The sequence below is a fragment of the Priestia sp. FSL W8-0001 genome (assembly GCF_038050335.1).
Taxonomy (GTDB): Bacteria; Bacillota; Bacilli; order Bacillales; family Bacillaceae_H; genus Priestia; species Priestia flexa.
Genome location: NZ_JBBPAL010000001.1, coordinates 370343 through 428013, shown reverse-complemented (window position 1 = coordinate 428013; position 57671 = coordinate 370343). Strand labels below are relative to the sequence as shown.

The following is a 57671-nucleotide window of genomic DNA, read 5'->3' as shown; positions in this document are numbered from 1 at the left end:
TTCAATTCCCATGCCAGGGTCACCTGCTTTTGTTTCTGTAAACTGATTGTTATAAACTAAGTTTCCGTCTGCTTGAGGAAGCTTAGCACCTGACAAATATTCTTCTTTTGGAATGACTGGAGGAGTTGGCTCACGGTACTCTCTGCCCGTTAACTCATAGACTCTTACATAGTCAATTTTCATTTCTTTTGGGAACTGGGTCTCTGCCGTTGGATTCCCATCAAAATTCCCACCAACTGCTAGATTCATAATGAGATGAAATTCTTCGTCAAACGGCGCTGGATAAGCATTGGTATCTGGCTGTCCATCACTTTGACTGTACCAATCGTTTTGCACGCTATAGAGCTCACCGTCCACGTACCATCGGATTTCACCAGGCTCCCATTCAACGGCATATGTGTGGAAATCTTCAATTGTGCTTCCATCTTTAAATGTGTATTCTTCACCGCTATACGTATTGTTTGGCCACTGCTGACCATAGTGAATGGTGCCCGCAATAGTATTTGGCCTGCTACCCCAGCCTTCCATAATATCAATTTCACCCGAAGCTGCCCAGCCTCCGTAACGATTATGCTCCGGAAGCATCCAAACGGCAGGCCAATAGCCTTTACCTGTTGGGGCGCTAGCACGGATTTCAAACTTCCCGTATTTCTTGCTGAACAACCCTTTCGTCTTTACACGAGCAGATGTGTAGTCAAAGCCTTGGTAGCTTTCTTTATGAGCTTGAATGACAAGATTACCACCTTCTTCTCGAACATTTTTTGAACGATTGGTGTAATACTGGAGCTCATTGTTCCCCCACCCAGGTATGCCCACAGAAGCACCGTTTGTTAAATCAAACGTCCATTTCGTAGGATCAATCTTTCCATCGTCAAACTCGTCTCCCCACACTTGAGTCCACATTGGCTTATTTTTTTCTTTTTGCCCTTTAGCTTGTTCTTCCTCTTCGGCATGACCAACCGGGGTAAACAAATAACTAATTAACGCTGCTGATAATATGGAGCCGAAAACCTTTCGTTTTAAAGAAGGACTTTCCATTTATGATTTCCTCTCTTCTATTAAAATATAGTAATCGCTTACATTTTAATTAACATTTCTATTACCTATAAAGTTCTACGTATGTGGTCCCTACTCTCTGGTTAATCTTAGTGATTGAGATAAAATAAGCTTTATATTTTTCTAAAAATTCAAATAAAAAATAGGAATTTAATATAAGTAGTTTGAGAGGATAAAAATGTGGTTCATTTAGATAGATGTAATCTTGCCTTCTATTTTCGTGTGATAGTTAGCTACCACACGAAAATAGAATTAACCGTAAAGAATATATGATCTATTACTATAGGCAAATGCTAACGCATTCTTCTAGTTATACAAATAGACATTTTACAATGGACTGATGCTTTCAATCATTGTTCCTTGCGAGGTTTTTACTCCTGTCAGTAACACTTTTGTACCAGGAGCAAATTTCTCTTTATGATGTGCCAAATAGTCTGATAGCTTGAACGTTGTTGGCTGATTGTTTACGTAAACTTGAACCGTATTCCAATTCACCATTTCAAAATAATCAGCTTCAATAGATACTGTTTGATCGCCCGTATCAGGACTTACAACTTCTACAATATCACGAATTTGATTTTGTCCATTTGGACTTGCTACATAACGAACAACCAGTGCTGTTCCTGCTTCATACTGGCGAATCTCGTTTTGTAAATCGATGTCGCTTTTAACATGAAACGCTTTTATCTGTCCTTGAACGTCAAGTTCAATACAATGAGCATCGACTAAACCAGTTACAACTCCAAGAACTTCTAAAATTTGCTCCTGCCTTACGTTATTTTCAACAGGTATTGACGAATTACTTTGTTCTTGCTGCACAGGCGCCACTTTTTCTTCTTGTAAGGATTCTTGCTCTTCCTGAATTGGAGCACTTTGATCCTCTTCTAAAGCTTCTTCTTCTTTAGACTCCACTTTTTGAACAGGTGCTGGCTCTTTCTCTACTTGTAAAGCGGCTTCCTCTTGAATTGGTGGCTCTTCAACTGGCACTATACTCTCTTCAAATTCTGTTTGTAGCTCTTCTGTTGGTAACTCTTGTATGGGTGTTTGTACGTTCATTTCTTCTTCTACGGGCGAAGGTACAGGCTCTTGTTCCTGATAGCTTAACGGTACTGGTACTACTTTTACTGCAGGCTCCACTGGATCTTGCTTAATTGTGACTTCTTTCACTGTATCTTGTTCTTTTGCACTAGACGCGGCAGTGATTTCTTGTGCTAGCACCTGCTCGTCCGGCTTAGGAGAATGGACTACCCTTTGCTCTAGTGGTTGGTTTGCTTGATTATAAGAAAATGGTATCTCCTTTTCTGGCAGGTTTACTACCTTTTTAGGGTTCATGCTAGGCTTCTGATCTTGAGCACTTTTTTGTACTTGTGCGACTGTTGCCTCTGTCTGTTCGCTGTTTAACGCGTTTGAGACGCTGCATCCAGTAATTGTTGTTACAATGGCTAACCCTGTTCCACCAATTTTGATAAGCTTCTTTCTCTCTTTTGCTTTTTCCTTAGAAAATTTTTCAACTCTTGTAATTCTATCCATTTAATTACAACCTTTCATTAATTTTCTGCTTTTTTAATTTATATTAGATTGAGAATTATGAATAGAGCGAAAGAGAAATACAGTTCTAAGGATTTAATGTTTTTCTAAAGATTAGTTATTAATCCCCAAAAACCGACAAAGTTCTACAAGTATCATTGAACTATAAAAAGGGAATTTATGAGAAACTAAGAACAAACGCGGTTACCCTAGCTGAACTTTCCTCTTACAAGAAAACAAACAAAAAAACTAGAAGCCAATCGCTTCTAGTTCATTTTTGATGATACTTTTCAATTACTTTATGAAGCTCTTCTAAATAAATTCGAGCCATGCGACTAAGCTGAGTTTTATTGTGAACGACCCATCCCACTCTAATAAACTCACCTTCATCAAGCGGCACCGATACAATATTTGAGCCGTTTAAATCTTCACTTAAAATACCCGTTGAAATGGTGTAGCCGTTTAAGCCAATAAGCAAATTAAATAACGTTGCTCGATCACTGACTTGAATGCTTTGTTTACTTGGAATCGTGCTGAAAATTTCTTCAGCATAATAAAACGAGTTAAATTCTCCTTGTTCAAAGCTCAACCGTGGGTATTTTTCTAAATCTTTAAGCGTAACGGATTTCTTTTTAGCAAGCTGATTTTGGGCACTCACAAAGATATGAGGGGTAGCTTGAAACAGTTCATGAAACTCCAACCCTTGTTCTTTCAAAAGCTGCAGCATCACTTTTTCATTAAACGAGCTAACGTATAAAATACCGATTTCGCTTTTTAAACTCTTTACATCTTCAATAATTTCATAGGTTCTCGTTTCTCTCATCGTAAACTGGTATTTTTCTTGCCCGTACTTTTTAATCATATCCACAAACGCATTGACGGCGAACGCATAGTGCTGAGTAGAAATTGAAAGTAGCTGTGGAGAAGGCGCTGCATTTAAATACCGGTGTTCTAACAGCTCTGCTTGTTCAACAACCTGCCTTGCATACCCGAGAAACTCGGCTCCGTCTGAGGAAAGCGCAATACCTGTTGAAGTACGGGTGAAAATCGTAATTCCAATTTCTTTCTCTAACTCTTTCACTGCTTTTGACAAGCTTGGCTGTGAGATGTAAAGCCTGCGCGCTGCTTCATTAATTGATCCACATCTCACAACCTCAATCACGTATTTTAGCTGCTGTAATTTCATAATTAAATGAATGGGACCCCTTTTGATTCGAAATTTTCTGTACAATATTCGTTTGTATTTTAACTTCAAATGGTTAAAAGTTCAAATCATTGTTCGTTTTTTATTTGTTATATCTTTTAGCTATACCAATTAATGCATTTTATCAGTTACACTATACCTCTTTAGTCATGGTAGGATACATACAATAAAACAAATTGTTGGGCTTTCTAAGGGTGTTTAGAAGTAACTTAAAATACAAGAATTTCAGGAGGAATCTCATGCGCGTTGTTCAAACTTCTCAGGTCATTGCTGAAAGTACGTTTAATAAGTTTCATTTGCTCGTGTTTCTATGGTGTTTTTATGCCATTGCGTTTGACGGTTTTGATATTGCACTTTATGGAATAGGTTTACCGCTTATGATGGAGGATTACGGACTAAGCGTCGTGGAAGCAGGAGCAATCGGCAGCTATACGCTTGTTGGTATGATGCTCGGCTCTTTCTTACTCGGTTCTCTTGCAGACGTAATTGGTCGAAAAAAAATTCTAGCGATTTGCATGGCTATATTCAGCATTTTTTCTCTTTTAGCAGGTCTTGCACCAAACCCGCTTACCTTTACCATTATGAGGTTTATCGCAGCGCTAGGAATGGGCGGACTAATGCCCGCTGTCATTGCAGTGATGACCGAATACTCTCCTAAGAAAAATCGCGCTCTCACCGTTGCTACGATGTACTGCGGCTACTCAATTGGAGCAATACTAGCTTCTCTTATAGGGATGTATTTAATGGAAAACTTAGGTTGGCGTTTTTTATATTGGCTAGGAGTTATTCCACTGCTCACCTTGCCTTTATTTTTAAAACAGTTTCCAGAGTCGCTATCGTTTCACATTCTGCGAAACCAAGGTGACAAGATTGCGGATATTCTTAATAAAGTTAATCCGAAAGGAAATTACCAAGCAACCGATGATTTTGAATACGAGATCGTGAAGGAGAAAGCAAAAGGGGTTCCTGTTAAAAAGTTGTTTTCTGACAAGCGAGGTATTAGCACAGTATCCTTTTGGCTTATTGTCTCTAGCTGCCTCCTTATGATTTACGGTTTAAACACATGGCTACCTAAAATTATGCAAGGTGCCGGTTATGGTATTACGTCAAGCCTGTCCTTTAGTCTTGTTTTAGGAGTAGGCCAAATCGGAGGCTCTTTATTAGGCGGATATTTCGTTGATCGCATCGGTCATCGAAAAGTTCTTTTATACATGTTTTTACTAGGTTCACTTTGTTTTATCTCGCTAAGCGTCACAACTCATCAGCTTTTATTATACGTTTTAATTGCGATTAGCGGTGCGTGCACAGCTGGAACTCAAAACTTAGTAAACCCTTATGTTTCAGGGTTCTACCCACCAGAAATTCGCACCACTGGATTAAGTGTAACAGTAGGGATCGGTCGAGTAGGTTCTATTTTGGCTCCTGTGATTATTGGTTTCTTATTAACAACCAACTTAGCTCCTCAGCAAGCATTCATGGCTTTTGCCGTTCCTAGTATCATCGGTTGTATCGCTCTTTTATTTGTTCAAGAGCGCCATGGACATACAGAAGAAAGAACAACAGCACCCGTGCATTTTAAAGCATCAAAGATTTCAAGCTAAATAGCGTATAGTAAGAAGCGAAGGAAAAGCGCGAAGGTTAAGGCTCACGGTACGTCTATTGGAGTGACAGTAGAGATGGTTCCTTATCTTAAACCGATAAAATAAGAAAAAACGAGATCACGTAAAATGATCTCGTTTTTTCTATTTATCTTGTACCTTATCATTATTAAACATTCAGCGTATTTTTTTCAGATTCAATTAATACTTTATTTCGCCCTAAGAAAATTGCGAGAATGACAATAAAAATCCCTGTGCCAATCAAGAGCCATTCCACACTAATCCAGTCTGCGAGAGGTCCAAAAACCAACATTCCCAGCGGCATCATAGACGTAGAAATCATGCCCATCACCCCGAATACGCGTCCTAAATACTCTTCTTCTACCTTTTCCTGCAATAATACGGTAGCTGGCGTATTAAAGATAGGCATAGCCACCCCGAATAGCCCCATAAACCCTAAATACAGCCAAAAAATAGGAACCAAACCAAGAGCTAACATACAAACACCCATAATTACGCTAGCTAATCCTAATGTTTTAATCCGGTTTTGAAAGCCTCCCCAAGCTGCAATGACTCCTCCACCTATCATCATTCCAACTGAAAATGCAATTTCAATTGCCGTCAATCGCCACACGTCATCGCCAAAGCTTCGCGTCACTTGAAGCGGGGTTAAAAATGCAGCTGGCGCCATTAGTACAAAGAAAACGGCAAAAAATAAGAAAAATTGCTTTAAGAAAGCATGATTATTCACGTAGCGAATTCCTTGTTTAAAATCACTGAAATAGCTTACTTCCTGTTTCCCCACAGCTTTTTTATGCACAGAAACTTTCACGAAGGTAAGCAGTGTCACAATGGCAAGTGCTGCTGTAACGACGTCAATGAAAAAAATAATCTCAAGCGACACTGTAGCAAGTAAAGCAGCGCTAACCATCGGCGATATAAACATAATGATTGCCTGGATACTTCCGTTTGCTCCGTTTACTTTTGTCAGCTTATCTTTTGGCACAATTTGTGGCAAGATGGCCCCAACAGCAGGTGTTTGAATCCCTGCTCCAAACGCACGGACTGCTGCCATCACAAAAAGAAGCCAAATGCTATCAAATCCCATTAAAAAGAGAATTGCTAGAACAAGCGTTGCAGTGGCAATTAATCCATCCGCGAGCATAATAAGGACTTTTCGATTGTAGCGATCCGCCCAAACTCCAGCAACGGGCGATAAAATAAAGGTCGGAATAAATCCACAGATAATGTACAACGTCATCATGAAGCCCGATTGCGTGGTTAACGTAATGTGCCACATGATAGCGTATTGCACGAGGGACGATCCAAACAGTGAAATCGTTTGGCTACTGAGAAAAAGAATAATATTCTTTAACCAGTTCTCTTGTAAATGACTTTCTGCACTATTCATATTTAACAGCTCATTTCTATTCAATTTTTATCTCATTTACCTACTAATTCCGTCCATGCACTCCTATTTTGAGACAACAAAAAAGAGAGGAATATTCTCCTCTCTTCTTAAAATAACCGTAAAATATAGGGTTTTCTTAAAAATAGACAGACCAATTCCGTTGCTCTGAGCGCAGGCAGAGCTTCCAAGTATTCAATTAGCGAATGAACATTGGTAAACGTAATCTCATTGATGCTGTCAACAGAAAAACCCCCATTTCTTATTAGATACTATTATCATAGCAAAAAGGCCCTTTTGATACAATTATCTTTTTTCTTGAAATTAACAACTCTCTTCTCCTGCCATTAAAAATTAGTATGCACTAAGTGAGCATTTCATTCATTAAAAAGAGCAAACAGTTACAGTTTAAACTTCTACCGACTAAACAAGAAGGATTGCTTCTAAAAGACGAACACTAGCTGTTCCCATCTCTTTGGTTTGTCTCAACACGTTCGTTCCAGTCACTCGCTTTCCGCGGGGAGGAACCTGAGCTTCCTCGCTGCGCTGCGGGATCTCAGTTTTCCCTCTCTTTCCCGCAGGCGTCGAGTGTCCTACGCTCCATTCCACCCTGTTTCCAACATTGTTTTCACAATCAACCAAAAAACCTGAACGATTAAAAGTTATGAACTCTCAATCGTTCAGGTATAGTAGAGGCTGAACTACTTATGTCTCAGTCTCGCTTTTCATACTATTTTATATACCATTGCTACATTTCACCTAATGAACTTTCTTCAACTCTTGAAACCATCACCTTGTCTACACGAAACTGATCCATATCAACCACTTCCAATAACAAATCCCCTACGCGAACTTCATCTTTTACTTTAGGAATTTCTCCCTTTTGGCTGGTGATAAAACCACCAAGGGTATGAAAATTTTTATTGCTCGTTAGGTTTTCGACGCCTTCAAGGTCGAAATACCTCACAAATGTATCGATTGGAATCAGCCCGTCTGCAAGCCAAGAATTTTCGTTACGCTGGACAATTTGAAGCTCTGTTTCGTGCTCTTCTGGCATCTCACCAATAATATGTTCAAATACATCGTGAAGAGTAACTAATCCTTCCACCCCTCCATATTCATCGATTACAATCGCTTCGTGGTGTGCAGATTTCTTCAACATCTCCATCGCTTGAAAAGCTTTCATTGATTCAGGAAGAATGATTGTTTGACGTATACATTCTGTCAAGTCAAAATGTTCATCAGATACTAGCTTTGCAAACATGTCTTTCGCATGAACAATTCCTTTAAAATTATCAAGCGTTCCCTCTCCTACAGGAAACCTAGAATATGAATTTTCTTTCATTATCTTGATGTTTTCCTCTAATGGATCTTCTAAATCAAGCCATACGAGCTGAGGGCGTGGTGTTAAAATATCGCCTAATCGCTTATCTCCTAAGTAAAAGATTTGTTCCACAAGATCTTGTTCAATGGATTCAACAACTCCGCTATATACGCCTTGTTCAATCAGCTGAGTAATCTCTTCTTCCGTTACATCTGGCTCATCATTTGGCTTTACTCTCAGCACTTTTAATACAAACTCTGTTGATTTACTTAAGATAAAGATAAGAGGTTTACCAATTTTTGAGAAGTAATACATTGGCTTTGCCACAATCGATGCCGTTTTTTCTGGATTGTTTAATCCAATTCGCTTTGGGACCAGTTCCCCAATAATTAACGACAAGTATGTAGATAGACCTACCACAATGATAAAGCTTAACTGATAGCTAAACGCAGACAAAGCATCAATTTGGTCTACATAGCCTGATAGCTGCCGGGCAATTGTGGCTCCTCCAAATGCCCCTGTTATTACACCAATTAACGTAATTCCAATTTGAATGGTTGATAACAGCTGGTTTGGATCCTCAGCAAGCTTTAATGCATATGCAGCTCTGCGGTCACCTTGTTCTTTTAATTTTTCAAGTCGATTCTTTTTAGACGTTACAATTGCAATTTCGGTCATCGCAAAGAGTCCATTTGCGACAATAAGGATTAAAACAATAACGATTGAAATCCAAATACTATTCAAGAGTTTTTCACCGACCTTTAATGTAATAATATACAGTTAACTTACCCGCTTGAACAATAAGTAATACCATTACGTTTATTTGTTATGGTATAGTCAGAAGAGTAACCACTACTCTTCTTCTCACTTTATTTATGTAAAGAGTAACAAAATGCTTTTTATCAATAACGGTGTTAAATTAATTCAAACTCTACTCCTTCTGGATAAAGCGCCACGTATTCATCGCTGTCATCATCTAAATAGGCAATCTTTGCACCTTCAAGTAAGTTGTTCTTTTCAAGATTTTCGATAATAGTTTGAGTGGCTTTCTCGGGGTCAATCACATAGTTTACAATATTCGCTGTGAAACTTCCAATGTCTCCACCATCGCAGAAGCCATTACCTGTCCACCCTAAGCATTCATTCATTAAATCCTCAACGTGATGTCTCTTATCAAGTACTTCTTCCATTTCCCCATCTTCATAGCTATACTGTACAACCAGCTCGATAAGCCCATCTTCATCTATGTAATCATAGCCTTCATCAACTTTTGCTTCTGCGAGAGCTTCCATTAACTTTTCTGCATTGTGAAGTCGCGATAGTTTCTTTTCTTGAGTCTCGCCTGCATCTCCAACTCGTCCATAGTGAATCAATAACGTTTTCTCATCTTCCCAGACTTCCCAATAAAGGAGCTCACCGTTTACTTCTTTCAGCATTTTGATCACACTCATTACCCCCTATGACTTTTGTTAAGTAAATTATACTATGTATTTCGAAAATTTTTTTACTATTTTTTCTGATTACAAACTAAAATAGTCACTGTTACTTTACAAAATATGAGGTTGTTAAGTGACCGTGCTTCACACAAACCGTACATCAATCAGCTCACTTAATTTCATTTTACGTTTGGCTCCTAATGCATCGTCAATAAAAACAAAAAGGGCCCTCAATGAATCGACAAACTGAATGAATCCTGTTTCCGTTATATAATGCCCTTGCTTGTAGTATGTAAGATAAACTTTTCGATTTGCATGTAATGCTTCAATTAAAGTAAAGTTCATGTGCTCTATTTGATCTTCGGCTAAAACTGGCTGTGAAACTTCCAATTGTTTATTAATTATGTTTTGTATACCTATATATTGCTCTGGCATTGTTGCAAATGGTCGCCATTTTTTCATTCCTCTATTTTGCATAAAATCCCCTCTTTCTTATCATGCTTTATGCCCCCCAATGAGGCCATTTCGATAGTGAGCTGTTGAGTGATCGAGATGGCTTGAAGCTCGTAGAATACTGTTCTTTCCGTAGCGTAGCCGAATATCATCAACCGTTTTGGAAAGCGCGTAGGCTCTTTCACGCTGATCACTATCTTCAAATAAGCTCATTTGCTCTTCTCTTTGAATACTGGTTTTTGATAGCGAAATACCAATCGATCGAATAGGCATTCCACTATCAAATGTATGTAAGATTGTTAAACAATATGGAAAGATATCTTGGGTCAAGTTTGACGCCCGCATCATTTTCTTTTGCTTGGAAAATCCTCCTTTTTGCTTACTGTAGCCAATGGATAAATGAACAGTTTGAGCCACCACTTGGTGCATACGCAATCGAAAACAGACGTCATCTAACAGCTCCAATAGCAAAAGTTCCACTTCTTTTCGACTTGTATAGTCTTGAAATAAAATTTGACTCTTTCCAAAAGAACGAGAGCTTGGAACATACACATCAGAAATACGGCTAAAATCAATTCCGTTAGCATGTTGGTGAAGCTCTTCTCCCATAACACCAAACTCTTTTTTCAACATCTCTTTGGAAGAAAGCGCAAGCTCTTTTATAGTCGTAATGCCTAAACGGTGTAATCGTTTTTCCGTAGCCGATGAAATCCCCCAGAAGTTTTTCAATGGATGAATTGACCATAGTTTAATAGGAATGTCCTCATAGCGCCAATAGGCAACGCCCGATGAGCTGTTCTTCGCTTCATGGTCCAAGCTGATTTTAGCTAATAAGAGGTTGGGGCCTATTCCTGCAGTGGCTGTTAACCTCGTCTTTTGGTAGATTTCATCACGTATTCGATGGGCTAATTCTTCAGGAGTTTTGGCAAATAAATGTAGAGAAGCTGTCACATCAATAAACAATTCATCAATGCTGTATGCATGAAAATCTTCAGGCGCTACATACTGTAGTACCAAGCTTGAAATATAGTTAGAAGCCTTGATATAGCGCTTCATAGATGGGTTTACCACATAAACGTCTTTTCTTTTAGGAATGTCAAACAGCCGACTGCCGGTTTTGATTCCTTCTTTCTTTAACAAGGGTGTAGCTGCTAAAACAACCGAGCCAGGCCGCTTCGTGTCTCCCACAACAGCAAGTTTTACTTTCAATGGATTCAATCCCCTAATCACACAAGAAACCGATGCAAAAAATGCCTTCATATCAATACAAATAATGACTCTGTTCGGTAATTGACTATAATCCATAAAAATAACTCCTCAAAAGAAATTAAAGAACATTTGTTCTTATTATATACGAACAAGTGTTCTTTAATCAATAAATTTTTTTGAACTATCTCAAACGGAAATGAAGCTGATTTCAGACTTAACAAAGCCGGATGGCAGAATTAACTCTACTCTTTTTACTATTTTCTATGTATTACCCTTCTTTAAATCCACCACACTTGGGGCAAGTTCAATCTCTTTATACTCCTAGACCTACCCTTTCCTTTCTCCCTATACTTATTAGACACAGAAACATTGCTTTTGGCTTGTTTTTTAAAATAAAAGAGACAAATGATAAAAAACCCTAAATTCTTTCTCTAACTCAAAGAATTTAGGGTTAAATAAATATTGTTTAAACCTTTAATAGACCTCGAAAGCCCCTGGCAGAATAGTAAGAATCCGCTCCGTTATGGTAGACAAAGACTGTGTCATAGCGACGATCACAAAAGATAGCTCCACCACGCTTTCTAATAGGGTCTGGTGTTTGTACCCAACTCGATGTTTTATTATCAAAGCTTCCAAACTCCTGTAGATATCGATATTGTTCTTCCGTTAAAAGGTCAATTCCCATATCCGTAGCCATATCAATAGCCGTATTTTCAGGCTTGTGCTTCTTTCTTGATTCCAGCGCTTCACGATCGTAACAAACGCTTCGACGTCCTTTTGGACTTTCTACTGCGCAATCATAGAACGTGTATACATCCGTTTCTGTATCATAATCAATCACATCTGGCTCGCCGCCAGTTCGCTCCATTTCATGAAGGGACCAGAGCTTTTCAGGATTTGTTTTGAGCTTTGCTTCTACTTTGCTCCATTCAAGCTCTGGATGACGATCTATATTTTTTTCAAAACGTTCTCTCAATACTGTAATAATTTCTTCACTCTGTTCAGGTGACAACTGCTTTTCGTTATTTGTCATATTAAAGCCTCCTTGGCAACTCTCGAAATAGCTTCATAAAAAAATAAAGGTAAAGACGAACATATTTATTATACTAGCTTATTTTCTAACCAGTAAGAAGGTTTCCTTCCCAAATATTATTTTTTCACAAATGCATTTACTGTTTACTTCTTCTCTGCCATGCTACAACTGGAATCAATAACAATGAAAGCATCCCTCCAACTAATGATAACGTGGGAAAGCTTGAACCTGCTACAATCACTCCTGATAAAGCTCCACCTGCAGCTCCTAACATGAACGGACCTGTAAGAGAGATGAAAACCCGATTGACTGGGCAAATTCTCCCGTCACGCCTACTAAGTTAGGACCCGCTACGGCACCGAATGTCGTAAACACCATTGTCGTACTAATCGCTGTGGCTCGCTGCTTGCTGTTGGCTAAGTCTGTGCCCGCATAGCGAGCTTGCAGATTTGTAGCTGTGCCTGCTCCGTATATTAGCAACGAAGCAAATAACAGTACAATACTGTTTAGAATAGCTGCCAATATGACCCCAACTGCACCGATACCACCAAAGAGAAAGCCAGTTGATAGCCCAATACGCCGTCCATATCGTTGTGAAAGTCTGCCCACTAGCAGCGCTGCTCCGGCTGATCCAAAAGTTAATAACGCAGAAGGAACTCCTGCATAAGCTTCTGTTCCTAGCATCTGCTGGGCAATCAGTGCACCAACCGTTACTCCTGCAGCGAGCCCTGCACCGCCAAGTATTTGTGAAATACTAACAATGAATAAAATACGTTTATAGAGCGCTTGTTGCTTTTCTTCCGAAAGCACGTAGCTATGTATTTCTTTTGCAGTGCTTATGTTTGTCATAAACTAACTGAACCACCCCTCAAAAAATATGATTACTTACATAAAAAACAGATAATTACTCTTTCTATGATACTATATCTTTACAAAATAAAAGCAGCTCATTTACTACTAAAAAATAATCAACGGAGGTATTTTAGTGGAATTCTCAAAATCTGAATTAGTTGAAGCAAAACGTCAAATTGATTCAACTTTACATAAGCTCAGAGAAACCGTCAAAACGCTAGAAGCAAAAGAAATTCCCAGCAGGTACAAATCTCAAATCACTTTAGCTAGGCGACGTATAGATGCATTTGAAATTTCTGTATTCCTTATTGCAAGAGAACTAATGGAACTTGATGAGGAAAGTTAAAGAGACAAAAAAACCCAAAAATCGCACATAACCACGCGAGGTTTGGGTCTTTAGTACATTCTTATTTATGCATACTTTTCAACTTCAATGTCGTCACAGACTCAACGTGAGCCGTATGAGGGAACATATCGACTGGCTGTACGTTTTTTACTTTGTAGTACTTTGAAAGAATTTGGACGTCTTTTGCAAGAGTCGATGGGTTACAAGATACGTACACAACTTTCTTCGGCTTCACTTGTAAAATTGCTTTTAAAAGCTTTTCGTCACAGCCCGTACGCGGTGGATCCACAACAATAACATCCGGCTTCCAGCCTTCACTTACCCATTTTGGTAACCATTGTTCAGCTGGCCCTGTTACATATGTTGCATTTTCAAAGCCGTGATCTTTCGCATTTTTACGCGCATCCACAATTGATTCTTCAATGGTATCCATTCCGCGGATTTCTTTGGCGTCATCCGCTAGCCATAAACCAATCGTTCCAACACCACAGTAAGCATCAACGATTTTTTCTTCTCCTGTTAGCGCCGCTGCTTTTTTCACTTCGTCATAAAGCTTAACGGTTTGCTGAGGATTTAATTGGAAGAAAGCGCGAGCTGATAGTTCAAATGAGATATCTCCTAGCGTTTCTTGAATGACTGGCTTGCCTGCTAGCGTAAACGTTTCATCACCAAAGATTAGCGATGTTTTTTGACCGTTTACGTTTTGAACAACAGATTTCACTTCCGGTAGACAACGTTTGATTTCCTCTAGTAGTAAGTCTTTACGCGGAATATCTTTTTGTGCCGTAATTAAAACAAGCTGCACTTCACCTGTTTCAAATCCAACGCGCGTCACAATTGTACGAACAACCCCACCACGCTTTTTCTCGTCGTACACAGGAATTTTTAAATCTTGTAAAATACGCTTCATTTCTTTTGTCACGTGATTTGTCGCGCGATGTTGAATCGGACAGTTTTCAATGTCAATTAAGCGGTGTGAATTGATTCCATATAGGCCGGCAATGACTTTTCGCTTGTCCATTCCAACTTGAAACTGTGACTTGTTTCGGTAACGCCACGGATCTTCCATACCAATTGTTGATTTGATTTTTGACTCAACGTTTTTCAATGAGCTATGACGTTCAAAGGCTTGTGAGACAATGTCACGCTTTGAATCAAGCTGGCCTTCATACGACAAGTGCTGAAGCTGGCAGCCTCCACACTGCTCATAGATGGGACAGGGCGGGTTAACGCGCTGTGGTGATTTTTTACGAATACGCTTAATACGACCTTCCGCAAAGTTACGCTGTACGTTCGTTGCTTCAACAACTACTTCTTCATCTGGCAGCGCACCAGGAACAAAGACAACTTGGCGTTTGAAGTACCCTACTCCTTCACCGTTAATACCAAGACGCTTAATAGTAAGCGGAAAGGTTTGTCCTTTTTGAACCTTCATTTCTTGTTTAGGTTTATTCATTCTAACAACTCCGATTATAGTTTCTGTTTCTATTTATGCACGGTTTTACCTTTTCATAAAACCGATGATGTTTTTCTTAAAAAAGAACCAAGGCATATTATAACACTTTCACGACAAAAAAACCGACAAGGATTCTTGTCGATTTTAAGGAGTTCGTTGCTCTGTCATATCGGTAGGCTTTTTTTTCTCAATTGGGGCTACTTTTTCACGCTCAAATACGAGGTCATCAATGCTTTTGAACGTATATCCTTCTTTTTGAAGATCACGAATTGCTTTATCAAGCGCTTCGGCGTTATCTTTTGAAACAGTATGAAGAAGTAAAATCGCACCGGGGTGGATTTGAGCCATAATGTTGTCATAGGAATAACGCCAGCCTTTTTGTGCATCCGTCATCCAATCCACAAATGCCAGTGACCAAAAAACGTTAATATAGCCTTCCTCTTTTGATAAAGCCAGCGTTCGTTCACTAAAGACGCCGCGGGGTGAGCGAATGTATTGCATATCATCTCGTCCGGTAATATCTTTGTATTTATCTTCTACTTTTTGTAACTCTTCTTTAAAACGCTTGTCGTTTACTTGAGTTAAGTCCGGGTGGTGCCAAGAGTGATTTCCAACAATATGGCCTTCTCGTACCATTCGTTTAATCAGCTTTGGTTGGTCTTTTAGATAATGCCCTGTCACAAAGAACGTTGCCGGTACTTTACGCTTTTTCAACACGTCAAGAACGTCTGCCGTGTAGCCATTTTCATAGCCATTGTCAAACGTAAGATAAATTTCTTTTTTCTTCGTATCGCCAAGGTAAAAAGCTTCATATTTCTTTAAAAGCTTTTCATGGGAAGCTCCTGCATCAGCCGGCTTGTGGTTTTTACTTTTTTGAAATCCCCAGCTAATCGGTTTATTTGAATAGGTTTGTGCTGAAACTGGGATCGTTACGCCTACTAAAACAACGAGGAAAAGGATGAATCTACGCATAACGTGCTCCTTTCCAAAGGTCAGTTTATGCTTAGTATCCATCCTTTTCGTTTACGTATGCTCGCTACTTTTTGCCAGTTATTTAAAAACAGGCTCTTTAAATTGCTCAAGTTTTTCAAGCGATGATTTATCAACATCGGCATGTAAGCTATTGCCGTGAGAATCCATCGTTACAACTGCTGTGAATCCTTCAACTTTTAAATGCCACATTGCTTCTGGAATACCAAACTGCATTAAATCCACGCCTTCAACGCTCTTAATGCAATCTGCGTAGTACTGCGCTGCGCCGCCGATTGCGTTTAAATATACGCCTCCGTGCTCTTGTAGAGCCGCTAGGGTTTTGGGTCCCATTCCACCTTTACCGATGACAGCACGAATACCAAATTTCTTCATAATATCACCTTGGTAAGGCTCTTCACGAATACTTGTGGTTGGACCTGCCGCTGCTACCTTCCAGTTGCCCGCATCGTCTTTTAACATAACTGGACCACAGTGGTAAATGATTTGGCCGTCTAAGTCAACTGGCGCATCGTTCGTTGTTAAGTGTTTGTGGATTGCGTCACGGCCCGTATACATCATGCCGTTAATCGTTACCACATCACCTACTTTTAACTCACGAATTTGCTCTTCTGTAATTGGTGCTTGCAGAACAACTTCGCGCGTTTTATTCGCTACTTTATCTTCTGCTTGCTCCGCTTGTTCAGAGAAGTCAATTTCTTCACCTTCTTGGTATAGCCATTCTGTTACGTCACCTGTCGCTGCATTAATCTTAATGCCAAGACGACGGTATGCCCAACAGTTGTACGCAACCGATACGAAGAAGCTTGCTGGGATACGGTTAATAACGCCAACTTTACAGCCAAGAAGCGTTGTTTCACCGCCAAATCCCATTGTACCAATGCCAAGCTTATTGGCATTTTCCATCACATACTCCTCAAGCTCTTTTAGCTGCTCGTTTGAGTTTTCATCGTCTAAGCTTCTGAAAAGCTGCTCTTTTGCTAGCTCATAGCCTGTTGTACGGTCGCCACCGATTCCCACTCCGATGACGCCGGCGCTACAGCCTTGGCCTTGCGCCTGATACACAGAATGCATCACGCATTTACGAATGCCGTCTAAATCACGACCCGCACGGCCCAGTCCTTCAAGCTCACATGGTAAACTGTACTGAATGTTTTTGTTCTCACAGCCGCCGCCTTTTAAAATGAGACGCGCGTCAATATAATCATTTTCCCACTGTTCAAACTTAATAACCGGCGTTCCTGCACCTAGGTTATCACCGCTGTTCGCTCCTGTTAACGAGTCAACGGAGTTTGGACGAAGCTTTCCATCTTTTGTTGCTTCTTCAATTGCCCAATAAATCGCTTTTTTGATTTCAATTTGGTTCACACCAACTGGAGTTTTAATTTTAAATGTCGGCATCCCCGTATCCTGACAGATTGGTGAGATGTTTTCATCCGCCATTTTAATGTTGTTTGTGATTGTTGCAAGTGACATCGCTGCACGCGTGCCCGCATTTTCTTTTGCTTTTGCCGCTGCAATAGCACGTCGCACATCCTTCGGTAGTTTCGTGGATGTTTCAACAATTAGATTGTACATACTCTTTTTTAAAGCTTCAATCATTGTAGATCTCCTCCCGTGTCCCCTAAATAAATGTAAGCGTTTTTTATTTTCAGAAGAGCCGGCCGTTTCCGTTCTTCATTTCACTTTTATTATACTCTCTTGTCTTATAATCTGAAAGGTTTTCCTTGGAATTAGCTGGCTACCAGTTCTTCTGTTTTCTTAGCGTTGTAATGTGTGCAATATGATGTTTTCCATGCCATGCATAGGTTCTAATTACTTCTGCAATGGTCATTGTACCGTTATCAGGATGTTGAATCGTTAATACTCCAATTGGATATTGGTTAAACATACGTTTCTCCCCCCTGACCATTAATCAAAATATGTAGGTACATTCGCTTCTTTAACACAGTCAAACATCTGCTTAATTTGGCTTTCTGTATTACGTTCTACGGATAATGGGGGCAGCTCGTCCTCAGCAAAAAAGCCAACATCACTCGTTTCCATTCCTGACTCGCCACTTCCCCCAGTAATTTCACATTGAATAAATAGCTTATAAACGTGATAAGGTGACGGTGGATGAGGATGACATTTTTTATCTAAAACAGCAAGTAACTTGATGGGCTGAACGTTATATCCTGCTTCTTCTCTCACTTCTTTTACAGCCACTTCTTTAGCCGTTAGACCAATATCAGCCCAGCCGCCAGGAAGTGCCCAGTGGCCATCTAGCTTCTCTTTTACCATAAGAATCTTATTGCCTTTAAAAATGACTGCTCGTACATCCACTTTGGGCGTGGCGTACCCCGTTTCATTCGCAAATAATTCTTTTACTACTTTCTGAGGTGTCCCCGTTTGTTTAGCCATCATTTCTATACTGAGATCTCGAATCATTTCAAAACGCTCAATATCGTACATGTCTTTTGAATAAGTTAATCCTGCCTGTGCAATCGCTTGAAGCTCTTTTGCCCAGTCTAACCACTTTATTTCCATGATTCATCCCCCCCACTTTTTAGCATATCGAATTGATAACGAAACATAAAGATTTTCAATCCATAAAAAAAACGAAAGGACTCTTTAGCCCTTTCGCTTATCTTATTTATTATCGTCGCTCTTTTTAAACTGCTCACACTTTAATTCAAGGTCATCAATCATTGTGATTAACCGATCGATATCTTCAAGCTCCGTTGTTTCAGGTTCAATTGAGTCAAGCACCTGCATAAACATATTTAAACGTTCTTTTAGATAGCGAACTTGTGATTCTGAATCATGTACTGCATTTCCCATCCTTGTCTACACCTTCTCATGATAAATTTAAATGCGCTTTTCTACTTTAATAAAAGAAATAATTTCTTTTATCGTAACGAATGCTTTTGCATTTGACAACTAAAAGCATTTTGATAATAGTTGCTAACTTTTATAAACGATTTTAATGTCAAATGGTTGCTCTCCGCCATTATCTGTTGTTTCTTTCCAATAATAAATTTTTTTAATGATTTCGTGTAAAATTTTATTAGATTTACCAGGGTTAGAGATAGTATCCATAGAAAGTAAAGTTTCTATGTTAGTTTTAACTTTGTTGCATCTCTCTACCTCTAACTTACTCTCTATGGCCTCTATTTGTTTTAATTCATCCATTATTTCAAGTTGGATTTTTTTTATATTTTTTATCTCTTCAGTAGCTTCTTCTGCTTCATAAACACCTATCCTAAACCCTTCCTGCACATTTTTCTTTTGTTTATTTAACTCATCATACTGAAGAGTTAGCTTACTTTGCTTAAATGCTATCTTTTCAAAAAACGCCTCATCTCTATTTATTATGCTCTCAGTGTACTTATTAAGTTCTATTAAATATCTTTTGAGCTCTTTAAACACTTTTTTCTGTACTCGTAAAGCTCTAACCCCATTATTTTTACACCTTGGCAAACCGGATAGTTTATGTTCCAACTTGGCTTTTTGACCTTTTGAAGCATAACAATTAAGAATATAAAGTTCTCGCCCTGATTTGTCTAATGTATTTTTATACTCCCTTTTACTATACTTCATACAAAAAGACAGTGTTTGCTGACAGCAAGAGCACTCTAACAACTTTGATAATGTATATATACCTCTTTGGGATTTTTGAGGTACTTTTCTTTTTTCTAGCCTAATACTTTGAGCTTGTTGAAATACTTCCATACTTACTAAAGCAGGATGAGCACCTTCTACAGTGATTGCACTTTCCTCTTGTAATTTATAACTTACCACTCCTATATATGCCACATTAGAAAGAATGAGCGAAGTAGATCGCGGTGTAAAAACTTTTCCTGCTCTTGTTTTCTTACCTTTAATCGTTAATATCTGACAAATTTCCGCTTGATTTAATTTTCTATTTACATACATATCAAAAATATCTTTAACGGTTTGAGATTCTTTTGGATGAGGCAATAGATGTTTATATTCATCTTTCATATAACCATACGGAGCTATACCAAAATAAACTCCTTTTTTTATAGCATGGATTCTTCCTCTAAGCAGTTTTCTTTTAGTAATTTCTATAAAATGATTATCTATTTCTGTCTGTGTATTTGACTCATTAACATCATCAGCGTTAATAAAATTATAAATTTTATCTAGTGTGTAGAGCAATAATCCTTCAGATTTAGCAAACTCCACAAAAGTTTCAAAGTCTTTCTTATTTCTTGTCAGCCTATCCTGATCTGTAACAAGTACACCATCATAGACATTTTTCTTTAAATTTACAAACATTCGCTTTAATTCAGGTCTATCCCAATCCTCTCCACTCCACTCCTCGGAGAATATTTCATAATCCATATTATTAATTTTTGCGTAATCCGTAAGCAGTTCAACTTGTCTTGCAATCTCAAGAGAGTCATCATTTTTTAATCGTGATTTTCTGACATAAATAGCTACTAACGTTCTTTTCTTTATAGCCATTATGCTATATCTCCTTTCCTCAAGGGATTACAGTTAAATTGGTTATATTTGTAAATTTAATTATATCAAGTTTTATAAAAGATGCAAGATTTATTACATTCCATATCTCAAGGTATTTTACATTGACATACATGATATTTAGTACTCATAATATATATGGACTAATAAGATAGGAGTAATTTAAATGAATGAGCCAGTTACAACAAAATATACAAGCACCCCTGCAAATGACCCTTGGGAAGCTTACTTAGACATAAAAAAATACCAAAAGCCCACTCTTTCTAGTATAGAATTTACTACCACTTATCTATGTAATATGAGATGTAGACATTGTGCTGTTGGACACACTCTTACACATAAAGATCCTAATGGCCTTCCAATAGACTTATTACTGCAAAGATTAGACGAACTCCCTACCCTTAGAACGATAAGCATTACAGGCGGAGAACCAATGATGTCTCTAAAATCCGTAGAGAATTACGTGTTACCTCTATTGAAGTATGCTCATGATAAAGGAATATACACTCAAATAAACTCTAATCTTACATTAGATCTTGAGAGATACAAGATCATAGCACCTTATTTAGATGTGTTACATATTTCTCATAACTGGGTAACAGAAGATGAGTTTATAGATACAGGCTTTGCTATGATGAAAAGAAAACCAACTAGAGAACAGAGAAAAGCACTATTTGATAAAATAATCACAAACTCCAGAGCCCTAACAGATATGGGAGTTTTGGTATCTGCTGAAACAATGATAAATAATAGAACGGCTCCTCACCTCGAAAAAATCCATAAGCAAGTTGTGGAAGAGATGGGCTGCCAACGACACGAAATTCATCCTATGTATAATAGTGGATATGTTAAAGTAGCCGATTTTGATTACTTAAATGATAAAAGTAAACGTAGTGAATCGAGTGCACTTGAAACGTTGTCTTTACAAGATATGAGAAACGCTATTCATCACCTGCTTGATATCCGCGACGAAAACGTTTGGATGCTTTTTGGTACGCTGCCGTTCTATGCGTGTAACGATAACGAAGAAGATCAAGCGTTGTTAAAGCGTTTATACAGCAGCAAAAACGTAACGGTTCGCAACGATCCAGACGGCCGTTCTCGCTTAAACGTGAACATTTTTGATGGCGATATTATCGTTACGGACTTTGGCGATACGCCTCCACTTGGCAACATTCAAGATACAAAGCTGCAGGATGCGTTTGACACATGGCAGCAGTCATCGATTTCAAAAGAACTTAGCTGTCACTGCTCAGCTGTTTCCTGTCTTGGACCAAATATTCTGGTGAAAAACAGCTACTATAAAGACACGGACTTTTCAACACGCAAAGCGTTTCTTACAAAATAAGTAAAACCTCTCCTGTTAACGGGAGAGGTTTTGTTTATTAACGCGGCTGATCATACGCACCAAAACTCAATGATACATAATCCTGTACCGGAATCCATGCGCCGATACCTTGTGACGTCACGTTTTTCACAACAATCATGCGCTTGCTACCTTTCATGGTTAGATATACTTCACCGTACGTTACTTTTCCTTTTTCATGTACAGCCGGCGTGTATGCGTATAAGTAGCCGACTTTCTTCGGTGCGATGTTATACACCTGATCTTTTTTCGTTCCTGCTCCAATCATCGTTTGGAACGATAACGTTAGATTTGTTTTCTTTGAAGCTGTTAAAAGCATCATTTGCTTTACGTGGTCCGCTTCGTTAATACGAGACGTTAAGCCACCTTTTACAATGCTTTGGGATTCTTGGTTATAGTGCATTTGCTGCTGGGACTTCCCTGAACGATTATCATAATGATTTGTGTTTACCTTTTGATACTGCCAGTTCACGCTTGTTGCTTCGGATTCATAGTTAAGCGGCCATTGACCGAGATAAATCGTTGCTCGAAAACCAATTGCCCACGGTGTCTTTGAAATGGATGTTTCATTTAAAATACGAATTAAGTCCGGATTTTGAATTGGCACATTGGACGTTTCAAGCAATTCTTGAGACAGTTCACTTGGCTGTAAATAAGGCGTATCTTGACTCGTATTTGGATTTGTATTCTCCTTTGCAATATGAAGCGTAGAACTAGGAATTTGCACAGTTGTGCTTGGCGTTTTCGTCTCCTTGTTTTTCGCTTCTGTTGTATGCAAACCTGAAAATGACAAGAAAATAGCGAACGTTACGATAGTTAATTGACGTAGCATATAAGAGCTCCTTTCAACCTCATAAATAGATGTATGCATAGTTTTTTCAAAGGAATAGCTCTTTATCCTGTTTTAGCCAAAGGGAATTATAACCAAAAAAAGCCGAACACTCCTCCAGCTCGACTTTTTCTTAGATTAAATAAAATCCAATTCCCATAATGATGTATGCACCTAATAAAACGGCACCTTCAAACCAGTTTGTATCTCCGTCATTTGAGATAGCCACAGTGACAAAGACTGCTGTTACCATGGCAATAAGCTCTGGCCACGTAAAGACAAGTGGCATTTGCTCCTCAAAAAGCAAAGAGATTAACACCAATACAGGGGCTACAAACATAGCTACCTGAAGCGTAGAGCCAATCGCAATCTCAACGGCCACACCCATCTTATTTTTCACAGCCATAATAATTGCAGATGCGTGCTCGGCTGCGTTTCCAACGATGGCCACGATAATAACCCCGATAAACAGCTCACTCCAGCCGAAGCGAAGCGCAACGGTTTCAATTGTATGTACTAAGCTCTCTGCCACGTAAGCAACAGCGACGGTCGCAAGCAGCAGGACAAGGATTGCTCTACCTTTTGACCATTCTGGCTCTTCGTGTTCTTCCGTTTGCTCGCTTTTATGCTGATATACACCGCGGTGCGTTACTAGTTTAAATAATAGTGCGGCTAAGTAAAGAAGAATTAACGTGATTGATACGCCAACGCTTAGTACCATCGTCTTTTGATTATTCATTCCTTGAGAGAATACTTCTGGAATAACAAAAGCTACAATCACTGCAAAAATTAACAATCCAGAGTTATGGCGCGCATCATATACGTTAAATTCCTGACGCTTAAACTTTAATCCTCCAATAAAGAAAGATAAGCCACCAACAAGAAGCAGATTTCCCAAAACAGAACCCGTTAATGAAGCTAATACAACACCGATCAATCCAGCTTTTAATGCGAAAATAGAAATGATAAGTTCAACGGCATTACCAAACGTTGCGTTTAACAATCCTCCGATTCGCGGTCCTGCGACCACAGCCAGACTTTCCGTAGCGCGCCCCATATATGCTGCCAAAGCTATAATGGTCAAGCAAAACACTGCAAACATGAGAACCTGCGACCAGTGCAGAAGATTACCAATCACCGATAGCGGAACACCAATGAGCACCATTATAAAAAACACTCGATTCATTCATATGCACCTACTTCTCTAAGTTAAATCCATTCACTCTACAAGCTTCGTCTTTCTAACGCTTGTTTATTCATTATCACTGTTACCTCTTTATTTTTTAAAGTTAAACTTTTTTATGAACAAAATAAATTCTTCTTTAAGAAAATGTTTAAAAAAAGGCCAAACTAGCAAAAGTAAGAAAGATGAAGAAAGGAATTGAGCATATGTCAGATGTAAAACAAAAAGTACTATCTATTTTAGATAACTATAAGGTTGGCACGCTTGCCACAATCCAAAATAACAAACCCTATTCTCGCTTTATGATGTTTTCTCACGACGACCTTGTACTTTACACAGCAACAAACAAAAACACGCACAAGGTTGACGACATTCAATCTAATCCATACGTTCATATTCTCCTCGGCTATGACGGCCAAGGCTGGAATGATCCGTATGTTGAAATCGAAGCAAAAGCTCTAATTGAAGACAACAAAGAACTAAAAGAAACGTTTTGGAACGACCATTTAAAAGAATGGATTAACAGCCCAGACGACCCAAACTACGTGCTCCTTCAGCTAACACCTGAAAATATTCGCTACTTCGAAAAAGCAGGTAGCGAACCTGAAGAGTTATAATCCTTTAAAAAGAGTTTGGGACATAACAAAATGATTGCTTCTAAGAGACGAACAATAGCTGTTCCAATCTTTTTGGTTTGTCTGAACACGTTCGTTCCATTGCGCTACGGCCACTCGCTTTCCGCGGGGAGGAACCTGAGCTTCCTCGCTGCGCTGCGGGATCTCAGTTTTCCCTCTCTTTCCCGCAGGAGTCGAGTGTCCTACGCTCCATTCCACCCTGTTTCCAACATTGTTTTCACAATCAACAAAAAAACTGAACGATTAAAAGTGAGAAACTCTCAATCGTTCAGGTTTATCATTGGCTGAATTACTTATGTCCCAGCCTCTTTTTTATGCTTTTAGCTTTATATAGTCAATAAAGCTGATGAATTTTTATTTTTTTAAAAAACTAGATAACTTTCTTTCTTTTTTTTGAAAAAAAGAAGGATTTTTTATTGTTCATCTCTAAACCCTCTTTTGGTAACGTTTACAAAAAGTGAAGGGGATGGAAATGTGAGAACAAAAAGTTCAAGAACATGGTTTAGTTTACTTCTTGCTTTATTGATTTTTGTGCCAACGGTTGCACCGAATCATAAAGCGGAAGCAGCAGCGCAAAACGGAACGATGATGCAATACTTTGAATGGTACGTGCCCAATGATGGCCAACACTGGAACCGATTGCGCAATGATGCGGCATACTTAAAAAGCATAGGTGTTTCGGCTGTTTGGACACCTCCTGCTTATAAAGGTACAAGCCAAAATGATGTTGGATATGGCGCTTATGATCTCTATGATTTAGGGGAATTCAATCAAAAAGGAACGATTCGAACAAAGTACGGAACAAAAGCAGAATTAAAATCAGCGGTTAGTACTCTCAAATCAAACGGCATTCAAGTATATGGAGATGTCGTTATGAATCATAAAGGTGGCGCTGACTATACTGAAAACGTAACAGCAGTTGAAGTAAACCCTTCTAACCGAAATCAAGAAACTTCAGATGAATATACCATCCAAGCGTGGACTGGCTTTAACTTTCCAGGTCGCGGGACTACGCACAGTCCATTTAAATGGCAGTGGTATCATTTTGATGGAACGGACTGGGATCAATCACGAAACGCCAGCCGCATTTTTAAATTCCGTGGAACAGAAAAAGCGTGGGACTGGGAAGTATCAAGTGAAAACGGCAACTATGATTATTTAATGTATGCTGACCTTGATTTTGATCACCCCGATGTTGGGAACGAAATGAAGAACTGGGGCGTATGGTACGCAAACGAAGTCGGCTTAGACGGCTTTCGCTTAGACGCAGTGAAACATATTAAGCATTCCTACTTAGGGGATTGGGTCAACCATGTTCGTACGAAAACCGGAAAAGAAATGTTTACAGTGGCAGAGTACTGGCAAAACGATGTGAATGCCATTAATAACTACCTAGCAAAGGTAAACTATAACCATTCTGTCTTTGATGCACCTCTTCACTACAATTTCCATTATGCTTCTCAGTCTGGTGGAAATTACGATATGAGAAATTTATTAAACGGAACGGTTGTTGCTGCACACCCAACAAAGGCCGTAACGTTAGTTGAAAATCACGATTCACAGCCAGGTCAGTCCCTAGAATCCGTTGTACAGCCTTGGTTTAAACCGCTAGCCTATGCGTTTATCCTAACAAGAGCAGAAGGTTACCCAAGCATATTTTACGGTGACATGTACGGTACAAAAGGAAACAGTTCATATGAGATCCCAGCTTTAAAAACAAAGATAGAGCCTCTATTAAAAGCTCGTAAAGATTACGCATACGGTACGCAGCACAATTATATGGACCACTGGGACGTAATTGGCTGGACGCGAGAAGGAGACAGCACAAAAGAAAAATCTGGTCTCGCAACGCTTGTTACAGATGGAGCTGGCGGATCAAAATGGATGTATGTTGGAAAACAAAACGCTGGTGAGGTTTGGTACGACATTACAGGTAATCGAACAGATAAGATTACGATTAATACAGATGGATGGGGGAATTTCCAAGTAAACGGTGGATCCGTATCTGTTTACGTTCAGCAATAAAAACAACAAAAAAAAGCTCTGCGGTGAAGCATTATCCCGCAGAGCTTTTTAATAGTTAACTCTCAACCGTCGCAAATCGATACATCGTATTTGCAGAGTAAACTTTGTTTTTTTCTAATACAATAGACGGAAATTCTGCATGATGAATAGCGTTTGGTAAATTCTGCGTCTCTAAGCATAAACCGAGGTATTCACGACTTTTCACATCGCGAATCATGCCTGTATTTTCAAGCATATTCGCCGTATATAACACGACGCACGGCTGGTCTGTTTCTACGATAAGCTTGCGCCCGCTATCATAATCAACCACCGTTATTTCTTCGTTTTGATTCTCGCTCAGTAAAAACGGATGATCGTAGCCATTGCCAACCTTCACATTTTGAGGATGCTGAGATTCTACACCCGCTCGAACCTTCTTACCTTCTCTAAGATCAAACGCAGTATCCGTTACGTTTACTTTTTCACCCGTAGGAAGCATGATATCGTTAAGCTCTAAAAAAGCATCACTCTTCATTGTTAATTCATGCTCTAAAACGTCTCTTTTGACGTTTCCACTTAAGTTAAAGTACGTATGGTTCGTCATATTCAGCAGCGTATCTTGATCTGAAATCCCCTGATATGATAATTTGAGCTCATTCTCGTTCGTAAGCGTATACATTACGCTGACTTTTAAATTACCTGGATACCCATTTTCACCGTCTGGGCTATCATATGTAAACGTAACGCTTACCTCATCCTGATTTTCTTTCACTTCAGCATTCCAAATGACATGGCTAAACGCTTTGTCTCCACCATGAAGATGCTTCTCCCCTTCATTTTTTGAAAGCTCATACGTCTTATTCGCAATTTCCACTTTAGCTGGATGGATTCTTCCTGCTACCCGTCCGACAACTGCCCCAAAGTAAGCCGTGTTATGAAGGTAGCCTTCTACTGAATCATAACCTAGTACCACGTTTTCAACCTTTCCAGCTTGATCTGGCACCTGAATTTTAGTAATGATGCCTCCCAAGCTAATACACGTTACGGACATATTGTTATCGTTAGTCATCGTGTATGCCATCACTTCTTGACCGTGTAGTTCTCCAAACAAGCGTTGTGTAATGTTCATCTGTTTCCCCTCTGTTTCATTAGTATATGTAATGCGTAAGTATAATTGAAAGTATATCATTACTAGATAATTTATTGCTAAAAGTAGTCTTTAGCAAACATAAAAAAGAGCAGAAAAACATGTATTCTTCCACTCTTTTCTCTATTGCTAATAGTAGTTAATGGATTAATCAACTAAATGCGTAAATCAATCTACTCCTCTTTTAGCGTAAAAATTGTTAAAAGAGCTAAAAGAATTGTAGTAATAATGATTAGATTGAGAACAAGAACAGACAGATACTCATCGCGAATAATTAAAGCTACAATTGATATAGTTACCATTGCTCTTGTGGTATTGATATAATGATTTTTTTTACTACTGACTGCTAATTTTAAATGTATAACTAACTGTAAAAGAATAATAAAAAACAAAATAACAAGTTGTGCTAAGCTGATTCTCTCATAAAAATTATTAATCCATAATATTACTAAAGGGGGAATTAAATAAAAAATCTTATAAAATATGTTCATTTCTACCAAAAACCTCCTAATTTATGTTGAGGTATATTTTAGGTTATTATCTACAACATTATATTCTCATAAAATAGGAGGAAGTAAAATGGAAAAGTCTAAAAAACTATTTTTAATTACTATTTCACTAGTTTTCCTATTTTCTTTTTTAGGACCTTCGTTTTCCTATGCAGAAAATCAGGAAGAGATTAGTCCAGAACAGTTAGAGAGCCTCACATCTATAGATGGAACTATACTAGACTTGATTGATAGATTACCTGAATCAGTATCAGATCGGGGTATTGAAGCTTCAGCTAACTGGTTAAATAAAAATAAAGGTAAGGAACTATCCAATATCAAATTTTCTTCTGATTCAGAAAATATGTATATAACACAAACCGACAGTCCACAAGATAACACCTCTAATAATGTAGTTAAAGCTGCGGGGTGGGCTGAAGCAGGGGCATGTGCTGTTGCTTTAGGTACAGCTGCTGTTCAAGCTTTACCTTGGGCTAAACTTTTAAAGTTAAAAAAAGCTGCAAAAGTGGCTGGGGGCTTAGAAAAGCTTTTTACGAAACTTATTAATTCTTACAAACATCAGCGCAACTTAGGCTACTCAAAAACAAATGCTGCGAAAAGAGCTGTAAACATTGTAGCAAATAACTTTCCAAAAGATTTAAAAGATGCTTTGTTAGAAGTACTGGGAATAGGCGGCGCTATAACAGCTTGTGGGGTGTTATTAAAGTAAGTATAGTATAGTAGAGTTAGTTATGTATTATTATTTCAGATACGAGAAAAGGTGATTTACCAATTGGTAATCACCTTTTCTCGTATCTATTATAATTTTCACCCTTTAAAAATCACAGCAATCATTTCATCTTCCGTCATGCCGCTATCAACTTCAAACGTTCCTGGACGGAGGTTATTTTCAACGCCTTGACCTTCTACCTTCTTGTAGAACTCAAAGCCGCTTTTTACGATTTTAGCTTTTTCAAGAATCTCACCAACATCAACTGCCGTCATACCAGATGACACGTTGATGATCGTACGATAAACCGCCTCTTCTTCTTTTGGTTGCTCTTCTTTTTCTTCTTTCGGTTCTTTTCCAACTGCTTGCACTGCTTCTGCTTTCGCATCAGCTAACTGCTTGTCCAGTTCTTCTTGGGTTTGAACTATAAAACCTTTGTCTTCTAACTGGGTTTGCATCTCTTCTTCTGATAACTCTTTAGAAGTTGAGGTTGAAGATGGCTCAAGCAAGTACACAATGCCCGTTGCGGTTGCTGCAACGAGTAAACCCATAGCAAAGCTGCGTAGCGTATTCGGTGTCATTATGCCATCATGCTCCCTTCATCTTTCTTCTTCGTGTAAGGAGCCAGCAATTGTTCCACTTCTTGTTGCGTATAGCCTTTCATTCGTCCTGCAATGCTTTCAAACGAATAACCGCGCTTATGCATGTCAATCATATTGCGAAGATCTTTACGCTCAGGTGATTCTAGACCTAATACACCTGATTTTTCTGCTGTAATGGCTGCATCGATTTCAAGAGTGCGGATGCGATCATTCAATTCATTCATTTCTTGTCCAATTGTTAACGTCAGCTGTTCTAACTGCTGGTCTGTATGAGTTTGTGATTGTTTTGTCTTTCTGAAAGATAAAATAAGCAATAAAATAGCTATGCCTAATAAAATAATTATAAGTAATCCCATGGTAAATCCTCCCTTATCTATACATCGATTATCTCATTCATACTGAATTATACATTGATAAAGTTGGTATTTCGAATCAAAGCCCTAAAACCAACCGATAGTCCTATCAGTATCTCAAGAAACCTTTAGCAATCAAATCTATCTTACTTGTCTTTTCCTTTTCTTTCAATCTTTTATTAGTTCTATATACCTATTATATATAAGTTGGTGCGTATCTTATTGATGTTCATGATACGTATCATACAAGCCTTTATAGTCATCTTTTAACTTAGCGACGTTAGTAGTATCATTGGAAATAACATCAATAACATCGGTACTTACATATAACAAATAGTCATTCGAATAAAATGAGATATACGCTGGTCTTCTTCCTTTTCTGATACTTAAACAATAATTATAAACATCGATAGAACTTAGTTTTTTGATAGAAGCATAGACAACTGCATTATTTTCATCTTCCGCTACTACGTGTTCTTGCCAATTATTCAGCTGCAGAATTCGACCAACTTTGGACTTAGCTGATTGGCGCTTTCCATTGAAAATATATTGCGAAATAAAAATAGCATTGATGTCTTTTCTCTCCTGAAAGACTTCGTTAATGATGCTTTTAAAATCAGCCAGCGATATTTCATAAAGATCAAACCGAATTTTATTGTTCTGATGAACTTGGAAAAAAGGTATCCCTTTCGTACAGTCAAAATCAATCGTAAAATCTTTTAATTTAACCAAATGATATCAAACTCCTCTTCTTTTTAGGTCCCAGTCCTAGGTTTCCAAACGTGTTACCTCACAATATATAGAAATATATTCCAAACATCTTTTTTATTATAGATGGATTTTAGTCAAAATTGAACCTTTATTTTACATGAAACAGCACAAGAATAATTACGGAAACAAAAAAAACCCCTCTCAAATTCAATCTGAGAGGGGCAAGCTTATGCGACTAATTCAAATGATTCCGTTACCTCAATGCTGTTAATAACAGATTGAAGCATTGAGCAATTCTTTCTAGCAAGCTCAATTGACTTTTCGATTTTATCGTGCGGAAGGTTTTCCCCGCTAATTTTATAGTGTAAATGAATGCTTTCAATGCGATTTGCTTCTTTTTCGTTGCGCGTCACGTCTGCTGAGATGTGAATATCTTTAACCGCAATGCGCTTCTTTTCTAATATTTTGCGAAGAACGCCACCGCTACAAACCGCAATGGATGAAACCATTAATTGAAAAGGACGAAAGCCGTATTCATCATCTCCTGCCACCTGCAAATTTCCAAACGGTAAATCTGTTGAGAAACCAACTTCCTGCATTTTAAATTCCATTTTAAAATACCTCCTAGGGTTTTACTTCGTTATATCACGAAATGGAATAACACTCAAATAATTAAGTTCGCTTATTGTCATTTTCAGATAGGTTCTATAGGATTATACGTGGAGAAAAAACATCTTAAAACGAGGTCACTTATATGAACAAAACGTTGCGAACACGATTTTGGATTTTGGTTAGTCTAGTAGCAATTTCTGGCTTTAGTCAAGGTATGCTTCTACCCCTCATTGCCATTATCTTTGAAAAAGATGGGGTATCATCGACTTTAAACGGATTAAACGCCGCTGGACTGTACATTGGTATTTTATTAGCCTCTCCATTTATGGAGCCACTCTTACGAAAGCATGGCTACAAACCTATCATTATGTGGGGAGGAGCTTTAGTCATTTTATCCCTCTTTTTGTTTCCGCTTTGGAAATCCGTTACGTTTTGGTTCTTGCTTCGTCTCGCGATTGGAATTGGGGATCACGCTCTTCACTTTGCAACGCAAACGTGGATTACAGCCTTTTCACCTGTAGATAAGCGCGGACGCAACATCTCACTGTACGGCCTTTCTTTTGGTATTGGCTTTGCAGTCGGTCCTTTAATGGCCAATTTAGTTAACGTGAGTGAAACGTTACCATTTATTTTTTCAGCTTTCATTTGCTTAGTCACATGGGTATTTTTATTTTTATTAAAAAATGAGATTCCAACGGGTGACGAAGAAGTAAGCACAATGTCTTTTACTGCAACAATGAAGCGCTTTTCCAATGCCATCAAATACGGCTGGATTGCTTTTTTACCACCACTCGGCTATGGGTTTCTAGAGTCTTCGCTAAATGGTATCTTTCCTATTTATGGATTACGAATTGGCCTAAACGTAGAATTTATTTCACTCCTGCTGACTTCTTTTGCAGTCGGTGGCATTATATTTCAGCTTCCCCTTGGTATGCTGAGTGATAAACATGGACGAAAGTTTGTTCTTCACTGGGTTTTGTTTTTAGGCTCTGGAGCGTTTTTACTGGCAACGCTACTAGAAGCAACAACGATTCCACTGTTAGCTTGTTTGTTTATCGGAGGTATGCTTCTTGGCTCTACGTTTAGCTTAGGAATTAGCTATATGACGGATCTCATGCCAAGCTCGCTGCTACCAACAGGTAACTTGCTATGTGGAATTGCCTTTAGCGTTGGAAGCTTAGCGGGACCGTACCTAGGTGGAACCTTTATCGGATTGTTTGAAGGATTAAGCTTTTTTGTCATTATTAGTTCTGTATTGTTTTTAATTTTCCTATGTATCTTTTTATTTAGTACATCGGTGCAGACGTATAAAGAGACTACTTTGTCAAAGTGAATAGAAAAGGAGGCTGCTTTATTACAGCCTCCTTTTCTATTCTCCTCTATACCTTCAGCTCACCATGCTCCAGTCCCGACTTCTCAACTTGAATCGTCGAATGCTCAATGCCACACTGCTCGTTCACTAAGTTCAGCGCTTTTTGTAAAATAGCCTGGCAGTCCTGGTCGTCACTTACTTGTAAATGACAGCTAAAAGAATGAAGTCCCGATGTAATCGTCCATACATGAATATCGTGAACACCTTTTACGCCATCAATTTCTTTAAGTAGTTCCTTGATTTTATTTATATCTACGTGTGCAGGAGAACCTTCCATTAGGATATGAAAGCTATGAGTTAATACTCCCCACGCACTTTTTAGAATTAGGAGTGCAACCACAACGGAAATAATAGGATCGGCAATATACCAATTAAACAAAAGCATGAGCAGCCCGGCAACTAAAGCGCCAACAGAGCCTAAAGCATCCCCTAACACGTGTAGGTATGCACTTCGCAAATTAACGTTATCCTTTACGTCCCCTTGTCGTAGCAGCGACCACGCACTAAGCAGGTTAGCACCTAAACCAATGGCTGCAATAATCATCATTGTACCACTCGCAACCGTTTGTGGATTTAATACTCGTTCATATGCTTCATAAATAATAAAACCTGCGATAACAAAGAGAGTTACTCCGTTAAACAAGGCAGCTAATACTTCGAAGCGATAATACCCGTACGTTTTTTCAGATGAAGCTGCACGGTTTGCAAACCAAATGGCTACAAGACTCAGTGCTAATGAACTTGTATCCGAAAGCATATGACCACTGTCTGATAGAAGAGCCAAGCTATTTGTGACAAGTCCTCCAATGAATTCTAAAATCATGATACCCGCTGTAATACATAAAGCAATAAGCAACCCTTTTTGGTTGCCTTCACGCTGCATATCAAAGTGTTGATGACCATGGTGATCATGGCCGTGATGGTGATGATGGTGGTGACTCATTCAATCTCCTCCCTATTCTTCATGCACGCATTCAATATGCTGAATCACTTGATTTAAAATACCTACAACATGTTCGTCTGCATATGTGTAAAAGTATGTATTTCCTTCTCTTCTGTATTTCACTAATCGTAAATTTCGCAAATAGCTTAGCTGGTGGGATACAGCAGATTGTGAAATATTTAATACTTCTGTCATATGGCCAACGGAACATTCTTCTTGAAATAGTAAATATAAAATTTTCATTCGTGTCGGATCAGAAATAGCTTTTAGCATGCGAGATGCTTCGTCGACTGTTCTGTCTGATAAAAAGTGATGGTCTTCTCTCTTCATTAAAGATTCCCCTTCCACAACATATGACATTATATGAGCATATGCTCATATACATGATTGTAAATTCAATAAAAATATTTGTCAACTGTTACTATTTCCAGAAATACTGTTTTCATTACTAAGGAGTCGCACGCTCCTTCGCTTCATTATTTTTGTATTTAATCGTTTAAAACTAGATACAGCGTCTGCAATTTCTAGGCTAAATCAACAATTTTAAAAAAATAAGCCTAATTTCAAAAAAAAGCTACACAAAATCCAGAGAACTGTTATATAATACAATTAATAATAATAAGCTGTATTAAAACAGATTGAGAGGAGAAATAACAATGAGCAGACAAGAGCGCAAGAATATGATTATGTTTATTGAAACAATTAAGGGGTTTGATCGTGAGACGTTAATGTACATGACGGATGCTGATATTGAGCATGTTTATTCATCCGCATACCGACTATATGAAGAACACTTAGACATGTGAGCGCATATACTCTTTTTAGGTTATAAGCGCCATTTTCACTATTCCTTCTGTAGCTATTCCATGTTATACTTTTGTTACTAATATATTCAAAAAAACTTTATAACAATTGTAAGACGTGCTGCTATCGCTGAGATGGCAGCTTTTGTGCTTTTTTAGGGGTAATGATTGTGATTATTCTTCTCAACTACTACATTATAGGAGGCTTTTTATGGAACAAACATTAGCAAAAAAACAAGAGAACCAATCGACTTCTTCGTTTCTTGCTGGCATGCAGACACACGGTGAATTGATTGCTGCTCTTGCAAGCGGCGTGCTTATTTTAGTTGCTTGGTTTTTATCAAAACAAGATGCTTCGACCTTATCTATTACGTTATTCATTCTGGCTTATGTTATTGGAGGATTTGCCAAAGCTAAAGAAGGTATTGAGGAAACGATTGAAAATAAAGAACTAAACGTGGAAATGCTGATGATTATTGCAGCCATTGGTGCAGCTGTTATTGGCTACTGGACAGAAGGTGCCATGCTTATCTTTATCTTTGCACTAAGCGGAGCGCTTGAAACATACACCATGAATAAAAGTAGCCGTGAAATTAGTGCTTTAATGGATTTACAGCCTCAAGAAGCAACGCGCTTAAACGGAGATCATGAAGAAGTCGTAGCCATCTCTGAACTACAAGTGAACGATACGTTGCTCGTGAAGCCTGGTGAACGTGTACCGGTAGATGGCATTGTCTTATCAGGTGAAACAACGATTGATCAAGCAGCCATCACGGGTGAATCCGTTCCTGTTTTAAAAGCGGCTGATGAAGAAGTGTTTGCTGGTACAGTAAATTTAAAAGGGGCTATCGTCATTAAAATGACAAAGCCAAGTACGGAAACACTGTTTCAAAAGATTATTCAGCTTGTACAAAGTGCTCAAAGCGAAAAATCACCTTCTCAGCTATTCATTGAACGCTTTGAAGGAACCTATGTAAAAGTGGTTCTCTCTGTTGTTGCCATCATGCTGTTTCTTCCTCACTATGTTCTTGGGTGGAGCTGGACTGAAACGTTTTACAGAGCAATGATTTTACTTGTTGTTGCCTCTCCTTGCGCACTTGTAGCGTCCATTACGCCAGCTTCGCTTTCAGCTATTTCGAACGGAGCTCGTAAAGGAATCCTATTTAAAGGAGGCGTCCATTTAGAGCGATTAAACCATTTAAACGCAGTGGCGTTTGATAAAACGGGGACGCTTACGAAAGGAAAGCCTGAGGTAACAGATGTACTCGTTCGTGACGGCGTTTCTGAAGATGAGTTTTTAATTAAAATTGCTTCCATTGAGCGTCAGTCAAACCATCCGCTTGCTCAGTCAATTGTGCAGTTCGCAAAAGACAAAAGGAATCTTCAGCTACTTCAACCTGAATCTCTTGAAGATGTTCCAGGCTTTGGTGTTATTGGAACGGTCCAAGGTAAACAATGGAAGATTGGAAAAGCAGATTTCATTGGCAAAGATGATGCCACTTCGTTTAAAAACGGAGCTGCGGTAAATCTTGCTTCTGAGGGGAAAACCGTTGTTTATGCAAGAGATGAACACGGCGTTATTGGAATCTTAGCATTAAAAGACGTTGTACGAACAGAAGCAGTAGAAGCCATTAAAGTACTGAAATCACTTGGCATTCACACCGTCATGATTACAGGAGATAGTAAAAAAACAGCGGAAGCAATCGCAAAAGAATGCATGGTAGATGAATATATTTCCGAATGCTTGCCTGAAGCAAAAGTTGACAAAGTAAAAGAATTAAAAGAGAGATATTCGACTGTAGCGATGGTTGGAGACGGAATTAACGACGCACCAGCTCTTGCTACTTCTAATGTTGGAATTGCGATGGGAGAAGGGACAGACGTCGCGTTAGAAACAGCTGACGTTGTACTAATGAAAAACAATTTATCAAGAATTGCCGATGCTGTTAAATTATCTAAGAGAATGAACAGCATTGTTAAGCAAAACGTCATCTTCTCAATCAGCGTTATTTTCTTATTAATTTCGTCAAACTTCCTTCAAGTTCTTGATATGCCTTTTGGCGTTATTGGGCATGAAGGAAGCACAATTCTTGTTATCCTAAACGGACTGCGCTTATTAAAGTCTTAACACAAAAAGAGGCCCTTCACCAGGCCTCTTTTTTTATAAAAGCATATTCCTTAATGGTAGCCGTTTTGCCCATTTTGGCTATTACTTGTCTTATGCTTTGGATGGCTTTTTTTGTTTTGTTTCGTGTTGCTTCCGTCTTTTTTCGTATGTTTTGTCATGGTAAATCCCCCTTTCATTTCACCATTAGTATGCCCGCTTCCTACTCTTCGTTTCATACCAATATATGCAAATAGGGTGGTCGCCTTATGCTTTGATTGCTTTTTTTCGCTCATAAAAAATGGCGTTAATTTCTCCACCAATGACAATAATCATTCCTGACAAATACAGCCAGATCAACAATACAATAATGCCGCCTAAGCTCCCGTACGTTGCCGTATAGTTTCCAAAATTATTAACGTAATATGAGAAAATAAACGACACAACCGTCCAACCAATTGTTGCAAAAGCAGCTCCTTGTACAACGTTTTTTAAAGTCAAGCGCTTGTTAGGAGCAAAATAGTATAAACCCATAAAGACAATAAACAGGATAATACCGCTAATAATCCACCTAGAAGCAGCCCATAATGATAAAAAGGTTTCAGATAATCCGAAGGTTGAGAACAGATAAAAGCCGACCATATGACCAAACACAGGTAATAACAGCGCCACAATAATCACGAAAATCATCGCAAACGTTAGTAATACAGCCATACCTCTTGCCACTAGAAAAGGACGATTCTCTTGCACATGGTAAGCACGGTTAAATGCTCGCACAATGGCATTAATTCCGTTAGATGCTGACCACATTGTCGCGATGATCCCAAACGATAACAACTTTCCGTTATGAGAGCCAATAATATTATCTAGATTATTTTCAATCATACTCATTGCTTGATCTGGCGCAAAGCTTTCAACAAGCTCCAATAAATCAGGTGCTTGAACGGGCAAAAAACCAATGAGCGTAATGAGAAAGATTAGAAACGGAAAAAGCGACAAAAGCAAATAGTATGCTAGCTCCGCTGACAGGCTTGGCAGTTCATCGTTATGAATGCGAGCTGCTAATTCTTTTATAAAAGCTACAATCTTTGTTGTGTCGGCCATATGCTCACCTCTCAATTATTTCTGTTCATCTTGGCCATACTTATGTGAGAAAGTCTCCTTTGTTGTTTTTACTACGTCTAATACCTGGGGAGTTGTTTTCTTAAGCTGTTCCACCTGTGTCGTTAAAAACGAAACATCATCGGATACTTGTTCAATTGTTTCACGCACAGCAGCATATTTTTCTTGAAGATTTTGCTTTACCTCATCTGGATGTTTAATCATATGTACCGTCTTATTTTTAACAGCTTTACTGTTTTCAATAACCGTTCTACGCGTATTTTTATCAAGCATTGAAATTGCAGCACCAGCTATTGCTCCAATAATAATCCCTTCAAGAAGTTTACTTTTTCCTTGACTCATATTCCCACTCTCCTCTTGTTTAGTTAGCTTAATTTCTGCTCTTTTATGATTTCTTCTACTAACTGCTTACATCCTGCTGTAACCAGGCCGTATACCTCATCAAAATCCCCCGTATAATAAGGGTCAGGAACATTTTCAACGGACAAATGTGGAACATAATCTAACAGACGCTCAATGCGTACATCACGATGATGTCCAGCCATACGTCTTAAGTTCCCCACATTTTCAGCGTCCATGCCAATAATATAATCAAATTGATTAAGATCTTCTTCAATAACTTGGCGCGCTGTTAAACCTGTAACGTCAATTTGATTGTCCGTTAAAATACGAAGCGTTCCTTCATGAGGTGGCTTGCCCTCATGCCAGTTTCCTGTTCCGGCTGAATCAACCTCAATTTGCTGTTCGAGCCCTTTGTCTTTTACGAACTTTCGAAAGATTGCTTCTGCCATTGGAGAGCGACAGATGTTGCCAAGACATACAAATAGTACTTTAACCATAGTTTCGACTCCTTTCTCTTATTACAAACATTATATACAAGCCTTTTCATTTAAGAAAACCCTGTTTTTGGTCAAAGAGTTTGACAACACAGTGTTCTTCTTATCAAAACATGTTACAATGAGAAAAAAGCTCGGAAGGATGAACATAGTGGATTTATCAGTAAAGTCTCCAGAAAACATTACGTTTATGATTGATCAAATTAGCGAAAAGCTTCGCATGTTAAACATCGGTGCAATTAAAGGCGATGCTTTTGATGAAGAAATGTACGAGGATTTAAAATATTTATATGAAATGGTTATGCGTAAAGACTCATTCAGTCCAAGTGAAATGCAAGCAATTGCAGAAGAATTAGGGGCGTTACGCAAGTAAGCTTAAGCTTCACAAACGCCGTCAATGCCTGCTCTGTACATTGGCGGCTTTTTCTTACCCACATCACTTCTTCCAACTTCACGACATTCGTTTATTTTTCTTTAAAACATTATACGAGTAGAATATTCGCAAAAGTCTTTCTTTTCCAATAGTAATTGACGACTTCTCAAAATACAGATACAATGTATCGCAATGCCTATAAGCATACACTCGTATAATCTTGGAAATAGGGTCCAAGAGTTTCTACCAAACTACCGTAAATAGTTGGACTACGAGAGTTGAACATTTTTATACCTCTATATTACTTCCGAGCGGTGTTCTACTCTTTTTAGTCCTTCATTGTTTCACAATGAGAGGAGATAAACCATTATGTCAAACCATTCACTTAAAAAGCAAATTGCTGTTGCAAATAAACAAATTCCAGCTGACTTAGTCATAAAAAACGGACGTATTATCGATGTGTTTACATTAAGCGTTCTTGAAGCAGACATTGCCATCGCGGACGGAATGATTGTTGGCCTTGGTGAATATGAAGGCAAACAAATAATCGATGCGACTGGCAAATATGTCTCACCTACTTTCATTGATGGCCATGTTCATATTGAGTCATCAATGGTCACACCGAAAGAGTTTGCAAAGCTTCTCGTACCGAGAGGCGTTACCACTGTCGTAACTGACCCTCATGAAATTGCCAACGTTTCAGGCGAAAAAGGCATTGAATTTATGCTCCAAAACTCTGAAAACCTTCCGCTTGAAGTACTTATTAACTTGCCATCAAGCATTCCAGCTACTCCGTTTGAAAGCTCTGGAGCTGTCTTAAAAGCAGAGGACTTACGACCTTTTTTCAATCATGAACGCGTGATTGGTTTAGCGGAAGTTATGGACTTTCCTGCTGTCCGTGATGCGAACGATGATATGCTTGCTAAACTTCAGGCAGCCAAAGATCATCAAGGCGTAATCGATGGCCATGGAGCCGGATTGGATGCAACAGGGATTAATATTTATCGAACAGCTCACATTTCAACGGATCACGAATGCGTAACAGCTGATGAAGCACTCGAGCGCGTTCAGCGTGGCATGCACGTCCTTATCCGTGAAGGCTCTGTTGCCAAAGATTTGAAGCAGTTGCTGCCGGCTGTTAATGAGCGCAACGTTCGACGATTCTTATTCTGTACAGACGATAAGCATCTAGATGATTTGCTAGCCGAAGGATCTGTTGACCACAACGTTCGCCTTGCAGTGAACGAAGGTTTGGACCCACTTATGGCAATCCAAATGGCATCATTAAACGCAGCTGAGTGCTACGGTTTAGCGCAACAAGGTGCTGTTGCTCCTGGATACAAAGCAAACATCATGCTATTTGATGAACTAGAAAATATTTATGCGTCAACGGTTATTACAAATGGAGAAGTAGTGGCCAAAAGCGGCCAGCTTGTCGTTGAACCGGCTAATGAAACAAACGAGCCTAAAGACTTGATGCACTCGGTAAATTTGAAATCTATTTCCATTGAACAGCTGCAAATTAACATGAAGAACAATAAAGCAAATATTATTGAAATCATTCCAAACCAGCTTATTACCAACCACGTAGTGGAAGAAGTAGTAGTTGAAAACGGAACGTTCACGATTGATACAGAAAGAGATCATTTAAAATTAGTCGTGGCCGAGCGCCACCACCAAACGGGCAATATCGGCCTTGGGATTGTCAAAGGGTTTCAATTAAAAGACGGAGCCATCGCAACAACGATTGCTCACGACTCTCACAATGTTGTAGCTGTTGGTACAAATGACCGGGATTTATTGATGGCCATTAAAAAAATGGAAAAAACCCAAGGTGGAATTGTACTCGTAAAGGATGAACAAGTGCTTGCTTCTCTTCCACTTTCAATTGGAGGCCTCATGTCCCCTCTATCTTACGAACAAGTAAACAAAGAGCTTCACGTTCTACATGAAGCGTTAAAAGGATTAGATATTAGCGATGCCTTCAATCCATTGCTTACTTTATCTTTTTTAAGCTTACCCGTTATCCCATGCTTAAAATTAACGGATAAAGGACTTTTTGACTTTATGAGCTTTAAACATATTGATATAGAAGCGAATTAATTCACAAAAAAGCTCACTCTCGTAATGAGAGTGAGTTTTTTATTTATACGTACGCGTAGACGTTGTTGAACGATTCTTTCGGTTTTTATAGTACTGGTAGCCTTCTTTCATTAAAATAGGGAATACAGCTACTATGATTTTTTTTAAAATTCTTCTCATGCGCATCGCACCCTTTCCTTGTCTTATGACATTAATTTACCCGACTTTCTTTAATAAAAAACATAAAAAAGCAAGCAGGTTTTCTTCTGCTTGCTTTCTTGTGTCATGAATTATTTTGAAATAAACATTTGTGTCCAGTAAGTTGAATCTCCTTCAACAAAGCCTACACCGATGTGAGTGAAATCAGGGTTCATGATGTTTTTACGGTGGCCATCACTGTTCATCCAGCCTTCCATTACTTCTTCAGGTGTTTTTTGACCTTTTGCAATGTTTTCACCTGCAGATGAATATTCAATGCCAAATTGCTTCATCATATCAAATGGTGAACCGTACGTTGGTGAAGTGTGGTCAAAGTAACCTTTATCCATCATGTCTTTTGATTTTTCACGAGCTACGTCACTTAGTTCTGTGTCAAGCTCAAGTGGTTTTAAACCTTCTTTCGCTCGCTCTTCGTTTACTAATGTAACTACTTGTTGTTCAAACTCGCTTACGTTTTTTGCTTCAGCTTTTGAATCTTTAGATTCTGCTGGCTTTGCTTCAGCTTGCTGAGCTGGCTGTGCTTCAGCTTGCTGAGCTGGCTGTGCTGCTTCTTCTTTTGGTTTTGCTTCAGCTGCTGGTGCTGCTTCAGCTTTTGGCTGTGCTTCTTTCTTAGCTGGTGCTGCCGCCTCAGCTTTTTGTGGTTGAGCGTTGTATTTCTTTACTAACTCATCGACATTTATATTTTGTGCTGCTTGAGCATCTTTAATAGTAATTTGCTTTGGTGTGTTGCAGTCAGGTGCAGCTGCGTTAGCTTGTCCTGCTGTTAATAAGCCGATTGAAACGGCACCTGCGATTGTAGCAATACGGAACTTCTTATTCATGTTGTAAATTCCTCCTTGAAAGATATCTGTATTTGTAGACAGCTACGCTACAGAATGAATCTGCTAATCTCGCGTTGCATATTCATTGTTACATGGATTCATAGATTCAATCAACCGCTTTTCCGTTACCAAAATTAACTAGAGTTTTTTGTAATTTTTTTTTAATATATCGCTAGCCCTTGGTATTCCTCACTTTTCCCCTCTCTTTTTCCATTCTATTAAAATCACTAGTAATATAACTGTAAATATAGCGTTATAAACGTTACAAGAAAAGAATGAGAATAATAGGAATGAGACCATTTTATATCCTTTTTTACCATTCAAGAAGATGTTTTGTGATATGATTCAGTGTGTAGATTCATTTAGAAACACGAAGTACTTTGTCGACATACTTACTAAAATGATCGGGGAACGATATTATGTGGAAAAATCGCAATGTATGGATTTTGCTGTTGGGTGAGCTAATCGCTGGATTAGGTCTATGGATGGGGATTATCGGCAATCTAGAGTTTATGCAGGCTAAAATCCCTTCTGATTTTATGAAATCAATTATCTTAGCCATTGGAATTGTCATTGGGGTTGCCCTCGGTCCTCTTGCTGGAAAGCTTACTGACCAATTACATAAAAAGAAAGTAATGCTAGCAGCCGGATTGCTTCGAACAATCAGCGTCTTATTTATGCTGCTTGCATTAGCAACTGATTCAATTGGCTGGATGATTGTTTTCCTTATTTTAATTCAAATTTCTGCTGCATTCTATTTTCCTGCTCTGCAGGCTACCCTTCCCCTTGTTGTAGATGAAAAAGAATTACTTCAGCTAAACGGCGTATACATGAATGTTTCTACGCTGTCTAGAATTTTAGGTACAGCATTGGGCGGTGCTCTTTTAATGATCATGCCTTTACATACGCTTTACCTCTTTTCATTCGCTGCTTATCTCGCTTTATTTTTATTAACGATGCTATTAAAAGTTGACGATGACAGCGTGTCGAAGGTTGGGGAACATGTAAAAGAAAAGCGGGATTTTAGCACGTTATTCCCAATGATTAAGCAGGAGCCTATTGTTTCAATTACGCTTATCATGCTGTTGATTCCTTTATTATTTATTGGTGGCTTTAACTTAATTGTCATTAACATTAGTGAGCTTCAAGACAGCGCAGCTATTAAAGGCTGGATCTATACAGCTGAAGGAATTGCATTTATGCTCGGTGCGTTTACTGTTAAACAACTCACGAAATATATAAGCCAAGTGCAAATCTTATTTGTTTTTTCATTATTTGTAGGGGTTTCACAACTCATGCTCTACATGGCTACAAATTCTCTTATTACTATCATCGCATTCACAATTTTCGGCTTTGCTATCGGCTGTTTTTTCCCTGTTGCAGCAACGATTTTTCAAACAACCGTACCAAAAGACTTTCACGGTCGCTTCTTTTCGTTCCGTAATATGCTTGAACGTATCGTCTTTCAAGTTGTGCTTCTAACAACGGGCTTCTTGCTAGATAGCATTGGTTTTCAATTAATGACGGTTGCTTTTGGAATGGTCTCTGTTGGTCTTACCATCCTCTTTTACATTTGGTATCGCCAAACTCGTCAACGAGTCACTTTAAACAAGAAAAAAGCGCTCAGCTGAGCGCTTTTTATTCTTATGATAGTACATTTACTGATTCACGAATGAATGCAGGTAAATCATCAGGTGTACGGCTTGTAACTAGTTGGTTTTGGCACACAACAACTTCTTTATCATGGAAGTTTGCGCCTGCGTTTTTCAAGTCAACCGCAATTGACTTATAGCCTGTAATATCGCGACCTTTTAACGTATCTGCATTAATTAAAAGCTGCGGGCCGTGACAGATGGCCATAACCGGCTTTTTCTCATCCATAAATGCTTTTGTAAATGCAACGACATCATCGTTAGCGCGCAGAATGTCAGGTGAAAAACCTCCTGGTAAGAATAAAGCATCAAACTCTTCTGGCTTTACCTCTTTAATACCTTTATCAATGCTGATCGTTGTTTCTCCTTGCTTACCTTTTACTGTTTTGCCGCCTTCAACGTCAATCGTTGTTAGCTCATGACCTGCTTCTTTCAATGCTTTGGCAGGGTCTGTATATTCCACATCTTCAAATAAATCTGTTACTAATACTGCGATTTTTTTACTCATCTCAACAAGCAACTCCTTTATTTCTGTGTAATAGCTTTTGTTCTATAAATAATGTACCCTTGTCTTTTCACCTTAAACATGGAATTTACAAATGATATGTACAAAAAAAAAGCTTTGCTGACCGCAAAGCTTTACCATTTTGTCTTATATTCTTTATAAATTTTGACTACAACAGGGCTCAAAATAAAGAGCGCGATTACGTTTGGCAGAACCATTAATGCATTGAATGTATCGGCTAAGTCCCATACAAGCGTGACGTTTAAAGTAGATCCTAACACAATAAAAAGTAGGACAAGCGCACGATAAACGCTGATTCCTTTTTTTCCAAACAGATAATTGATATTGTTTTCTCCAAAATAGTACCATCCTAAAATGGTTGTGAAAGCAAAGAAGAATAAACAAATTGCAATAAACGGATGGCCAAACTCGCCGAGACCCCTTGTAAAACTTTCTTGAGTTAACTGGATACCATTTAAGCCCGTTTCATAGGATTTCGTCATGATAATGACGAGCGCTGTTAGGGTACAAATAATGACGGTGTCAATTACAACCGCTATGATAGCAACTAATCCCTGCTGAGCAGGATGTTTTACGTTTGCCGCAGCGTGAGCATGAGGCGTTGAGCCCATTCCTGCTTCGTTGGAAAATAACCCACGTGAAACCCCATAACGAATAGCTTCTTTAATTGTTGCGCCGATAACTCCACCAGTGGCAGCAGCTGGATTAAACGCTGATTCTACGATTAATATAAACGCATCCACGATTCCAGAGAAATTTGCGAATACGATAACTAAGCTTCCTCCAATATAGAAAAGTGCCATAAACGGTACAACAAATTCAGCAATTTTTGCGATTCGCTGAATTCCGCCAAAGATAATAAAGCCAATTAATACCGCAACAATAATTCCTACTGCAACGCGTGGAATATTGAACGTATCAAAGGATGCTGCGATGGAGTTTGACTGCACCATATTTCCGATAAACCCAAGTGCGATAATAATGGCCACGGCAAAAAAGCCCGCTAACCATTTGCTCCCTACTCCTTTTCGGATATAATAAGCAGGTCCTCCAACAATCTGGCCATCTTTCTCTTCTTTATATTTCTGCGCAAGAACTGCCTCTGCAAAAATCGTGGCCATGCCGAAAAACGAGCTAACCCACATCCAAAAAATAGCCCCAGGTCCTCCCAAAGCAATAGCTGTTGCAACACCCGCTAGATTTCCTGTCCCAACCTGAGCAGCAACTGATGTTGCCAACGCTTGAAAGGGAGAAATTCCATCTTTATTGTCAGGGTTCTTTTTAAACATTCCGCCAAAAGTTTGAACAAATGCTTGTTTGAGCATTGTTACTTGGATAAAGCCTAAGCGAAATGTATAAAGGATACCAATTCCCAATAAAAATGTAATCATAAACGGCCCCCATAAAAAACCATTTATGCTATTTATAAATTCTGATATGTTCACTTTTTCTACTCACCTCAAATACTATAATGGTTAAATCAACATGTATGTTTTATCCACACTTCTACCTTCTACTTTGACATAACAAAATAGGAGGTAGAAGTATCGATGCGATAGACACCGAACCATATCCTTTGACAATACTGAGACAAAACTCCTGATTTATTGAACACAATTATGTCATTATACCGAAAAAAAATAAAAAGACAAAGTAAGTTTTTAACTGTAAACACTTACATTTCTCATAAAAATGAGGATGGTACATAAGTATTTCATTCAATGATATATCCGAACTATGGAGAGTTATCTCTTTTTTATACTTCAGTTGTTTATTGACTTGGAAAACAAGTTTAAAAAAAGAGTGGAATAGAGCGTAGGACACGCGACTCCTGCGGGAACTGGAGGAAAAACTGAGACCGTTCAGCGAAGCGAGGAGGATCAGGTTCCTCCCCGCCGAAAGCGAGTGTCTGTAGTGCAATGGAACGAACGCTTTCTGACAACTTAACTCGTTTAGAACAGTCACGATTCTTCTTTGAGAAGGAATCATGTAGTTATGTCACACCCTTATTCAGGTAAATCAAATTGTTGAAAGGTCGTGTTAAAGGAACCAGGATAAATTTCTTTACCCGCAATTGTATTAACGATACATTGATTTCGTTGAACAGATAGCCCTAAGTTTGTTGCGCTTGAACCATGGGAATGCTCAATATTTGTTAGCGTAAACATGTAATGGTCACGAGGGGTTTTGAACTGCAAGCGATAGTCTTTCATTACTTTAAAACGCTTATCATCTTCCCATTCAATTTCATTGTGAAATTTACCCATCCATTTTGGCAAGTGTGGTTTATAACCCGTTGCGAGAACCACTCGATCAGTTTCGTAAGCGAATTCTTTATTTGTTTGCTTTTGACGGCAGTGTAAGTGATAGCCACCTTCATTTGTTATTCCTTCTACTTCGATTGAAGCTCGAATCGTAACCGGAACCTCACCTTGAATCGAGCGATGATACATTAAATCATAAATATGCTGAAGAGTGGAAGCTTCAATCCCATTTCGTAAAGGATTTAAATCTTCTAACGCTTGGATTCGTTCTTTAAAAGGAAGATCATGAAAATGCTGAACATAATCTGGTGAGAATAGCTCTTGAGCAAGCTTTGACTGATCTAACTGCTGAAAGTTTGAAGAGCGAGTAAACCAACTCAGATGATAGCCATATGTAGGCTGATTTTTTAAAAGGTCATAAAAAATCTCTGCCGCGCTTTGACCAGAACCAACTACGGTAATATGATGTCCTTGTTGTAAATGCTCTTTGTGCTGTAAATATGAACTGCTGTGTACGACATCATTTCCCAGGGAATGTTTTAGACCTTTTGGTACGAATGGAACTGCACCTGTTCCGAGCACCACATGCTTCGCATAAAATAGCTCCTCTTTATTGCTCTTCGTCTGCTTCACAGTTACTTCATATCCATATTCATGATTCTTTACATCCACAACTTCATGTTGAAAATGGCACGATTTAAGCTGGGCTTCTACCCATTTGGCATATTCGTTATACTCCTGCCTTGGAATATCGAATCGATTAAAATAAAAAAATGGATACATGCGCTTTTGCTTATGGATATAGTTTAAAAATGTATAGGGACTAGTCGGATCAGCAAACGTAACTAAGTCTGCTAAAAATGGTACTTGCAAGTCTGTTCCGTCAATTAACATACCGGGATGCCACTCAAATTTCTCTTCTTTATCAAAGAACACCGCACTTATTTCTTCAACAGGCTCAATTAAAGCAGCAAGTCCTAAATTAAATGGGCCAATACCGATTCCAATCACATCATATACTTGTTCGTTCATTAAAAAACTCCCTTTCATCAAAAAAAGCTAACAGTTTATAGTCCTGTTAGCTTTTTACCCGTTCTACGCAAATTTATTCAGTTACCGCTACGCTCATTTTAGGGGTAAAAGCCTCAAAATGAATACTTTCGCTTTTCACTCCTATTGCCTTTAAGCTTTTAATCATTTCTTCCATAAATAATGGTGAACCACAAATATAAAAAGAAGCTTCTGTGTTTTTACACCACTTCTGTAAGTCGTCGCGAATAATACGTCCAGCTTTTTGGTCATACGTTCTGTCGGCATCTACATCTCCGTCACTATATGCTACGTGGTAGCTAAACGGATACTTAGCGAAAAGCTCCTGTAGCTCATCTTTAAAAATATGCTGTTCTTTCGTTCTCACTGCATGAATAAACGTAATATCCCGATGCTCTTCAATGGATTTTTTCAACATTGGCATTGTTGGCGTTATGCCAACTCCTCCGCTAATCAAGACCACTGGATGCTCTTCGCTCTGCTCTAAAACAAAGTCACCAGCAGGCGCGCTCATTTCAATTTCATTTCCTACTTCTACATGATCATGTAAATAAGCTGATACTTCCCCTTCTGCTACATTCACTTCTCGTTTTACCGTAATGCGATAGTATGACTGGTCCCCAAAATCAGATAAGCTATATTGACGAATAGACATAAATTCCTCTGAAGGTACCTGAACACGCACACTTACATACTGCCCTGGTAAAAAAGTAGGTAATGGATTTTGATCGACCGGTTTTAAATAGAAAGAGTACACATCACTCGACTCTTTAACTTTCTTAGCCACCACAAACGGTTTATAATCACTCCATCCACCTTTAGCACCTTCCGCTTGCTCATACATTTCTTTTTCGACAGAAATAAAAATGTCAGCAATGTCTCCGTATGCTTTCTTCCATGCTGCTAAAATATCATCGGTTGCGCTATCTCCAAGGACCTCTTTAATAGCCCCAAGTAAAAATTCACCTACAATCGGATAATGCTCAGCTTTCACACCAATGCTTCGGTGTTTATGAGCAATTTGTTTCACAACAGGAACCAATACATGGAGCTGATCGATATGCTGTGCGGCTGCATATACCGTGTTAGCAAGAGCGGTTTGTTGGCGCCCTGTTCGTTGATTTGTACGATTAAATACGTTTAATAACTCCGGATGAGCTTCAAATAAATTTCGATAAAAACAGGTCGTAATTTGTTCACCATACTGTGCTAAAACAGGAGCCGTGCTTTTTACAATATCAATTTCATGCTGATTCATTTTGTTGTCCTCCTAAAAAGATATATTTAATATATATGTTTTAAAACAAAAAAGATATATCAAAAATACATCTTTATAATACCCTAAACTTCTTGAAAAAAATAGCTACTTCTGAAAACCGCAATAAATAATTCACAAATTAGCAATGTGCGAAACAAAGAGCAACTTGCTATTCCTGTCGGAAACAGTCATGATATGATTAATAAAGTTAGTACAGAAAGAAGCGTGAAACTATGAGGCTAACACAGTATACGGATTATTCCTTACGTGTGCTGCTTTACTTAGCTGTTCGAGATCGTCAAAGCTTAAGCAATATTAAAGAAATTGCGGACGCTTATCAAATATCAAAGAATCACTTGATGAAGGTAACCCATGAACTAGGAAAGCTTGGATTAATAGAGACGATCCGCGGGCGTAAAGGCGGCATTCGATTAGCAAAAAACCCTAAAGAAATTAATATTGGTGCTGTCGTGCGCCAAACAGAAGAAGATTTTCATATTGTTGAATGTTTTAACAGCGAGCTTAATAAATGTACAATTTCTCCTTCATGCAAGCTCAAGCATGTGCTCTACGAAGCCATGCAAGCTTTTATCAAAGTACTTGATGGTTATACGCTTCAAGACTTAGTTATGAACAAAGATGAGCTAAATTTCTTATTGTTATCCGGTCAACAAAAAACCTGAACGATTAAAAGTTATGAACTCTCAATCGTTCAGGTATAGTAGAGGCTGAATTACTTATGTCTCAGTCTCTTTTTAATATGGTTTTTTCTGATAAAAATAATTCGGTGACAGCACCTTGTTTTTATAAGGCTTGTGAAAAATATGCGTCGTCGCTGGTGAAACTGGTGGGGTGAGCCACGTCCAGTTCCCCGTTACTTCTCGTCCATTTTTCTCTTCACGCTCTTCAAATAAGCGAAACTGCTGGGCAGCTGTATGATGATCAACGATACTGACACCTTGCTCTTTAAAAGAAGACAGGACGGCCACATTTAGTTCAACAAGCGCTTTATCCTTCCATAGCGTTGCGTTATAGCGAGTATCTAACCCCATAATAGAGGCAACTTTAGGAAGCATATTATAACGATCTGTATCCGCTAAATTACGCGCGCCAATTTCTGTGCCCATATACCAGCCGTTAAACGGTGCAGCTATATATTCAATCCCACCAATTTCCAGATTCATATCAGAAATCATCGGCACTCCATACCATTTAAGCTGTAGATCAACAAATCCTGCTATCTCTGGGTGAGTAATAGTGACTTCCTTGACAAGTTCCTTAGGAATCGAGAACCACTGCGGCTTCTCCCCATTCACTTGAATAACTAAAGGAAGCAAATCAAAGTGCGTACCGGCTCCTTCCCAACCTAACTCTTGGCACACTTTCGTAAATTCATTGGATGCGGCATCACCAAGCTGTCCATATTCCATTTCATAGCCTGCGTACCTCAGCAGCTGATGATTCCAGATTCGTACCGGCTCTTTCTCACCTGCTTTTGGTTTAAAAACCGTAATCGTTGAGCGAATTTTCCCATCGTTAGTCGCATACTCAATATGCTTATAAAGAGCATCGCGTACTTCTTCAACAGTTGATGCTTCACGCTCATCAAACACGTGAAGAGACTGCCAAAATAAGCGACCGATACATTTGTTGCTGTTTCTCCAAGCCATTCGAGCACCATGTTCAAGCTCATCAAACGTGTGAGTGTACGTTCCTGTTTCTTCAATTTCTTTTTGAACCTGCACTAAACGCTCAGCAGTTTCTTCGGCTCTATCAAGCTCTATATAACAAAGGTGAATAAATTCACTCGCTTTTATCATCAAGTCTTGTTTGTTCAATTTTGTTCACTCCTAGAAGAACAACTTCTTGCTTTTAACCGCAAGCATTCTTCAGTATACCATTACCTTGAATCAAAAGCTTTTTACAATGTTTATTTTATACGTCAGTATCCTCGATTAAGATCTACTTTATTTTCTAACGGTTTGTCCGCTTCAATTCGATCTAGCGTATCAAAAAAACAAGCAACCGCTTCTTCAGGCGTCGTAACAGCCGAAATATGAGGTGTAATTACGATGTTCTCATGCTCCCATAGCATATCAGATTGAGGTAGCGGTTCCACTTCAAACACATCTAAAAATGCCTTTTTAATTCTTCTCGTATTGATAGCTTCTATAAGTGATACCGTATCAACCGTTGCGCCTCTTCCTACATTAATAAAGTATGCACCTTGTAAAATATTCATCCACTCCGCATTAAACATACGATTCGTTTCAGGCGTTAGCGGCAGTGTATTAATGATCCAATCTGCTTGTTTTACATGCGATGCTTCATCACCTGTTGCTACAACCTGATGAAAATGTTGGTTGCTTTTGCCACTTCGAGAAACTCCTATTACTTGGACACCAAACCTTTTTAACATTTCTGCAATAGACTGTCCAATTTCACCAGTTCCATAAATAACAACTTTTTGACTTGATAACAAAACAGGTTCCAATGGCTCCCATTTCTTTTCACGCTGTGCTTTTTGAAAAGCAACATGGTACTGAAGCTCACTCAGCATATAGCTTAAACAATACTCGCTCATTCTCGCTCCAAATGAGCAAACGGTTCTTGTCAAAATAACATCGTCTTTCCAACTATCTAATTTGACGTAGCGATCTACACCTGCTCCTAAAGAATGAACCCACTTCATTTGATGAAAGGCAAAGTTTTCAACAGGATAAAAGCTCATATAAGCATCTGCCCACTTCAAGTCCTCATCGTTTATATTTTTTTCATCAACGTAGCGAAAAGTCTTGCCTCGCTTATCTTCTCTTTCAATGATACCCTCTAATTCTTTATACATGCGGCTTGTGACCAAAATGTTTTGAATCTCCACTATCTGCTCCCCCTTGCTTCAACCTATATCCTTGTTTCTTATTATGAAGCATGAAATAGAAACAATCGAGTCTGAAACATTTATTCATTCTTTTTTTCTGAAACAACCGCCTAAACATCACCTGTTACGGAATGACATAATATTAGCATGGATTTATCTCTCTAATTTCGCTATAATCGGGGGTGGATTACTGATAGATAAACAATCATCGATTGATTTTAAATAGAAAAGGTGTGTAAACATGAGCGTACTAACGGTTAAAAATTTAAGTCATGGCTTTGGTGATCGCGCAATTTTTAATGATGTTTCATTTCGCCTGTTAAAAGGTGAGCACGTAGGTTTAATCGGAGCAAACGGAGAAGGTAAATCAACGTTTATGAACATTATTACAGGAAAGCTCGAGCCGGATGCTGGAAAAGTTGAGTGGTCTAGAAAAGTTCGTGTCGGTTACCTTGACCAGCACACTTCTCTTGAAAAGGGATTAACAATCCGCGACGTTTTAAAAGGTGCGTTTCAATACTTATTTGACTTAGAAGCGCAGATGAACGGACTATATGAAAAAATGGCTGACGTCTCTCCTGAAGAACTAGAAAAGCTTCTGGAAGAAGTGGGTACAATCCAGGATTTATTAACGAATAATGATTTCTATGTCATTGATGCTAAGGTTGAAGAAATCGCTAGAGGGCTAGGGCTAGAAGATATCGGATTAGAGCGTGATGTGCAAGACTTAAGCGGTGGGCAGCGTACAAAAGTCCTTCTTGCGAAACTCTTGTTAGAAAAACCAGAGATTCTTTTACTTGATGAGCCCACTAACTATTTAGATGAGCAGCATATTGAATGGTTGAAACGTTACCTACAGGAATACGAAAATGCATTTATTTTAATCTCGCATGATATTCCATTTTTAAATAGCGTTATTAACCTTATTTATCATATGGAAAATCAAGAGTTGAATCGCTATGTAGGCGACTACGATGATTTTATGAAAATCTATGAAATGAAAAAACAGCAGCTAGAAGCAGCTTACAAAAAGCAACAGCAAGAAATGGCTGATTTAAAGGATTTTGTGGCTCGAAACAAAGCTCGTGTGTCGACACGAAACATGGCAATGTCTCGACAAAAGAAGCTTGATAAAATGGAGGTTATTGAGCTTGCTCAAGAGCGTCCGAAACCAGAATTCAACTTCAAACCTGCACGTACATCCAGCAAGCTGATTTTCGAAACAACAGATTTAGTCATTGGGTATGACGAGCCGTTATCAAAACCACTGAATCTCCGTATGGAGCGTGGTCAGAAAATCGCATTATCCGGTGCGAACGGAATTGGTAAAACAACGCTATTAAAAAGTATTTTAGGTGAAATCAAACCGCTATCTGGTTCTGTTGAAAAAGGAGACTATCAGCACATCGGCTACTTTGAACAAGAAATCAAAAAAACCAATTATAACACATGTATTGAAGAAGTCTGGAATGAATTCCCTCACTTTACGCAGTACGAAATTCGCGCTGCGCTTGCGAAATGCGGTTTAACAACGAAGCATATTGAAAGTAAAGTTGAAGTATTAAGCGGTGGAGAAAAAGCAAAGGTTCGCCTATGTAAGCTCATTAACAATGAAACCAACATCCTTGTTCTCGATGAGCCTACCAACCACTTAGACGTAGATGCCAAGGAAGAATTAAAGCGTGCTTTAAAAGAATACAAAGGAAGCATTTTGCTTATTTGTCACGAACCTGAGTTTTATGAAGACGTTGTAACGGACGTATGGAACTGCGAAACGTGGACAACAAAATTATTTTAATTTTTTCATCACTATGTGCATATAAAGGAAAAAAGCGGGAATGCTATTAGTAAGTTCCCCCCCCTTTGTATTAGTAACCATTTTCGGATGGTTGCTTTTTTTATTTTTATAAATAAGCTGTGTATAAATTTGTTTACACCCGACCATACTAGAATCATATTCTCCCCTAATTGGACAAGCCGGTTAGCTTTAACAGCTAGCCGGCTTATTTTTTCATGTTCACCCAACTATCAAAATGATGAATGCTGAAACGGGTGGATTTATCATCTACTATAACAATCATTTCTTGAATTTCTTGCATCATAGCTGCCTCACCTTTAGAAGCAAACGAAATAAACTTCCCTTCCGTTGAAGGCACGGTTTCCAATCCAATTTCAATAGGAGTCGAAAACACCGATCCCCACCTACGTTCATTCTTTGTAAGCTCAATAAATCCATTTTCCCCCTTCGCTTTATTGCGATAAGCCATTATTGTTACTTCATCAACCATCTTAATGACGGAGTAAGCAAGGCTATCTGATTCAGTGGTTGAATCTATTTCATCAAACCAAAATGGAATGTCAGCTCCTACTGGCACCTGAAGCGCTTTAGCCCGATTAGCAGCGTCTCGTATCATTTCTTCATACGCACTAACGATTTGCAGCTGATTCTTTTCCCAATTCGGCAATAAATACGGCTTAACATCTAGATGAACGCCTTTAAAGCGCTCATCAACTGCTACTTCTTCTTGGTAGTATCCAATCCAGTCCCAAAAGGCTGCATAATCTGATTGACCTGACGTTGCCCATGTACGACTGCCATCTAAAGCATAGACAGTTATTCCGATAATATTTGCAGATTTTATAAAACGTTGATATGCCAAGATAGGTACCTCATGGTTAATTTGCAAATATACACGGTTTACCTTCTTTTTTTGAATATCTTTTACCAACTGGGCTGGATTCTGTTCAATACGAGTCGTATCCCACAACCATGTTGAAAAAAACGTATCATCTACTTCTTCACCACTACTAGCAGCACAACTTGTTGAACTCAATAAAGCGAGCATCCCTACAAATAAACCAACAACTTTTCACTTCACACTTATTCCTCCCTTCTATAACCTTCGATTAAGTAAGCTTGCTTTGGATGGTTAGGCTGTTCAGGATATTTAAGCTGAAGCTTACCTTTGCGCAACATTTTAGATAAGTAATTGTTTCTTACTCCATCAGGCGTACGATCTAGTAAATGAGCTAAATCTTTTAGCCTAAGAGGCTGCTGTGCGCATAGCGAAACAATAACTTCTTCCATTTTTGCTGGACTTAATCGCTTTTTGCGCCTTGCTATTTCAGCTAGATTCCATAGAACGCTATTTTCATCTTCTAAATCTGAAATTAAAACATCTTTTTTATTATAGGAGTAATTATTTTTATTATAGGACCGCTCTTCTTTATTATAGGGGTTATCTCCTATATCAACAGGACTAACTCCTATATTTTTACCCTTGAACTCCTCTATTAAATGCGAATCATCTTTATTAAAGGAGTTTTCAATTTTATTATAGGAGCTACTTTTTTCAACAAATTCTTCGGTCGATTCGACATCTCCTGTTTTATTTCCCGTATTGTTATTAAACGATAAAGTCGAAGTCGTTTGATTTTCAGACTCTTTCTGTCCTTCTGGAAAAGACATAGGTAGACTGAGAGTTGTCCTCTTTAGATAGACATCTTGATCAATAGTTGGAAGCTCGTAGCCGTATGATTTCCATTTATCGTGGAGAGCGGTTAAGCCTCTTCCAGAACGTTCACATAAATTTAGTAGTCGAAATAGCTTAAATAAATGTGGATTTCTTAAATTACTCATCTTTGTTATGAACACCTTATCCACAGGAATTCGAAATAATCCTGGATTAGAAAATACGCAGCTCTGCTGATTGTATTCGAATGTTAATCCACCTTCTCCATTATAGTCTGCATGTAGCAACATGTTCGTAACTACCTCAACTAATGAGGAAGCGATCTCACCATTTGGCTGATGTTTATAGACTTGCTCTGTAACATAAAAGTAAAAGTCATATAAATTTCCAGACCATGTACCGTCCTGGGATGTGAATCGTTCATTCCATCCACCTTGTGCATCGCTTTCTCGATACTCTAAAAAGTATTGTGGTAAAATTTCTGTAATCATTCTCTCTTCACTAAACATAAGCAAGCCCGCAAGCGTTACACCTTCTTTATGAGTGTCTCTCGCTTTTCCCCATGCTCCTATCTTATAAAGAAACTCTTTGGTTTCAAGGACGTTCCAAGGATGATCTGGCTTTACTGCAGCAAACTTATCTCGATAACTTTTAATTGTTTCAAAGTTCAGCTCATTTAATCCATAATGCTCTAGGATGAGGTTATCTTGTATCATTTTTTACTCTCCTATTGTATATTTATTCGTACTTATCCATCTTTTCTGTGGATAACTAGTAAATTTCTCAGTTTATTCTTCTTATATGACTTGCAAAAACGTATTCAATACGCTTTTGAGCATACATAACTAACTACTCGTGGCTATATGTAAGCTAGACATATATCCTTTTTATTTTATCACTTTTTTCTTCTTTCCTCTTCTGCATTCTCAACTATTCATAGCTAGCTTTGTTTTGCTACATAATTCCTTCTTCTCAACCAATCTACTAGGTAAATCAATTATTCGCTCTATCCGCTCTGTTTTGTTATAATACAGAACATAATTATAAAGAGAATGAGGGATTTATATGGAAAAAGCAACGTTTGCAGGTGGATGCTTTTGGTGTATGGTTACACCCTTCGATGAACTAGAAGGCATTCATGGTATTGTATCAGGATACACAGGTGGTACCGTAGAAAACCCAACTTATGAGCAGGTAAAATCAGGTACTTCAGGTCATTATGAGGCTGTACAAATCACGTTTGACCCGGAAGTATTCCCTTACAAGCGCTTATTAGACCTTTATTGGCCACAAATCGATCCAACTGATCCAGACGGTCAGTTCCAAGATCGTGGCCCTCAATACAGAACAGCAATTTTTTACCATAATGAACAACAGCGTACGGAAGCAGAGGAATCAAAACAAGCCGTTGCCGATAGCGGCCGCTTTAAAAATCCTATCGTAACAGCGGTTCTTCCTGCCTCTGAATTCTATGCAGCGGAAGATTATCATCAGGATTTTCATAAGAAAAACCCTAAGCACTACAAAGAAGATCGTGCTAAATCTGGCCGCGATGAGTTTATTGAGGAGAACTGGAAATAAAAATAAGCACCCATGCTGGCATGGGTGCTTTCTTCTTACCAATTATTCGTATACGTTGTAGGCGTTCCTGGAACATTCCAATACTGCTGGGTTGGTTGCCATGATTTTAATGAGCCATCCGAGCGCTTGATAATCGCTTTGAACTGAACGCTTCGATCGGCTGGGAAATTAACGGTTCCTCTCCAATCTCCGTACGTTGAGTTGTAAGAGAGTTTAATTGGATAAGCGATTGTGTCCCACTGTCCAAGTTCAGGACGATCTCCGACGATGTAAACACTCTCTCCAGACGATGTAGGTGCATTTTTAACAACTATTGTCTGTGCAACCGGTTTTATATTTAAGTGCTGATTAAACTGGCTCATACGCGTTGAGTTATTAATAACATCATAGAATCTTAAAAGCGTAAAGCCCGCAAAGTTATAGTTAAATGTCATTTCAGCTGCGCGTTTATACTGCTCTTCACTTCCGATACTTAAAGCATTTTCACCATTTAATACAATCCCTTTTGCGTTTGCTAGGCTTGCAACTTCTTTTACTAACGTTTTTGGCATTGAATACTCAGGATATGTCCCGCTATCAACCATTTCTAAGCACGTAAACGTCAAATCTAGCTTGGCTGTTTTAAATGAGTCTAATAACGTACTGTAGTTATTATAACCCGCTGGCTTTTCAGCAGCATGAGGCATTGTTGGATTATTATATTGCCAGTGTATCCCTGCTATTTTAGCTCCTACAGGCACATTAAACACCGGATCAAAGGCTTGATGAGCTAATGCTCCAATACGCTTTGCATGGTCTTGCAGAACTCCTTGATACCATTCTAGAAAGTCTTTTCCATAGTTTGTGTTATATCCATCCTTTAAAAACTGATTCCCATCTGAAGGTGGTAAAATTTGTGATGTTGATGTTAAACTTAGTCCCCATGCTTGGTTTACACCCGCTAACGAGCCATACTTGTTAACGGCCCACATTTGGAATTTAGATTTTGCAAAGTCTGTGTATGCTTGAAATTTCCCTCTAGAAGGGTAGCCTGTCCCATCAGCAGCTGTATATGAAGGATAGCGAAGCTCCCCAGCTGGTCCCCCTGATAAATAAACCTTTGGAATAACGTCTTTATACGGTGCTAACGCTTGCGCAAATGCTGTGTATAGCTCCCCGTACTGTTTTGTAATTACGTCTGTCGCTAATGGGTTTACTGTTTCTTTGTTTACTGTACCTGTTTCTGATTTAAAATATAGGCTATCATCTGTTTTAGTATTCCAAATCCATGA

General features: G+C 38.7%; 54 protein-coding genes, 1 pseudogene and 1 riboswitch (2 of these 56 running past the window's edge). Of the genes and pseudogenes, 15 read left to right on the top strand and 40 right to left on the bottom strand.

Annotated features, from left to right (window positions below; translation table 11 throughout):
• From MKZ18_RS02235 to MKZ18_RS02225, 3 genes are all read right to left on the bottom strand, one after another.
• Positions 1–1038, bottom strand: the 5' portion of a protein-coding gene (locus MKZ18_RS02235) for a glycoside hydrolase family 16 protein (RefSeq protein WP_340842952.1). The gene continues 903 nt to the left of window position 1, outside the view; the window shows 1038 of its 1941 coding nt (coding positions 1–1038); the start codon lies at positions 1036–1038; its stop codon lies beyond the left edge, outside the window.
• 345 nt (positions 1039–1383) lie between these two features.
• On the bottom strand, positions 1384–2586 hold the full coding sequence (locus MKZ18_RS02230; protein ID WP_025908682.1) for a hypothetical protein: 1203 nt from the start codon (positions 2584–2586) through the stop codon (positions 1384–1386).
• Positions 2587–2854: 268 nt separating this feature from the next.
• Entirely contained in the window at positions 2855–3769 is a 915-nt protein-coding gene (locus MKZ18_RS02225) for a LysR family transcriptional regulator (RefSeq protein WP_025908681.1), read from the bottom strand.
• Between the two features lie 257 nt (positions 3770–4026).
• Here MKZ18_RS02225 and MKZ18_RS02220 point away from each other — a divergent pair, with 257 nt between their 5' ends.
• Complete coding sequence (locus MKZ18_RS02220) at positions 4027–5388, top strand: MFS transporter (RefSeq protein WP_025908680.1); 1362 nt, start codon at positions 4027–4029, stop codon at positions 5386–5388.
• A gap of 166 nt (positions 5389–5554) precedes the next feature.
• Here the strand turns inward: MKZ18_RS02220 and MKZ18_RS02215 are convergent, their stop codons facing one another.
• The 7 genes and pseudogenes from MKZ18_RS02215 to MKZ18_RS02185 all read right to left on the bottom strand — a co-directional run.
• Complete coding sequence (locus tag MKZ18_RS02215) at positions 5555–6796, bottom strand: MFS transporter (RefSeq protein WP_340842953.1); 1242 nt, start codon at positions 6794–6796, stop codon at positions 5555–5557.
• A 745-nt stretch (positions 6797–7541) separates the two neighbouring features.
• Positions 7542–8861 carry a hemolysin family protein gene (locus tag MKZ18_RS02210; protein ID WP_078990387.1) on the bottom strand — a complete coding sequence of 440 codons (1320 nt, stop codon included), beginning with the start codon at positions 8859–8861 and terminating at the stop codon, positions 7542–7544.
• Between the two features lie 170 nt (positions 8862–9031).
• A complete protein-coding gene (locus MKZ18_RS02205; RefSeq protein ID WP_340842954.1) occupies positions 9032–9568 on the bottom strand; it encodes a WGR domain-containing protein in 537 nt (178 codons plus the stop codon).
• Between the two features lie 129 nt (positions 9569–9697).
• Positions 9698–10030: a YolD-like family protein gene (locus MKZ18_RS02200; RefSeq protein WP_078990389.1), complete on the bottom strand. Its 333-nt coding sequence runs from the start codon at positions 10028–10030 to the stop codon at positions 9698–9700.
• A gap of 18 nt (positions 10031–10048) precedes the next feature.
• Positions 10049–11311: a Y-family DNA polymerase gene (locus MKZ18_RS02195; protein ID WP_318757144.1), complete on the bottom strand. Its 1263-nt coding sequence runs from the start codon at positions 11309–11311 to the stop codon at positions 10049–10051.
• Between the two features lie 370 nt (positions 11312–11681).
• Positions 11682–12248, bottom strand: a complete 567-nt coding sequence (locus MKZ18_RS02190) for a DUF4256 domain-containing protein (protein WP_222482978.1) — start codon at positions 12246–12248, stop codon at positions 11682–11684.
• 232 nt (positions 12249–12480) lie between these two features.
• Positions 12481–13097 (bottom strand): annotated as a pseudogene (locus MKZ18_RS02185) (MFS transporter); the annotation flags it as partial.
• Positions 13098–13233: 136 nt separating this feature from the next.
• Between MKZ18_RS02185 and MKZ18_RS02180 the strand changes: the two are divergent.
• Positions 13234–13446 (top strand): hypothetical protein, encoded by a 213-nt coding sequence (locus MKZ18_RS02180; RefSeq protein ID WP_061785529.1) that lies wholly within the window; start codon positions 13234–13236, stop codon positions 13444–13446.
• Between the two features lie 61 nt (positions 13447–13507).
• On the opposite strand, the gene rlmD is transcribed toward MKZ18_RS02180, so the two are convergent.
• From rlmD to MKZ18_RS02145, 7 genes are all read right to left on the bottom strand, one after another.
• On the bottom strand, positions 13508–14902 hold the full coding sequence (gene rlmD / locus MKZ18_RS02175; protein WP_061785528.1) for a 23S rRNA (uracil(1939)-C(5))-methyltransferase RlmD: 1395 nt from the start codon (positions 14900–14902) through the stop codon (positions 13508–13510).
• Positions 14903–15046: 144 nt separating this feature from the next.
• Positions 15047–15874, bottom strand: a complete 828-nt coding sequence (gene pdaA, locus MKZ18_RS02170) for a delta-lactam-biosynthetic de-N-acetylase (protein WP_025908672.1) — start codon at positions 15872–15874, stop codon at positions 15047–15049.
• A gap of 78 nt (positions 15875–15952) precedes the next feature.
• The gene (locus MKZ18_RS02165) at positions 15953–17494 is read right to left on the bottom strand and encodes a fumarate hydratase (protein WP_144594241.1); all 1542 of its coding nucleotides are present in this window, start codon (positions 17492–17494) and stop codon (positions 15953–15955) included.
• Positions 17495–17633: 139 nt separating this feature from the next.
• The gene (locus MKZ18_RS02160) at positions 17634–17783 is read right to left on the bottom strand and encodes a hypothetical protein (RefSeq protein ID WP_174521186.1); all 150 of its coding nucleotides are present in this window, start codon (positions 17781–17783) and stop codon (positions 17634–17636) included.
• 20 nt (positions 17784–17803) lie between these two features.
• Positions 17804–18421: an NUDIX hydrolase gene (locus MKZ18_RS02155; RefSeq protein WP_025908670.1), complete on the bottom strand. Its 618-nt coding sequence runs from the start codon at positions 18419–18421 to the stop codon at positions 17804–17806.
• A 102-nt stretch (positions 18422–18523) separates the two neighbouring features.
• Entirely contained in the window at positions 18524–18715 is a 192-nt protein-coding gene (locus MKZ18_RS02150; protein ID WP_025908669.1) for an SE1561 family protein, read from the bottom strand.
• Positions 18716–18838: 123 nt separating this feature from the next.
• The gene (locus tag MKZ18_RS02145; protein ID WP_061785526.1) at positions 18839–20365 is read right to left on the bottom strand and encodes a recombinase family protein; all 1527 of its coding nucleotides are present in this window, start codon (positions 20363–20365) and stop codon (positions 18839–18841) included.
• 184 nt (positions 20366–20549) lie between these two features.
• On the opposite strand from MKZ18_RS02145, the gene yfkAB reads away from it, so the two are divergent.
• On the top strand, positions 20550–21731 hold the full coding sequence (gene yfkAB, locus MKZ18_RS02140; RefSeq protein WP_076512864.1) for a radical SAM/CxCxxxxC motif protein YfkAB: 1182 nt from the start codon (positions 20550–20552) through the stop codon (positions 21729–21731).
• 37 nt (positions 21732–21768) lie between these two features.
• Here the strand turns inward: yfkAB and MKZ18_RS02135 are convergent, their stop codons facing one another.
• Together MKZ18_RS02135 and cax are read right to left on the bottom strand one after the other, a co-directional pair.
• A complete protein-coding gene (locus tag MKZ18_RS02135; protein ID WP_076512863.1) occupies positions 21769–22581 on the bottom strand; it encodes a YfkD famly protein in 813 nt (270 codons plus the stop codon).
• A gap of 130 nt (positions 22582–22711) precedes the next feature.
• Entirely contained in the window at positions 22712–23764 is a 1053-nt protein-coding gene (gene cax / locus MKZ18_RS02130; protein ID WP_025908666.1) for a calcium/proton exchanger, read from the bottom strand.
• A gap of 182 nt (positions 23765–23946) precedes the next feature.
• Here cax and MKZ18_RS02125 point away from each other — a divergent pair, with 182 nt between their 5' ends.
• Both MKZ18_RS02125 and amyS read left to right on the top strand, forming a co-directional pair.
• Positions 23947–24378 carry a pyridoxamine 5'-phosphate oxidase family protein gene (locus tag MKZ18_RS02125; protein WP_374699995.1) on the top strand — a complete coding sequence of 144 codons (432 nt, stop codon included), beginning with the start codon at positions 23947–23949 and terminating at the stop codon, positions 24376–24378.
• A gap of 540 nt (positions 24379–24918) precedes the next feature.
• Complete coding sequence (amyS, locus tag MKZ18_RS02120; RefSeq protein WP_263622099.1) at positions 24919–26421, top strand: alpha-amylase; 1503 nt, start codon at positions 24919–24921, stop codon at positions 26419–26421.
• Positions 26422–26476: 55 nt separating this feature from the next.
• Here amyS and MKZ18_RS02115 read toward each other — a convergent pair whose 3' ends face one another.
• A complete protein-coding gene (locus MKZ18_RS02115) occupies positions 26477–27529 on the bottom strand; it encodes an aldose epimerase family protein (protein ID WP_251385494.1) in 1053 nt (350 codons plus the stop codon).
• A gap of 191 nt (positions 27530–27720) precedes the next feature.
• Positions 27721–28038, bottom strand: a complete 318-nt coding sequence (locus MKZ18_RS02110) for a hypothetical protein (protein ID WP_025907495.1) — start codon at positions 28036–28038, stop codon at positions 27721–27723.
• A gap of 88 nt (positions 28039–28126) precedes the next feature.
• Between MKZ18_RS02110 and MKZ18_RS02105 the strand changes: the two genes are divergently transcribed.
• Positions 28127–28765, top strand: a complete 639-nt coding sequence (locus MKZ18_RS02105; RefSeq protein WP_078990398.1) for a hypothetical protein — start codon at positions 28127–28129, stop codon at positions 28763–28765.
• 98 nt (positions 28766–28863) lie between these two features.
• On the opposite strand, the gene MKZ18_RS02100 is transcribed toward MKZ18_RS02105, so the two are convergent.
• From MKZ18_RS02100 to MKZ18_RS02085, 4 genes are all read right to left on the bottom strand, one after another.
• Entirely contained in the window at positions 28864–29346 is a 483-nt protein-coding gene (locus MKZ18_RS02100; RefSeq protein ID WP_119543650.1) for a hypothetical protein, read from the bottom strand.
• Positions 29346–29723 carry a hypothetical protein gene (locus tag MKZ18_RS02095; RefSeq protein WP_225002192.1) on the bottom strand — a complete coding sequence of 126 codons (378 nt, stop codon included), beginning with the start codon at positions 29721–29723 and terminating at the stop codon, positions 29346–29348. Before MKZ18_RS02095 ends, MKZ18_RS02100 begins: the two co-directional genes overlap by 1 nt.
• Before the next feature lie 216 nt (positions 29724–29939).
• The gene (locus MKZ18_RS02090) at positions 29940–30452 is read right to left on the bottom strand and encodes a hypothetical protein (protein ID WP_251385495.1); all 513 of its coding nucleotides are present in this window, start codon (positions 30450–30452) and stop codon (positions 29940–29942) included.
• A gap of 206 nt (positions 30453–30658) precedes the next feature.
• Positions 30659–31042 (bottom strand): OsmC family protein, encoded by a 384-nt coding sequence (locus tag MKZ18_RS02085; RefSeq protein ID WP_025907503.1) that lies wholly within the window; start codon positions 31040–31042, stop codon positions 30659–30661.
• Positions 31043–31185: 143 nt separating this feature from the next.
• On the opposite strand from MKZ18_RS02085, the gene MKZ18_RS02080 reads away from it, so the two are divergent.
• A complete protein-coding gene (locus MKZ18_RS02080) occupies positions 31186–32376 on the top strand; it encodes an MFS transporter (RefSeq protein ID WP_144594333.1) in 1191 nt (396 codons plus the stop codon).
• A 46-nt stretch (positions 32377–32422) separates the two neighbouring features.
• Here MKZ18_RS02080 and MKZ18_RS02075 read toward each other — a convergent pair whose 3' ends face one another.
• Complete coding sequence (locus MKZ18_RS02075) at positions 32423–33358, bottom strand: cation diffusion facilitator family transporter (RefSeq protein WP_025907505.1); 936 nt, start codon at positions 33356–33358, stop codon at positions 32423–32425.
• 12 nt (positions 33359–33370) lie between these two features.
• The gene (locus tag MKZ18_RS02070) at positions 33371–33688 is read right to left on the bottom strand and encodes an ArsR/SmtB family transcription factor (protein ID WP_025907506.1); all 318 of its coding nucleotides are present in this window, start codon (positions 33686–33688) and stop codon (positions 33371–33373) included.
• A 326-nt stretch (positions 33689–34014) separates the two neighbouring features.
• On the opposite strand from MKZ18_RS02070, the gene MKZ18_RS02065 reads away from it, so the two are divergent.
• Both MKZ18_RS02065 and MKZ18_RS02060 read left to right on the top strand, forming a co-directional pair.
• On the top strand, positions 34015–34164 hold the full coding sequence (locus MKZ18_RS02065) for a BH0509 family protein (protein ID WP_035319822.1): 150 nt from the start codon (positions 34015–34017) through the stop codon (positions 34162–34164).
• Positions 34165–34372: 208 nt separating this feature from the next.
• Positions 34373–36289, top strand: a complete 1917-nt coding sequence (locus MKZ18_RS02060; protein WP_251385496.1) for a heavy metal translocating P-type ATPase — start codon at positions 34373–34375, stop codon at positions 36287–36289.
• A gap of 243 nt (positions 36290–36532) precedes the next feature.
• On the opposite strand, the gene MKZ18_RS02055 is transcribed toward MKZ18_RS02060, so the two are convergent.
• The 3 genes from MKZ18_RS02055 to MKZ18_RS02045 are packed head-to-tail and all read right to left on the bottom strand — an operon-like array spanning position 36533 to position 38226.
• A complete protein-coding gene (locus MKZ18_RS02055; protein WP_025907509.1) occupies positions 36533–37369 on the bottom strand; it encodes a YihY/virulence factor BrkB family protein in 837 nt (278 codons plus the stop codon).
• Between the two features lie 15 nt (positions 37370–37384).
• On the bottom strand, positions 37385–37729 hold the full coding sequence (locus MKZ18_RS02050; protein ID WP_025907511.1) for a hypothetical protein: 345 nt from the start codon (positions 37727–37729) through the stop codon (positions 37385–37387).
• Between the two features lie 23 nt (positions 37730–37752).
• Positions 37753–38226, bottom strand: coding sequence for a low molecular weight protein-tyrosine-phosphatase (locus tag MKZ18_RS02045; protein ID WP_061786488.1), 474 nt, complete (start codon positions 38224–38226; stop codon positions 37753–37755).
• Between the two features lie 148 nt (positions 38227–38374).
• Here MKZ18_RS02045 and MKZ18_RS02040 point away from each other — a divergent pair, with 148 nt between their 5' ends.
• Both MKZ18_RS02040 and ade read left to right on the top strand, forming a co-directional pair.
• Positions 38375–38596 (top strand): DUF1128 domain-containing protein, encoded by a 222-nt coding sequence (locus MKZ18_RS02040; protein ID WP_025907514.1) that lies wholly within the window; start codon positions 38375–38377, stop codon positions 38594–38596.
• Between the two features lie 190 nt (positions 38597–38786).
• Positions 38787–38888: riboswitch (purine riboswitch) on the top strand.
• 77 nt (positions 38889–38965) lie between these two features.
• Positions 38966–40699 carry an adenine deaminase gene (gene ade, locus MKZ18_RS02035; protein ID WP_251385497.1) on the top strand — a complete coding sequence of 578 codons (1734 nt, stop codon included), beginning with the start codon at positions 38966–38968 and terminating at the stop codon, positions 40697–40699.
• Between the two features lie 269 nt (positions 40700–40968).
• Here the strand turns inward: ade and MKZ18_RS02030 are convergent, their stop codons facing one another.
• The gene (locus MKZ18_RS02030) at positions 40969–41718 is read right to left on the bottom strand and encodes a CAP domain-containing protein (protein ID WP_251385498.1); all 750 of its coding nucleotides are present in this window, start codon (positions 41716–41718) and stop codon (positions 40969–40971) included.
• Positions 41719–42137: 419 nt separating this feature from the next.
• Here MKZ18_RS02030 and MKZ18_RS02025 point away from each other — a divergent pair, with 419 nt between their 5' ends.
• Complete coding sequence (locus tag MKZ18_RS02025) at positions 42138–43349, top strand: MFS transporter (protein WP_251385499.1); 1212 nt, start codon at positions 42138–42140, stop codon at positions 43347–43349.
• A gap of 13 nt (positions 43350–43362) precedes the next feature.
• On the opposite strand, the gene MKZ18_RS02020 is transcribed toward MKZ18_RS02025, so the two are convergent.
• From MKZ18_RS02020 to hmpA, 4 genes are all read right to left on the bottom strand, one after another.
• Positions 43363–43878, bottom strand: a complete 516-nt coding sequence (locus MKZ18_RS02020) for a type 1 glutamine amidotransferase domain-containing protein (RefSeq protein ID WP_025907522.1) — start codon at positions 43876–43878, stop codon at positions 43363–43365.
• Between the two features lie 131 nt (positions 43879–44009).
• Positions 44010–45287 (bottom strand): alanine/glycine:cation symporter family protein, encoded by a 1278-nt coding sequence (locus tag MKZ18_RS02015; RefSeq protein ID WP_138117444.1) that lies wholly within the window; start codon positions 45285–45287, stop codon positions 44010–44012.
• 615 nt (positions 45288–45902) lie between these two features.
• Complete coding sequence (locus MKZ18_RS02010) at positions 45903–47192, bottom strand: lysine N(6)-hydroxylase/L-ornithine N(5)-oxygenase family protein (RefSeq protein ID WP_251385501.1); 1290 nt, start codon at positions 47190–47192, stop codon at positions 45903–45905.
• A gap of 73 nt (positions 47193–47265) precedes the next feature.
• A complete protein-coding gene (gene hmpA, locus MKZ18_RS02005) occupies positions 47266–48468 on the bottom strand; it encodes an NO-inducible flavohemoprotein (protein ID WP_025907527.1) in 1203 nt (400 codons plus the stop codon).
• A 233-nt stretch (positions 48469–48701) separates the two neighbouring features.
• On the opposite strand from hmpA, the gene MKZ18_RS02000 reads away from it, so the two are divergent.
• On the top strand, positions 48702–49151 hold the full coding sequence (locus tag MKZ18_RS02000) for an RrF2 family transcriptional regulator (RefSeq protein WP_025907529.1): 450 nt from the start codon (positions 48702–48704) through the stop codon (positions 49149–49151).
• A gap of 72 nt (positions 49152–49223) precedes the next feature.
• Here MKZ18_RS02000 and MKZ18_RS01995 read toward each other — a convergent pair whose 3' ends face one another.
• Together MKZ18_RS01995 and MKZ18_RS01990 are read right to left on the bottom strand one after the other, a co-directional pair.
• Positions 49224–50288, bottom strand: a complete 1065-nt coding sequence (locus MKZ18_RS01995) for a nitric oxide synthase oxygenase (RefSeq protein ID WP_445936762.1) — start codon at positions 50286–50288, stop codon at positions 49224–49226.
• A gap of 122 nt (positions 50289–50410) precedes the next feature.
• Positions 50411–51346, bottom strand: a complete 936-nt coding sequence (locus MKZ18_RS01990) for a D-2-hydroxyacid dehydrogenase (protein WP_025907533.1) — start codon at positions 51344–51346, stop codon at positions 50411–50413.
• Between the two features lie 241 nt (positions 51347–51587).
• Between MKZ18_RS01990 and MKZ18_RS01985 the strand changes: the two genes are divergently transcribed.
• Complete coding sequence (locus tag MKZ18_RS01985) at positions 51588–53144, top strand: ABC-F family ATP-binding cassette domain-containing protein (protein ID WP_025907535.1); 1557 nt, start codon at positions 51588–51590, stop codon at positions 53142–53144.
• A 205-nt stretch (positions 53145–53349) separates the two neighbouring features.
• Here MKZ18_RS01985 and MKZ18_RS01980 read toward each other — a convergent pair whose 3' ends face one another.
• Both MKZ18_RS01980 and MKZ18_RS01975 read right to left on the bottom strand, forming a co-directional pair.
• Positions 53350–54180, bottom strand: coding sequence for an amidase (locus MKZ18_RS01980; protein ID WP_340842956.1), 831 nt, complete (start codon positions 54178–54180; stop codon positions 53350–53352).
• 47 nt (positions 54181–54227) lie between these two features.
• Positions 54228–55535, bottom strand: a complete 1308-nt coding sequence (locus tag MKZ18_RS01975; protein WP_340842957.1) for an ATP-binding protein — start codon at positions 55533–55535, stop codon at positions 54228–54230.
• Between the two features lie 349 nt (positions 55536–55884).
• Here MKZ18_RS01975 and msrA point away from each other — a divergent pair, with 349 nt between their 5' ends.
• Entirely contained in the window at positions 55885–56400 is a 516-nt protein-coding gene (msrA, locus tag MKZ18_RS01970) for a peptide-methionine (S)-S-oxide reductase MsrA (protein WP_025907539.1), read from the top strand.
• 35 nt (positions 56401–56435) lie between these two features.
• On the opposite strand, the gene MKZ18_RS01965 is transcribed toward msrA, so the two are convergent.
• Positions 56436–57671, bottom strand: partial view of a family 14 glycosylhydrolase gene (locus tag MKZ18_RS01965; protein ID WP_144593726.1) — the 3' portion only. It continues 402 nt past the right edge of the window; 1236 of the gene's 1638 nt are visible here — the last part of the coding sequence; its start codon lies beyond the right edge, outside the window — the gene reads right to left on this strand; its stop codon occupies positions 56436–56438.

Excerpts from the sequence above, each read along its gene's own strand:
- MKZ18_RS02025 (WP_251385499.1), top strand. The coding sequence starts at position 42,138 with ATGTGGAAAAATCGCAATGTATGGATTTTGCTGTTGGGTGAGCTAATC.
- msrA (WP_025907539.1), top strand. The coding sequence starts at position 55,885 with ATGGAAAAAGCAACGTTTGCAGGTGGATGCTTTTGGTGTATGGTTACA.
- MKZ18_RS02105 (WP_078990398.1), top strand. The coding sequence starts at position 28,127 with ATGGAAAAGTCTAAAAAACTATTTTTAATTACTATTTCACTAGTTTTC.
- MKZ18_RS02100 (WP_119543650.1), bottom strand. The coding sequence starts at position 29,346 with ATGACACCGAATACGCTACGCAGCTTTGCTATGGGTTTACTCGTTGCA.
- MKZ18_RS02000 (WP_025907529.1), top strand. The coding sequence starts at position 48,702 with ATGAGGCTAACACAGTATACGGATTATTCCTTACGTGTGCTGCTTTAC.
- MKZ18_RS02200 (WP_078990389.1), bottom strand. The coding sequence starts at position 10,030 with ATGCAAAATAGAGGAATGAAAAAATGGCGACCATTTGCAACAATGCCA.
- ade (WP_251385497.1), top strand. The coding sequence starts at position 38,966 with ATGTCAAACCATTCACTTAAAAAGCAAATTGCTGTTGCAAATAAACAA.
- MKZ18_RS02010 (WP_251385501.1), bottom strand. The coding sequence starts at position 47,192 with ATGAACGAACAAGTATATGATGTGATTGGAATCGGTATTGGCCCATTT.
- MKZ18_RS02115 (WP_251385494.1), bottom strand. The coding sequence starts at position 27,529 with ATGAACATTACACAACGCTTGTTTGGAGAACTACACGGTCAAGAAGTG.
- MKZ18_RS02230 (WP_025908682.1), bottom strand. The coding sequence starts at position 2,586 with ATGGATAGAATTACAAGAGTTGAAAAATTTTCTAAGGAAAAAGCAAAA.
- cax (WP_025908666.1), bottom strand. The coding sequence starts at position 23,764 with ATGAATCGAGTGTTTTTTATAATGGTGCTCATTGGTGTTCCGCTATCG.
- MKZ18_RS02215 (WP_340842953.1), bottom strand. The coding sequence starts at position 6,796 with ATGAATAGTGCAGAAAGTCATTTACAAGAGAACTGGTTAAAGAATATT.
- MKZ18_RS02205 (WP_340842954.1), bottom strand. The coding sequence starts at position 9,568 with ATGAGTGTGATCAAAATGCTGAAAGAAGTAAACGGTGAGCTCCTTTAT.
- MKZ18_RS02075 (WP_025907505.1), bottom strand. The coding sequence starts at position 33,358 with ATGAGTCACCACCATCATCACCATCACGGCCATGATCACCATGGTCAT.
- MKZ18_RS02125 (WP_374699995.1), top strand. The coding sequence starts at position 23,947 with ATGAAGAAAGGAATTGAGCATATGTCAGATGTAAAACAAAAAGTACTA.
- MKZ18_RS02015 (WP_138117444.1), bottom strand. The coding sequence starts at position 45,287 with ATGATTACATTTTTATTGGGAATTGGTATCCTTTATACATTTCGCTTA.
- MKZ18_RS02220 (WP_025908680.1), top strand. The coding sequence starts at position 4,027 with ATGCGCGTTGTTCAAACTTCTCAGGTCATTGCTGAAAGTACGTTTAAT.
- MKZ18_RS02110 (WP_025907495.1), bottom strand. The coding sequence starts at position 28,038 with ATGAACATATTTTATAAGATTTTTTATTTAATTCCCCCTTTAGTAATA.
- MKZ18_RS02135 (WP_076512863.1), bottom strand. The coding sequence starts at position 22,581 with ATGCTACGTCAATTAACTATCGTAACGTTCGCTATTTTCTTGTCATTT.
- MKZ18_RS02160 (WP_174521186.1), bottom strand. The coding sequence starts at position 17,783 with ATGTTTAACCAATATCCAATTGGAGTATTAACGATTCAACATCCTGAT.
- MKZ18_RS02085 (WP_025907503.1), bottom strand. The coding sequence starts at position 31,042 with ATGGAATTTAAAATGCAGGAAGTTGGTTTCTCAACAGATTTACCGTTT.
- MKZ18_RS01975 (WP_340842957.1), bottom strand. The coding sequence starts at position 55,535 with ATGATACAAGATAACCTCATCCTAGAGCATTATGGATTAAATGAGCTG.
- hmpA (WP_025907527.1), bottom strand. The coding sequence starts at position 48,468 with ATGAATCAGCATGAAATTGATATTGTAAAAAGCACGGCTCCTGTTTTA.
- MKZ18_RS02020 (WP_025907522.1), bottom strand. The coding sequence starts at position 43,878 with ATGAGTAAAAAAATCGCAGTATTAGTAACAGATTTATTTGAAGATGTG.
- yfkAB (WP_076512864.1), top strand. The coding sequence starts at position 20,550 with ATGAATGAGCCAGTTACAACAAAATATACAAGCACCCCTGCAAATGAC.
- MKZ18_RS02095 (WP_225002192.1), bottom strand. The coding sequence starts at position 29,723 with ATGGGATTACTTATAATTATTTTATTAGGCATAGCTATTTTATTGCTT.
- MKZ18_RS02030 (WP_251385498.1), bottom strand. The coding sequence starts at position 41,718 with ATGAATAAGAAGTTCCGTATTGCTACAATCGCAGGTGCCGTTTCAATC.
- MKZ18_RS01985 (WP_025907535.1), top strand. The coding sequence starts at position 51,588 with ATGAGCGTACTAACGGTTAAAAATTTAAGTCATGGCTTTGGTGATCGC.
- MKZ18_RS02080 (WP_144594333.1), top strand. The coding sequence starts at position 31,186 with ATGAACAAAACGTTGCGAACACGATTTTGGATTTTGGTTAGTCTAGTA.
- MKZ18_RS02190 (WP_222482978.1), bottom strand. The coding sequence starts at position 12,248 with ATGACAAATAACGAAAAGCAGTTGTCACCTGAACAGAGTGAAGAAATT.
- MKZ18_RS02065 (WP_035319822.1), top strand. The coding sequence starts at position 34,015 with ATGAGCAGACAAGAGCGCAAGAATATGATTATGTTTATTGAAACAATT.
- MKZ18_RS02050 (WP_025907511.1), bottom strand. The coding sequence starts at position 37,729 with ATGAGTCAAGGAAAAAGTAAACTTCTTGAAGGGATTATTATTGGAGCA.
- MKZ18_RS02155 (WP_025908670.1), bottom strand. The coding sequence starts at position 18,421 with ATGGAAATAAAGTGGTTAGACTGGGCAAAAGAGCTTCAAGCGATTGCA.
- rlmD (WP_061785528.1), bottom strand. The coding sequence starts at position 14,902 with ATGAATAAACCTAAACAAGAAATGAAGGTTCAAAAAGGACAAACCTTT.
- MKZ18_RS02060 (WP_251385496.1), top strand. The coding sequence starts at position 34,373 with ATGGAACAAACATTAGCAAAAAAACAAGAGAACCAATCGACTTCTTCG.
- MKZ18_RS02150 (WP_025908669.1), bottom strand. The coding sequence starts at position 18,715 with ATGGGAAATGCAGTACATGATTCAGAATCACAAGTTCGCTATCTAAAA.
- MKZ18_RS02195 (WP_318757144.1), bottom strand. The coding sequence starts at position 11,311 with ATGGATTATAGTCAATTACCGAACAGAGTCATTATTTGTATTGATATG.
- MKZ18_RS02165 (WP_144594241.1), bottom strand. The coding sequence starts at position 17,494 with ATGATTGAAGCTTTAAAAAAGAGTATGTACAATCTAATTGTTGAAACA.
- MKZ18_RS01995 (WP_445936762.1), bottom strand. The coding sequence starts at position 50,288 with ATGATAAAAGCGAGTGAATTTATTCACCTTTGTTATATAGAGCTTGAT.
- MKZ18_RS02070 (WP_025907506.1), bottom strand. The coding sequence starts at position 33,688 with ATGAAGAGAGAAGACCATCACTTTTTATCAGACAGAACAGTCGACGAA.
- MKZ18_RS02045 (WP_061786488.1), bottom strand. The coding sequence starts at position 38,226 with ATGGTTAAAGTACTATTTGTATGTCTTGGCAACATCTGTCGCTCTCCA.
- MKZ18_RS02225 (WP_025908681.1), bottom strand. The coding sequence starts at position 3,769 with ATGAAATTACAGCAGCTAAAATACGTGATTGAGGTTGTGAGATGTGGA.
- pdaA (WP_025908672.1), bottom strand. The coding sequence starts at position 15,874 with ATGCGTAGATTCATCCTTTTCCTCGTTGTTTTAGTAGGCGTAACGATC.
- MKZ18_RS02055 (WP_025907509.1), bottom strand. The coding sequence starts at position 37,369 with ATGGCCGACACAACAAAGATTGTAGCTTTTATAAAAGAATTAGCAGCT.
- MKZ18_RS02145 (WP_061785526.1), bottom strand. The coding sequence starts at position 20,365 with ATGGCTATAAAGAAAAGAACGTTAGTAGCTATTTATGTCAGAAAATCA.